We start from the raw sequence: 49,194 nt of genomic DNA, 5'->3' as shown, positions 1-49,194 counted from the left end.
ACTGGAGATGCCAATTTTCGCACCGATTTCCTGAATCGGCTTCTTGTTCGCCTCACGGGCGATTTCGATGTCGGATTTGTAGCTCATTGGGTGCTGGGCTCCGTGCAAAGTAGGTTTAACGGACTCAAACCCGTCCGCATCTGCGACCGGGGAGGAATCGAATACTTTCTTTACGGTAAATAATTTTTCCCTTGGGTCAACCTTGGAAATGCGAGGACATGACCGAAAGGGTATTTGTTACCCAATGGGGTCACGGTTCACGCGTAACGTTTGCGCACCGCGCTAAGCCCCAACAACCAATCCTCAACGATGCGTAATTCCGGGAATGCTTTTTGCGTTGGGCTTTTAAGAAGATAATACCCAGACTGTGTTCGCACCGAGACGTCCTGAATTGGTCTGACCAACGCGCCGCTTTCAAGCAGTGGGTCGACAAGATGGGCCCAACCCAATGCGACCCCCAATCCATCGACTGCAGCTTGTATAGAGAGAGGATAGGTGTTGAAGGCCACAGCGCGCTCCATCAATGAGGTCGAAATATCATTGCCGTTGAACCACGTGTGCCATGTCATCCATTCCGCGTGACTACTGGTCACCTCAATCAGATCCAACTCTGGCAAAGCAGTTAAATCTGTCACCGTCGGATTACTATTGAGATACTCCGGGCTGCAGACCGGGAAAACAGTTTCCCCAAATAACAGCTGAGCATGATATCCAGGCCATTCCCCATCCCCGCGCAATATCGTCAAATCCATCGAATCTGAAAGGCACTCTGCATCACTGTCGGAAGACACCAACGAAATACGAATGCGATCATTAGATTTGTTGAATTTTCTTAGCTGTGGCATCAACCAGAGTGACGCAACCGAGTTAGTCGCAGAGATCGAGACCGTGTTGGCCTGATGTTTAGCCAGCATGTCACGGCTAACATCCCGCATCAGGTCCAGCGACTTTTCCACAGTTGCCAACAAAATCGCACCTTGCTGCGTCAGCGAGACCGAGCGATGACCTCTGACAAACAGCGGAACATCATAATGCTGCTCCAGCAGTCGCACCTTGCGGCTGATTGCCGTTTCCGAAATGTTGAGCACCTTGCTGGCCTGCGCAAAACTCTGCGCCTTCGCAGCCGCTTCAAATGCCAAAAGGTAATCGAGCGGTGGAAGGACCTTCCCGGTAATTGGCGCTTTCTTTGGCATCTGAAGGCGGTTTCCCAATCTGAAGATGATCGCAATCAAAAACATTTGCCCGTTTCGACTGGAAACCGATCAGGCAACTGACTGTTAAAATAGTGAAAAGTCAGATTTGCCTCAAGAATTTATAGGCAATGGCTCTCAAATTTCTGTTCTGCGTCTCGTGAAAACTTAGGCAGAATGAGAAAATTCGGGGCCGGAAGAGTCCGCAGATAAGAAATGTACGTCACTCAGGGAGCAAACATGAAACTCACAAACCTATTTTCTGCTGCAACCTTGGCAGCGGTAGCGGGCACCGGAGCGTTCGCCGAAGACAGCAGCGATCCGATCGTCATTCCAATTCACAACTGGTCCAGTCAGATCGTGATGTCTTACGTTACAGGTCAACTACTCGAAGAGATCGGTGACAACGTCGAATACGTCACAACAGACAGTCAGGCGGTCTACGAGTCGGTACGCTTGGGCGATGTCACACTTGAGATGGAAGTCTGGGAAGGTGCATTTGGCGCATCCTTCCGCGCCGCGCTGGAAAAGGGTGGTCTGCATGATGCAGGCGATCATGATGCAGTCACGCGCGAGGATTGGTGGTATCCGATGTGGACTAAGGAATCCTGCCCCGGCCTGCCTGATTGGCAAGCTTTAAACGACTGCGCACATCTTTTCGCAACAGCGGAAACCGGGGACAAAGGCCGGTATCTGGATGGACCCGTCGACTGGTTGAAGCACGGTAAGGAACGTGCCGAAGCGCTTGATTTGAATTTCACGGTTATCAATGCGGGTTCGGCTGCAGCCCTTTGGGCCGAGATCGGAGCGGCAGAGGCGGATAAGAAACCTGTTCTGGTCTTCAACTGGACACCCAACTTTGCCGAAGCTGTCTGGCCCGGTGAGTTTGTTGAATTTCCGGCCTGGGAAGATGGTTGCGACAAAGATCCATCCAAAGGTCCGAATCCCGATGCGTTGTATGATTGCGGAAACCCAGCCAGCGGTTACCTGAAAAAAGCCGCGTGGGATGGCATGAAAGATAAGTGGCCGGCTGCCTACTGCGTATTGACTGAAATTTCGTTCACCAACCCGCAAATCGCGGAAATGGCCAAGCTGGTCGATACAGACGAGCTGGAACCGGAAGAGGCAGCAGCCGAATGGCTGGACGCTAACCGCGCTGTTGTTGACCCCTGGATCAGCGCCTGCAGTTGATAAACCGGTCATTCGCGACGAAACTGGCGCGGCCTTGCCGATCTCGGTGAAGCAAGGCCGCGCCTAACAAGAAAGAAGGCAGCCATGTCCGCCACAGCGCCCGTCATCTCAGCTAAAAACGTCTGGAAACTGTTTGGAGCCTCTCCTGAGACCTATCTGAAATCTATGCCCGCGGGTCGCAGTTTCGACGAGATACGTGCGGACGGTTACATCGCCGGGGTCAAAGACGTCTCGATTGAAGTTGGCCGGGGTGAAATGCTGGTCATCATGGGGCTGTCCGGATCAGGTAAGTCTACTCTGGTACGGTGCTTTTCACGTCTTCATGACATTACCGGCGGCACGATTGAGGTTGACGGTCAGAACATCATGAGCCTGAGCGAGCGCGACCTGATCGAGTTGCGACGCAACAAGATGGGCATGGTGTTCCAGTCCTTCGGTCTGCTGCCGCATCGTACGGTTCTGGATAACGTGGCCTTCCCGCTGGAAATGCGCGGTCAGGATCGCCATGACCGACGCGAACGCGCATTGGAAGTAATCAAGCTGGTCGGCCTTGAGGGTCGTGAAGAATATTTCCCGCGCGAACTCAGCGGCGGGCAACAGCAACGGGTCGGCATCGCCCGGTCCCTGGCGATTGAGCCGGATATTTGGTTCCTGGATGAACCGTTCTCCGCCCTTGACCCTTTGATCCGACGTGAAATGCAGGATGAATTCCTACGGCTTCAAGAGATGCTGGGTAAAACCATCGTCTTTATTACTCATGATTTTGACGAAGCGCTGCGTTTGGCAGATCGGATCGCGATCATGCGCAATGGCGCGGTTGAACAGTGTGACACACCCGATCAAATCGTCATGAATCCTGCCACTGAATATGTGGCGAAATTTACCGAGGACATCGACAAAGCCCGCGTGGTGCATGCGAAAGGGCTGGCGAAACCGGTCAACGGGCACGCCTTGGAAGGAGCTCCGATCAATGGTGGCGCAACGATCCACGAACTTGCGCGAGTTCTGGTCAATGACAACCGCATCCTTTTGCCGGTTGCGGATGACAAAGGCGTTATCACCGGTGTCCTGGAACGCGACACCGCTCTGAATGTTCTGCTCGGAGCCGAATAATGGCGACGCTGTCCACTGATCTGACGGAGACATCGGGCAAGCCGTGGGGACGTACACGGGTACTTACCGCGCTGCTTGCAGTGGCGTTTGCACTGATCCTTGCCAAAGCCGCTGGTATTCTGCCTGAATGGCTGAACCGCATCCCCGAAGCGGCGATCCCGCCCACCGCACAAGTTCTGGATGCGATCTTCAACTTCATCCAGAATGACCTGGGCCTGATATACGTCACCCGCTTCATCGCGGAAGGTCCGCTTGAATTCCTGCTGGATACATCGGCCAACCTTTTGGAAGGCAAGCGTCGCTGGCCCTATCTGGGACCGATCCCATGGTCTGCGATTGCCGCCGTTGCCGCGGTTGTGGGTTATGCTGTCGGTGGATGGAAGTTGGCCGCTTTGGGCGCGGGCACCTTTATCTGGACCGCAGCAATCGGCCAGTGGAAGATCGCCATGCAAACAATGTCGGTGATCGTGGTTGCAGCACCCCTGGCGTTCCTGCTGGGGCTGGCTTTGGGTATTGCCGCATGGAAATACGGTTGGTTCGAGCGGGTCCTGAAGCCCATCCTGTCCATATTGCAAACCCTGCCCTTCTTTACCTACCTGCTGCCTGCGGTGATTTTCTTCAAGGTGGGTCCAACCGCCGGGGCCGTTGCAACGATTACATTCGCGATCCCGCCGATGATCCTGATGACAACGCTGGGGCTCAAGAAGGTTAGCCCCGAAGTGATCGAAGCGGGTCAGATGTCCGGCTGTACTCGCTGGCAGATGCTGCGCCATGTATACATTCCGGCAGCGCGCACCGAAATTCTGGTTGGCGTCAATCAGGTGATCATGCTGTGTCTGGCAATGGTCGTTCTGACCGCCTTTATCGGAATGCCGGGTCTTGGCGCTAAACTGTTGGCGATGATGGGGAGTTTCAAGCTCGGACGATCCTTCGAGATTGGCATCACTATCGTCCTTTTGGCCGTGACTTTGGACCGGATGTCCAAGGCCTGGGTGGTCAAGCAACCAGTTCACTTTGAACGCAACACGCCCTGGTGGAAGCGGCATCAAATCTCGCTGGTCGCACTGGGTCTGTTCATCGGGTTTATCCTGCTGTCGCAGCTGTTCCCGATCCTGGCTGAAGTTGGCCGCAAACAGCACCTGAGCCAAGGCAAGGAAATTGACGTGGTGATCAAGTCGTTCCTGGCGATCGACGCCATCAAGGGAACAACTGAATGGTTGCGCTGGTTCCTGAACGTCAAGGTTCTGATCCCGTTCCGGGACACGCTGCTGGCGATCCCGACCCCCGCCTTCATCCTAATAGTCGTTGCCTTTGCCTATTGGGTCGGCGGACGCCGCCCAGGTATCTATGCGGCAGTGTTTTTTACCATCGTCGCATTCTCGGGTTGGTGGGACCGGTCGGTGATCACTCTGTATACAGTTATCTCGGCTGTTGCGCTGGCCACACTGATCGGAATACCGCTGGGCGTAATCGCTGCCCGGTCCGAACGCTGGTCGAAAAGCATCCTTCTGGCCTGCGACACCGCGCAGACCTTCCCCAGCTTTATTTATCTTATCCCAGCGATCATGTTGTTCGGTGTCAATGACGTGGCGGTTGTGTTCTCGATCCTGATCTTCGCCGCCGTACCGCTGATCCGGTACACTATTATTGGCCTCAGCAGCGTCCCGCCGGAAATGACCGAAGCCGCCGACATGTCCGGCTCAACCCGTCGCCAAAAGCTGATGTCGGTACAGTTCCCACTGGCTCTGCCAACTATGGCGGTCGGGTTCAATCAGGCCATCATGTTCGCCTTTTTTATGGTCATCATCGCAGCCTTTATCGGCACGCAGGACCTTGGGCAAGAACTTCAGCGAACGCTGGCCGGAACCGAGTTGGGCAAAAACTTTGTCCTCGGCCTGAACGTGTCGCTGATGGCGCTGACCTTTGACATGGCGATCAGCAGCTGGGCGGAACAGCGTAAAAAGCGACTGGGGCTCGATTAAGATGGCACAACAGCAAAACATGCGTACTGTCGCCCGGTTCGACGATACCGGCTTTGTTAGAATGCACATGGACGGTCTGCTCGACGAACTGGTCTGGTGGAAGAATGTCAGCTTTGACGAAGTCACCGGGCAAGGGAGTTATCTGATGAAGATGGCCCCGGGAACGCGCTCGAATCCGCATATTCATCACGGTGCGGAAGAGTTCTTTGTCCTCGAAGGCGATCTGACTGATGACGACGGTTTCAGCTATCGCAGCGGTGACTTCGTCAGTTTGGCCGCCGGTTCCAGCCATTTTTCGCGCACCGAGGCGGGATGCCTTTTGGTGGTCACGCACCGCGGTGCAACCGAGTCCATTCAGGAAGGTGCATTATGAATGTGAAACCGGTTTTCGAAGTGCCTTACGAACGTAGCGGGGTTCTGGCCCCCGGTCTTCCGATTCTACCGCATGGAACGGAACGTCATCCCGTCCCTGGCGCAGGGTCGCGGGCGGTTTCGGTGTCCAAAGGCGACACGATCACATTGCTGGATCGCGATGGGATGCAACCCGCCGAGATGGTGTTCTTTGCCCCCGATCGAAGCTCGGACGCTGCCATGCTTGGCGCGCAGGGGCACGGGCGACCAGAGGGGCTGATTGCGACTCTGGCGAATGGCTCGGTTTCGGGCAAGAAAGTGCTACGCGCGTTAGAGGTTGCAGGTTTCGATATCGGACGCGGGGATGCGATCCGGGCTTTCTCGGATGGATCACGGCCCGGCGACATGGCGCATTTCGTGGCGGAATGCGACGGTCTTCTGATCGTCTCTGCTCCCGGCGAAGCGATGCGGCCCGAAGACAACAACCCGCCGACCGACATTATCCTGTACATTCAGCGTGCCGCTCCTGGCTTGGAAAAACCCGACGTGGGCCCGCCCGATCCTCTGGCCGACCCACTCAAGGATATCAACATTCAGCCTGGCAATGCCAAATCTTATGAGGTCAAAGCCGGGGAGTTCATCCAGATCGTGGATGTCAGGGGCCGCGAATGTTCAGACTTTCAGGCGTTCAGCCGACGTGCACTGGATCAGGGGATCGAACGCGAGATTGATCCCACCACGACACGTAGCCTGATGGGCAGTTTGTATCCGCAACCAGGCATATTCTCAAAGTACTGGTCGGTGGATCAAGAACCCCTGGTCGAGATCGTGCAGGATACGTGCGGCCGCCACGACACGTTCGGGCTGGCCTGTACAGCTCGGTATTATGAAGACTTGGGCTATCCTGGCCATGTCAATTGCTCGGAAAATATCAACAAAGATCTGGACCAGTATGCCATCCGGCCCCGCGCAGGCTGGCCTGCGATCAACTTCTTTTTCAACACGATGCTGGACGATGACAATGCCATCGGCATGGATGATCCGTGGTCGCGACCCGGAGATTTCGTGCTGCTGCGCGCGCTGACAGATCTTGTCTGCGTCAGTACCGGCTGCCCCTGCGACATTGACCCGGCCAATGGCTGGAATCCAACCGACATTCAGGTGCGAACTTACAGAGCGACCGAAGATTTCAAACGGTCCTATGGCTACAGAAAATCTGCGGAGGCGGATGTGGAAGAAACCAAGAAAACAGCATTTCACGACTGCTTTGCACGTCATACCCGTGATTTTGTCGAATACAACGGGTATTGGCTGCCCAATACGATGACCAATCATGGTGCGATCGCAGAATATTGGGCCTGTCGGGACAAAGTCGCCGTGATGGATCTGAGCCCACTGCGCAAATACGAGGTTGTTGGCCCGGATGCCGAAGAGCTGATGCAGCTTTGCGTGACCCGCAACATGAAGAAGCTGAGCGTCGGTCAAGTTGTCTATACGGCAATGTGCTATGAACATGGCGGCATGATCGACGATGGCACTGTCTATCGGCTGGGAGAGACCAACTTCCGATGGATCGGCGGCAACGACACCAGCGGATTGTGGCTGCAGGAACAAGCGCGCAAGCGTAACATGAATGTCTGGGTGCGAAACTCTACAGATCAGTTGCACAATATCGCGGTACAGGGGCGGCACAGCCGCGACATCCTCTCGCAGATATTCTGGACGCCACCCCAGCAGCCAACAATTGAAGAATTGCCTTGGTTCCGGCTTACCGTGGCCCGGGTCGGGGATGTGCGCGGAACCTCGGTCGTGATTTCCCGAACCGGATATTCCGGCGAGTTGGGATATGAAATATTCTGCCACCCCAATGATGCTGTCGAGATTTTCGACCGTGTATGGGAAGTTGGTCAGGATTATGGAATTGCCCCGCTTGGTCTTGCCGCCCTCGACATGTTGCGGATCGAAGGCGGCTTGATCTTTGCCGGGTCCGAATTTGACGACCAGACCGATCCGTTCGAGGCCGGGGTCGGTTTTACCGTCCCATTGAAATCTAAGACCGATGATTTCATCGGGCGCAGCGCAATTGAGGAACGCAAGGCTCACCCTCACCGCAAGCTGGTCGGGTTTGATATAGAAGGTGGAACAGTGCCTTCTCCGGGCGATTGTGTACGTGTCGGAAAAGCGCAGGTCGGCGAAATCACCAGCGCGATGAAGTCACCCATCTTAGGCAAGGTCATCGCCCTTGGGCGTGTTGCATCAACCCATGCGCTGGAGGGGCACGACATTGAGATCGGTCAACTGGATGGGCAGCAAAAGCGCCTTAAGGCAAAAATTGTTCCGTTCCCGCATTTTGATCCAACTAAAGAGCGCGTGAAAGGTGTTTACCCCAGTAAAAATGTCCCGGATGCGGCCGAATGAAAACTTGACTGCCAAACAAACGGCCAAAGTTGTGGCCGTTTGTTTTCTGGAGCTTGTCATCGCAACTTCACCAACAACTGGCTTCGCGGACAAATGTGACCGGGTTTCCGCGCTTGAAAACTATAATACCACGGGCGTTTCACCGAATGGAGCGATGTGCAAAACATTTGTCGGCCTGGACAATGTCCAAGGCGTTTCATGCCGATGGGAGTTTCCATTCCGGGACTCTGAAGCCATTCGCGCGTTTAACGACCTCTGGACTGAAGTAACACTTTGCAAAGAGGGAACTTGGACGCAAGACGACGGATCAGTCAACCACCCTGATAGTTACGTGCTGAGGGAGCTTTTCACTTCAGAAGGCTTTATTCGCGTTGCCCAAAAAGATAAGGGCCAAATCAATCGTACATTGGTGTTTTTGAGTCTCGAACATCACAATTGATGCAGTCGGTGTACATCGCCCACCAGCCACGGAAACCATCATCCCAATGGGTCAGAGGCCAACAATGCACTAACAATCAAACTGGACCAGTCAGATGAGGCTGCTCAGAAATCCACGCATTGTGCCACTCATTCTCTCAGCCGTCGCCGCTTAAGACTTGGTTGGGATAACCACCCGACCACTTAATCCTCCTAACGCGGCAGATTTTCCCAGGTCGAAGTGCGCACCGTATGCCTTGAGAAGATCAACCGCGATTGCCAGCCCCAGCCCGCTGCCTCTTACCGAAGTGTCAAGCCGTCCACCAGAGCGTAGCGCTTCGCGTATTGCGTCCTCTGGGATACCTGGGCCGTCATCTTCGATACAGATCTCGACACAGTCTTCGTGACGTTTTGCGGTCAGTTTTACTTTGCCACGACACCATTTGACTGCGTTATCCAGTAAGTTCCCAAGAACCTCTTCGATATCCTGCGTATCCATGCGCACCCAAAGCTCAGGATCGCTTTTGACTTCCAGTATTTTATCCTCTCTCTCAGCGATCGTAGTAAACAACCGTGCGAGACGTTCGACTGAGTGTGAAACGTCCGTACGCGAATGGGTCAACTCAGCCGTGTTTAGAGCCCGGATTCGCGCGAGTGACCGACCGAGTTGAGAGTCGATCCGATCTAAAGCTTCGTCAGCGATACCTGTGTCGACACCGGCCTGTGACATAGCCTGTAGTTCATTTCTCAGAATAGTGGCTGGCGTTTTCAGAGCATGTGCCAGATCAGCGGCTTGCCTGCGTGAGCCGGATACAATGTCCCGATTGCGATGCAAAAGCTGATTCAGATCATCGACCAAAGGGGCCACTTCGTCCGGGTAATCCGTGGGTGCCAGATTGTCATCCGTGTCCCAACGATGGGCGACATCCGCACGCAATTTACGAAGAGGACCCAGGATTGCGGACATCAGCATCAATGAACTTGCAACACCGATCAAGCCAACCAAACCAAACACCGGTAGAAGACTACGCTGTGCCGCCCGTCTTTCATTGACCAACTGCGCCTGGCTTTCCGCAACACTAATTCCCCAGACAGTTCCATCTTCGAAAGAAATTTTTTGGTATGCGCTGCGCAACGCTTCCCCCTCGGGGCCGGAAGTGTTCCAAAGGGTTGCATCTTCAGAGATGTCAGGTGGTTCAGCGATTGTTTCGTCAAACAAAGATGCCGACGTGTAAACCTCGCCGTTGCCGGTGGTAACCTGCCAGTATCTGCCGGAATATGGCGCGCTGTATGCCGGATCAAACATGAGATCACGCAGGGCATCCGGGTCTTGTGTCGTAACGCTCAACCCAACGACAAGCTGGGTGTGGCGATCTCGAAGCGTAGCGTCGAACCTGTTTGAAATTCGGGCATCGATAAACGAAAAAACAGCCAGAGTGCCCACGCCAACGGACAATGCCCCAGATGCAATCCCTCCAAGCAGTGCCCGTTGACGCAGCGACAACATCAAACTGAATCGATCATATATCCGCGACCCCGGACCGTTGTTATCAGGTCAGGTCCCAATTTGTTGCGCAGCCGGTTTATGAAAACCGCAATGGTATTCGAATCTCGGTCACCGTTATATTCGTAGATATGTTCCGAAAGTTCGGATCTGGGGATCAGGCGACCGGCGTTGTGGGCCAGGTAAGTAAGAACGGCTATCTCCTGGGCTGTTAAGTCGATCGGAACGCCATCAACAGTCACCCGCCCATTGCGTGTATCAAGAACGACATTGCCCATCTCGATAACAGGATTCAGCTGCCCACTCTGACGGCGCAAGATGGCGCGGACACGCGCGGCCAGCTCGGGCAAATGGAATGGTTTGGTCATGTAATCATCTGCACCGGCATCCAATCCGTCGACCCGTTCGCTCCAACCATCGCGTGCCGTCAGGATCAGAACCGGAGTTTTTATACCCGCGCTGCGCCAGTCGCGCAAAACCGAGATGCCATCTCGTTCCGGAAGCCCGAGATCGAGGATGATCATGTCATATGGTTCGGTAGTTCCCAGATGCTGAGCATCAACTCCGTTGTGGACAATATCGACCACGCGGCCTTCAGCATTCAGCAGCTTTTTGATCTGTTCGCAAAGGTGCGGTTCGTCTTCTGCGAGTAATACTCTCATACTTTTATCTATAGGCCTGCGACCGAAATTTTAACCACTATTTTTTGCCACCACCATTACCGTTGCCACCGGAGTTGCCGTTACCGTTGCCGCCGGAGTTGCCGTTACCGTTACCGCCGGAGTTGCCGTTACCGTTGCCACCGGAGTTACCGTTACCGTTGCCACCGGAGTTGCCGTTACCGTTGCCGCCAGAGTTGCCGTTGCCGTTGCCACCGGAGTTGCCATTACCGTTGCCACCGGAGTTGCCATTACCGTTGCCACCGGAATTGCCGTTACCGTTGCCGCCACTATTGTTGCTCTGATTGCCCTTACTGCTGGTCTGGCTTTGTGTGTTGGATTTGGCAGAATTGCCTGATGTGGACTTGGCTGCGTTTGAAATCTGGCGTCCGATATTAGAACGATTGGGTACAACGACACCGGTTTGAGCATTCACAATAACACTTATGATCTTCCCATTGGGTTTCTTTACGAGGATCCGATAGTAGACCTTGTCAGTCTGGAACGCGCGCGCATCGACCGGCGTTCCACCAAAGACTTTTTCAACGCCTTTTAGAACCCTCTTTAACCTGATGGTGCTGCCCGTCGTTGTCACTTTGCGCAATTCGGATTGCTTTAGTTCGCGCACAGCAGCATGCCCTTCCCCAACCTGGAGAAAGGCGAACAGACAAGCGATGATAAAAAGCTTTCTCATCCTCAGTACTCAATATCGCGTAATCGCGCCTCAATTCTACAGATTTTAAGATGAACTGGCGATGAACGGTCGGTTCGTCGCAGGTTCAACGATAATAGGCTTAAATTTGTCAGTTAGTTCCCGATTCCGACACGCGCACTCGTGCTGTCATGTTTCTACGCATTGCATCGTGTGCGGAAATTCGCATTCAACAAACGAGGACCGTCATGAAGATCAATACGACCGGCCTAATGAAAGCCTCTGCAATCGCAATCGCCTTGCTGGGATCCACGGCAATTGTTGGCGCATTCACGTTCCCTGATGCCGCCTATGCCAAGCAAGGCAAAGGAAACGGCGGTGGCAACGGTAATGGTGGTGGCAATGGCGGCAATGGAAATGGGGGCGACAAGGGCAACAGCGGTGGTAAAGGCCATGGCAACAGTGCGAGTAGCGGCAAAGATAAAAACAAGGGTAACGGGTCAGCCGCATCCACGAACGGAGCAAGCAAAGCGGCCGGAAAATCTGGTCACAAGTCAAAAGGCTCCGCAGGGGTCAATTCGAGGTCTTCTAAGAAGGGTCAATTCTCTCTGAAAGGCTTGCTTGGCGGTAATAAAAAGCAAACTGCAAAAAAAACGCAAAGGAAGGGAATTGGTGGCCTGTTCAAAGGTAGCAAGCCAGTAACCACCGCAAAACAAACAAAGACTACTTCGGTCAAGCGGTCCCTGCGCCCGCCAAGTAGAAAAGCAACGATTCTGGAAGATAGTACGCTTGCGCTTGAATCGCGCAATCTCGGCAAGCTAAACGGCGCCATTAACTCCAGCCCCAAAGCAAAGCTCGCGCATATTGCAAACGGTCAGTATAAGAAAGGTACCGGACCGGTCAGCCTTGCAGCGGGCCTTGCCGTTGCGGACACCGAATTCAATCACATCATGGGTGAAGACAACACGTTAAGCCCCAAAGACGTGAAAGAAATCAACGCAGCGCTAGATTACTTGGACGAAGCCCCTCTGTCATTGGAGGAAGCTGAGGATATCCTCGCCAATGAGGAAGCCAACCCTGGGACAACTGACCCTGAAGCTTTGGAAGACGCGCAAGCCGTTAAAGATGCGCACGACTTAACCACGGATGAAGATGGTAATCCGATTGATCGACCTACGGAAGATCAGTTGGCGGCCGCAGAAGCCGTGCATCAGGCAGAAGACAACCTTTTGGATCACCACAAGGGCGGGTTTTCAGAAGATGACGCCATCGCAACGCAACAGCAGGACAATGTTCTCGACGCTGTACGAGCCTCTAATCCTGACGAGGAAGCCGTCAAAACCGCGCTTGGCAGTTCGTATGACGAAGACAAGTATGATGACGACGATCACGATGAGGATGAAGCCAATACAGATCCGGTCGATGACGGTCAGACGCCTGAGGGAGAACAAGTGGAAGAACTTGTTAGCAACGGCTAAGTATTCTGCCAACGAGACTCCGGGCGACGCTTTTGCCTTGCATTCGTCTAACATGAACCAGAAAAAGTACCTTAATTTTGAACCTTAGCTTAACACAGCAAAAAAGCCCGCTCGGATTGGAGCGGGCTTTTGCATTTGTGTTTTCCCGGGTAGGACGTTTCCCGCGAAAACTGCGGACGTCAAGATGTAGGGTCAGACGTCCTTCTTGCTCTTTCAAGCTGCTCATTCCTTGCGATAGCTTTCAGAGCAATTTCGACAGGCGGGAAACGCCCGCTTCTGGATTTCGTGCTGTTAGACAAGTGTTTGCGCGCGGTGGAACGTGGTGGTTCCAAGTGTACAGGAACCTGATCCATAGCGCTTTCAGTGGCAGACTTAATCATGCAGTTCCCCTTCCAGGGAGCCAAGTACCCATAACTGTCTCGGCTCGGTGGAAGGAGTATGCGCGATGCCTGTTGAACACCACGAGAACACATTGTTCACCTTTGGTTAAAGTTGTCGCCGGAACGTAAACAATGTGTTGAATTGCTCTTCGCCGCTTGTAACCAAACTATAAATTTGGGTTGCTCTAAATATTATTCGAATAACATCAGCCATGCTTGGCTTTGTGCCATAGCTTAGCCGTCGATCAGACCAAAGGGTGTCTTGCTCGGTTTTATGGCTAACGAGGCGCGTTGCAGAACTGGCATTCCATTGCTGTCAACCGAAGTTAGCTGTTTCAGCGTCTCTGGGCCTGCGGCCTGCTTGAATTTTTCGATTTAACAAGTGCAACAGTTCGACTTGATTAGAGGCACCCGTCTTCGAAAATACCGAGCTTAGGTGCGAACGAACAGTCGTTGGGCAGACAGTCAGGGCTTCTGAAACCTTTTTAACTGTCATTCCTTCCTTCAGCATAGCGCAAACCCGAAACTCGCACCGGCTGAGCCCTGCTGGATTTTGAGGGCCCAGGATTGGAACATGCTCGGTATCCGAAACTTTTTTCAGATTATGATTACGACCCTTCTCCAGATACGAGGAGATTGAACCAGGCGTTCGCTTGCACCAACCTGACGCCAGTGTCGGTGCCAACATGGCTAGTAGGTCCAGATCATATTGGGCAGGTTCATGCCTGAAATGCAGCTCGATGTGATCCACATGCCCGCCGGTTGTATCAAGCGGAACCACGATCACCTCGCCCAGCGCCTTTAAATTGCCCTCAAAATGACGAAGCGTTGCTGTGTTGCCCGCAACCAACGCGTCTGACAACGTCCAAATTGAGCCCACCCGAGCCGTCAGAAAACTTTCACCCAGAACCCGTTCCACCAGAGTTTGAGGTTGAGAGGGCCAAACCTTTCCTTCCTCGCTGCAACACCGGGCAATATATTTTACTTTTCGTTCCACCTTAAGTGTACGTGCAATTAATGCGGCATCCGCATTAACCAACTTTATTAGCTTATATAAAACCTGCGGAATGGAGTTTTTGCTCGTTAAAGCATGCGTCCATTCCATAACAAAATTGAAACTATTTTGCGCCTGGGCGCTCTTGGAGAAAATGATACTCATTACCCTACTAACCAAAACAACAAACGTTGCGAGGCAGAACTTTCTGCCGCGGCCCCACCGCAATTACAAACTTGTTCGGGGTTCATGGGTCCAGCAACTGATTTTAAGGCCATGCCTATAGGGCAAAAAAGAGCGAGCAGCTTCCAATACTTTCATAACTATTTGTAATTATGACGTAAAACCTAGATACCGAAAAACAAATTCCCTACACTTGGATGCCTCAAAGGAAAGATATAGCGACGAGTATTATTGAGCCTTCCAGCCACAGTTGCACATCGAATCGCCGCATTGTTTCCAGATTGACTGATTCGATTGAAGATTAAAGCCTTGTTAATGCAATGTTTATTTTAATCTCTTTTAGGAAGTTTAAATGATAAATAAATCATCTATTACGTGTATTTTTCCTATTTTTTGCGGAAGGCGGAAGTTTTCATCACCGCTACCGTTATTTCAGAGCCAATGCGAAATGCCTGGCTTGCGCTGCGACAAATGCAGCGTGGATTTCAATTTAACCTTTCGGGGGAAACATGACCAAATTTATGAAGAAGTTTGTCAAAGAAGAAAGCGGCGCGGCAATTGTTGAATATGGCCTTGCCCTTTTGGTTGTCGCGTCAATTGCGGTTGGTGCGTTTTCGTATCTTGGAACCACCACTAACACGAACGTAACGGGTGCTTGCGCAGCTCTGGGTAGCGCGACCTGCTGAACCATTGGTTCCTTGCGATTTGCAAACCACAACAACATTCTGCGCCGTCCCATCCGTGTAGCGGCGCAGAATACACCGCCGGGATTTTCGAAACCTAACCACTGACATTTCGAAATTTTTGAGCGTAACTTTTGGAGACAGAGATGCGTATCAGACCAGTTATTACCACATTATTTGGAATTGCGATTGCTTCAGGCTCTGTGTTCCTGGCGAAGGATTACATCCAATTTAACACGACTGCACCCAGTGCCACGACGAACGCCGATCTCGTTGAGATCTACGTTGCGCGCTCAGAAATCGCATTTGGTCAAACAATAGAAAATCATCACGTCACAACTCATCTCTGGCCACGCGAAGCGCTACCTGCCGGGGTTTTCACCGAGTTAGGCGTACTTGTTCCGGATAATCGCCAACAGCTGCGTCGCGCTAAGGGGCGGTTCTATCCCGGTGAAGTCATGCTTATTTCGAAAGTTTCGAATTTTGGCGAAAAGGTCACGCTGGTTCAAAAGCTGGGTGAAAACACGCGCGCCATGGCGATCGAAGTGGACGCCGTGACCGCGGTCGGCGGATTTGTCACTCCGGGTGATTGGGTAGACATCGTTTTGACACAAGGTGCGAAAATGGATTTGCGCGCTGTGACCATTTTACAGAATATCCGCGTTATTGGTGTGGATCAGCAATCCGAAGAACTGAGTGATCAGCCCGAAATTGCCCGTACGATCACAGTAGAAGTGACCCCTCAGCAAGGTCAGCGCCTGGCTTTGGCCCAAAAGGCCGGCACCCTGAGCCTCACCCTCAGAACGTTGGACGGTGTCGAGGATGAACCGATGGAAATGGTCCGCCTGCGCGATCTTCTGCAAGAGGAAGGTCCGGTTGAAAAAGTCGAAGCGCAACCGACAATCATTGTAAACCGCGGCACCGAAACCGAAGTTGAAGTTATACAGAGAAGCTCTCGTGGAGCCGACGACGCGACAGAAGTGGAAGCCGTTCCAAATGCAGAGTCCCGCGATCAAACGGACGCCCAGTCGACACCGGCAACCATCAACTCTGGCACCAAGCCGAAAGCCCGCTCGCTCAAAGTCAGCCAGAACACTGCACAGTAAGGCTGCGTCATGCGTCGGACAACGAACATATCATTCTTTGCACAGGACGAGCGCGGCACGGTCGCTATTCTCTGGGGTACAGCATTTGTCGCATTTCTCGGGTTCTTTGCAATCACGATGGATGTAGGCCGAATGAACTCGACCCATGCAGAGCTTCAGTCCTTCGCGGACCACGTAGCCTTGGCAGCCGCTGGTGAGTTGGACGGACAACCCGACGCCATCACCCGCGCAACCAATGCAGCGGCCAACTTGATCAGTGACAGCCAGACATTTGCCAATGGGTCCGCCACGCTTTCGGGTTCATCGGATTATACGCTTTCGTTTCATTCCGCCCTGCCGGTTTCGGACCTCACGCCGTTGGGCGCAGACTTCACGACCAACCCAAGAGAAGCCAAGTTTGCTCAGGTCGTGCTAACGCCCAAATCCCTTAGCATGAACCTTGCTTCTGCTTTGGACCGGATGCTTGGCGGAAGCGGCATATCGGCCAGCGTTTCGGCCGAGGCCGTCGCCGGTTACTCCAAAGCGGCCTGCGATATCTCACCTTTAATGTTCTGCTTACCGCCGGATTGGGAGAATACCCTGACCGTTGGTGATCAAATCTTACTGCGCAGCGGTGGCAACGGAACCGCCTGGGGACCGGGCAACTTCGGGTTTATCGACCTAGCAACATTTGAAGATGCCTCCGGCGTATGTGCGGATGAAGGCGGGAACAAACTCGCCTGCCTCATCGCGGCGCAAAGCCAGATCACGCAATGCGTCCTCACCAATGGTTTGGATACCGAACCTGGCCAGAAGGTCGGAATCACCAATGCGGCGTTCAATGTCCGCTTTGATATTTTCCGTAGCGTACTTAACGGGGAGAAAAACAATCCGGACTTTGCACCGGCTCCAAACGTCATCAAAGGGATACAGAAAAAGGGTGGTGGTTCCTGCATTCAGGGTAACGAAGAAGTCACGCCTGATACGATCGCACTTGGTCGCGACACTTGCATGGCAGCAGGTACGTGCGGTGGTAACAACCGGTTCGGAGACGGTGTCTGGGATCGCCAAGGGTATCTTAACCGGAACCATGACCTTGCAGATGGTATCGCAGACGGAATTGGCAGCGATGCTCACCTCCCGGCTCTTAGCGTAACGGATAGCGTGTTCGCTGGCACAAGATACGGAATGTATCTGCGGGAAATCGAGTACGGCAACAGCAACCCACATTCACCACCGAACGCAAACTCGATCCTGGACCCTTCGCTTGCCGAAACCGGTCGCCCGATGTGTTCGAACCAAATGTCGACTAACCCAGCGCGTCGCGTCGTGACCGCAGCAGGCATTGATTGCGCTCAAAACCCGGTTTCCGGCTCGACCACAGGCGTTCCGGTCACAAAATTTGTTGCCGTCTTCCTGACCGAACCGGTGGGGGATGACGGTAGTTCACCGCCGAGTTTTGACATCCATGGCGAGATTGTCGGCTTTCCTGACGTTTCAGGCGTCGGCAGCGGCGGCAATGGGTTCGGCGGTATCTTTCGCGACCTAGTGCAACTGTATCGGTGATGGGACGCAGAATCATGAAAACTCGCCTCGCAGAATCCCTCAAACGCTTTGCAAAAAAAGATGATGGCGCGATCCTTGTGGAATTTGGCCTGGTCATGCCAATCATGCTTCTACTATTGGCCGTTACGTTGGAATCCGCACGCATGATGTGGTCATACCAATCGGTTATTGCAGGCGTCCGCGACGCCAGTCGCTATCTGTCCAGAGTCACTCCGGCAGATATCTGCACCTCTGGCGGTTCTGTTGCAGGGCTTACTACAACATTGAAAGGCATCGTCGAGGACGACAAAAATGCCAATAGCCTGTTTCCACCCAGCATAACGGTCAATTCGGTGACACCCAGCCTGTCCTGTGTGTCTGGAACCTATAGGGTCAACCCAGCCCCAGTAGGCACGGTCAGCGCAAACATTACTATCCAGTTTCCGATGGGCAGCATCCTGTCCCTCTTTGGCAGCGGACTATCGTCCGTGACGACGGATGTCTCTGACACTTCACGGATTTTCGGACAATGAAAGGTCAGCTTCATATCCACACGCGCTTGCTTCGCCGAGGGCAGAAAGTTCTTCAGGATCAAGGCGGCGGCGTTCTTGTAGAGTTCGCCATTGTCGTCTCCCTGTTTCTGTTTCTCTTCATGGCGCTACTGGATTTCGGCCGCATGTCCTATAGCGTTGCGAATGCTCAAAAAGCCTCGCAACTTGCTGCGCGCATTGCAGTCGTACGACCGCCTGCGTGCCCCGGAGTGCCCACGACGCATCAGCGAGGCACATCTACTTCGTCACCGAGATTTGGTACGTCCTGCAGTGCCTCGGCCGGGGTTTGTGCGGATCCTCAAACCCCTTCGTGTTCGGGTGTCGCAACCAATGCTACGGCCTCGGAAATCTGGACCCGGATTAGCCCGCTTTTGCCCCCGGATGCCACAATAGACAACTTACAGTTTCATTATGACTTCAATCCCAATCTGGGTTTCCTGGGTGGCCCGTATACACCCATGGTCTCAGTCGAATTGAACCTTAACGATTTTCAATTCGTGTCACCGTTGGCCGCGCTGGCAAACGCCGCAGGCGCAACTAACAGCACAATACCTTCGACAGTCGGTTACTCAAACTTCAGCGTCTCGCTGCCTGCTGAAGACCTTGCATTAGGAGAGTCAGGATGAGAGATCAGAGTGTTTTCACACCCAAATCACAGGCAATTATGCTTGTTTCGGAAAACGAAGAGATCGCGCAGCTGGTTGCGGATGTCTTTCCCGTAAATGAGGAAAATAAAGTCACCAGGAACGGGGCATCGTTTCAGATGTTGAATGGAACTGCCCTCGATCTTGCATTCAAGCACGATCTGGTAATCTTTGAAATCGACCCTGATGACACAGGAGAGCTCCGCGCTATCGAGGCCGTGCTGGCGCATCGCGACGATGATACCTTGTTTGTTGCGCTTACTCAGAATGATCTGTCGATCACCAAAGCGCGCGAGTTGTACAAGATCGGTATTGATGAGGTTTTGCCGCTGTCAATTGATGGCGAAGGTTTGAAAGCCGCAGTTAGTGAAAAACTAAATGCGCGTGCGGTTTCGCAAACCACTATTTCAGACGGTTCTTCGGCGTTGGGCAAGGTGATACCAGTCGCAAAGGCGCGCGGTGGAATCGGGGCTTCAACAGTTGCTGTCAACCTCGCGTGCTCGCTTGTCGGCGGGCGGGGATCTTTCTTCAGGAAGTCCGCAAAAAATCGAGTAGCCCTTTTGGATTTTGACCTTCAGTTCGGAAACTCGAATGTCTTTCTGGACATCGAGGACAACGGCGGATTCCTTCAGCTAATTGAAAATTCTGAAATTCCTGATGATCACCTTTTGTCTTCGATCCTGCAAGAGCATGGGCTTGGCGTTGACGTTCTGTGCGCGCCTACCCCGATGGTGCCCCTGCAATCGATGCGGCCTGATCTGATCGAAGGGATGCTGGACCTTCTGCAACAGCGCTATGATTATATAATCATCGACCTTCCCTGCGCCGTTGTTGAATGGGTTGAACCAATTTTCAAACGGGCCACCAAATTGGCGTTGGTTACCGATACTACTGTCCCCTGCGTACGCCAGGCGCGGCGGTTGATTGATTTCTACCGCGAGGCAAACGTCGGCCTTCCGGTGGAGTTCGTGGTCAACAGAGAGCGGAATACTTTGATCAAGCCTTCGCATGTCCGCGAAGCCGAGAAGGTATGGAAAACAAGCCTGAAACACTGGCTACCCGACAATTCGAAAGTTGCCAGAAATTCCGTAGATCTTGGACGGCCGATTGTGGATATGAAGCCGCAATCGGACCTTGGAAAAGCCTTGGCAAAACTGGCCGCTGCCGTTTCGGCTGAAACTCAGCCCGTGGCAACGAAGAAAGCGTAAAAGGAGATCAACGTGTTCAACGAATTTAGATCACGCAAGGTTGCTTCCAAGTCGAATGTGCTGACACTGGATCGACCCATTGACATGCCCACCAAATCCAAGGCGACTCCTGACCCAGTGGACGTCGACCTGCAGGCGCATCTGGAACTCAAAAGCCGCTTGCATGGTGAGCTTCTGGACCGGCTCAATCTTTCAGTCATCGACAAGGTTGAACGATCGGAATTGAAACGCCAGATCGCATCTTTGGTAACCGGCCTGATCGAGGCTGAAAACCTGCACATGCGGTCTGAGGCTTTCACTGCACTGGTTGATGAGCTTATCCACGAAGTCATGGGCCTGGGGCCATTGGAACCGTTGCTGGAAGACCCGACTATCAACGATATTCTCGTAAACTCTTTTGATCAGGTGTACGTCGAACGCTTTGGTCTTCTGGAGCTTTCTACTGTTCGCTTCCGCGATGAACGTCACTTGCTACGGATTATCGACAAGATCGTCAGCAAAGTTGGTCGGCGTATCGATGAGTCTCAGCCCTGGGTTGATGCGCGTTTGGAAGACGGCAGCCGCGTTAACGCAATTATTCGGCCGTGTTCCGTCGATGGACCAGCTTTGTCAATTCGCAAGTTCTCCCGCAACCCTCTGACAATAAAAAAGCTTGTTGATCAGAACAGCATGAATGATCAGGCAGCCAAACTCCTTGAGGCACTTGTCGAAGCGAGGTTGAATATCCTCATCTCAGGCGGTACCGGCACGGGTAAAACAACCATGCTGAACGCTGTATCGTCGTTTATCGATGGCAAACAGCGTATCGTTACCATCGAAGACGCTGCCGAACTTCAGCTTCAGCAAAGCCATGTTGTACGTCTTGAAACCCGCCCTCCAAATGCTGAAGGGCAAGGTGTAATCACCCAACGTGACCTGGTTCGCAATGCCCTGAGGATGCGGCCTGACCGCATCATCGTTGGAGAAGTTCGTGGATCAGAATGTTTTGACATGCTTCAAGCCATGAATACGGGCCATGACGGGTCTATGACCACCGTTCACGCAAACTCGGCGCGTGATTCACTAAGCCGGGTCGAGCAGATGGTGACAATGCTTGGCGCTGACTTGCCGATCAGAACCATTCGGTCGCAGATAGCTTCGGCCATTCAGATCGTACTCCAACTCAGCCGCCTTAGCGACGGCACCCGCAGAGTCGTCAGTATTTCTGAGATTACCGGCATGGAAGATGACACGATCACGATGCAGGACATCTTTGTTTTCAAACGTCGCGGCAAGTCGGAGGACGGACAGGTACTGGGAGAGTTCTTGCCTACCGGCATTCGTCCAAAATGCTTCGATCAGTTGGTTGCCGCAGGGATCGACGTAGACACCAACATGTTTATTCGTGGGGCTATGTCGTCATGATTGACCTGCAACCGAACACCCTGAACATTCTGTTCTACATTTCGATTTTCCTCGGAATTCTTCTTGCTTACGAAGGATTACAGCAGCTTTTCCTGCGCAAGGAATCCCTCAGCGAGGCCAGAAATCGGCGCATGAAGCTAATCCAGGGGGGCGCCTCAACCGATCAGGTTCTGCAATTGCTACGTGACCCTGCGATGACCGCTCCTGGCGAAAAACCCAGTGTGATCGCCCGTTTTCGTCGTCTGCTTGTCCAGGCCGGGCTGACGATCAGCCCGATCTGGGTGGTCCTTGCAGCCACCTGTCTGGCCGTGGCGGCCTTCATCGCAATATCCCGGTTCCTTGCCCCGGAAATTGCCGCAGCTCTAGGCGTCCTTCTGGCTGGCGTTCTGCCGCTGCTGGCACTGATCGCCATGAAGGATACCCGGGCCAAAAAACTTACGAAACAGTTACCGGATGCATTGGACCTTATGGCTCGTGGCCTGAAAGTCGGGCACCCAGTGGCTGTAACTGTCGGGAACGTGGCGACAGATCTTCCGGACCCGATAGGTAGTGAGTTTGGCATAATTCAGGACCAGATTAACTATGGCGACGACGTTGCAACGGCGTTTCAGGATTTTGCAAAACGTGTCGGAACAGAGGATGCGAACTATCTTGCCGTCAGCATCGGTATTCAGCACGGCACCGGCGGCAACCTTGCCCGTGTCCTAAGCATTCTATCCCAGGTCATCCGTGACCGGCAAACCATGCAAAAAAAGATCAAGGCCATCTCTGCCGAAGGGCGTCTTAGCAGTCTAATTCTCACGGTCCTACCAGTGTTCATCTACTTCTCAATCGAGATGTCCACACCTTCGTTCTACGGCGATGTCCGAAACGATCCGCTGTTCCCATATTTCGCGAGCGCGATAGTCGGTCTGACGATTGCTCAAGGACTTATCCTGAAGCGGCTCGTCAAATTCAAATTCTGAATGGGAGCGGAAAAATGGAATTTATTCAAAATGTTCTAAACGGCCAAGACCTTCCCCTTCAGTATATTGTGCTGGGTGGGATTGCCGTAAGTGTTTTCTTTGTAATCCTCGGAATCTCTGGCATGACCGCAACCGATGACACGGTCGCGCACCGGATGCGGGTCGGAACGATTTCTCGGGGGCACGGAACAGATTTTGACCTCATACAGGGGGATGACAGCGACCCGCACGGACTGCTTAAGGCATTTGTGCCTTCGTCGAAACGCGAACGTTCCCGAATTGGCAGAATGCTTAAGCAGGCTGGTATTCAGCGCAAACATGCCGTCCGATCATTTTATCTGTTCCGTTTGGTGATGGGTTTTGTGCTTCCAGCCGTTTTCGTAGTGGCTTTGTCGTTGCCGCTTGAAACTCAGGTTCAGCTTGGGATTGCTGGCCTATTGCAAAGCATCACCTGGGTGAACGCATTGCAGATTGTCACCGCTTTGATGGTAACCGGTTTCTACGGTCCAGCACTCTGGCTGCGGCACCGTATAAGAAAGCGCCGCCAGGCCATCGAACACAGCCTTCCAAATGCGCTGGACCTGTTACAGGTGGCGATTGAGGCCGGGCTCGGATTTGATGCCGCAATGGTGCGAGTGGCGAATGAGATGTCGCATGCGGCACCGGAGATTTCGCAAGAGTTCACGATACTCCAACTGGAACTGCAAGCTGGCAAAGAGCGTCAGGCCGCCTTTATGGACATGGCCGAACGCGTCGGCATTGACGAGGTCAGCTCTTTCGCGAACGCCTTCCTTCAATCCAATCAATACGGCACCAGCATTTCCGCTTCACTGCGCAGATTTGCCACTGATATGCGTATCGATCGCGAACTGCGCGCTCAGGAAAAGGCCAACCGGCTACCAGTTCAAATGTCAGCCGTAATGGCCATGTGCATGATGCCCGTTCTACTGCTGATCTGCCTGTCGCCGATGGTGATCCGATGGATCAATATGTTTGGGTGATGGTTGGGTGTAGTCTGAGAATTGAAGGAACAAAGAATCTTCTTTGAGCTGCAATGGATGACACGCTTTGGTTATCTGCTTTTAGCCAAATTCTAATCCTAATACCTTGCTAACACTGCATTTTGTAGGATTAAAGCACCAGGAAACGGTCGTATTCCAGGCGGCGTCCACTAAGCGCGAACGAACCCAGCCTCACAGGGGATCGTCTCGATTTCTTTTCGGTCCAACGCCCGAGCCAGATGAATCGCGGCAAATTCAAACTGCTCTGCCATTTGACCCAGTGTTACATAACGAGCCACAAACGCTTGCAGGCTTTGGGCAGTTATATAGCAACGGTAGTGCTGCGTGTCCGGGTTTCGCACCGTGACCTGATTTAGAAAGCCGCCATTCCGCAACCGCCGGATCGATATCACATCTATTTTCAAGCGTGCAGCGGCATCCAAGAGCGGCAGGTCGCCAGAAAATGCACGCTCCTGTCTTTCTCAGCCTTCAGCTTGATCGATCAGCAAACCAGCCAAACCTTCGACTTCTGGCTCACGCGACACGCCGGTCAATCGACCTGCCGCCCAATCCGTGACAACGCGTGCCAAAGGAACCCGGTCATTCTCTGAGTGGTACGCAGATGGCGGTGATACGTTGTAGGAGCAACAATGGCGTCGAAATGGTCCCGTGTTAGACTAAGAACTTAGGTTTGGCGTTTGTGAGATTGCAGATGATAGTCAAAATTTGGGTCAACTGCCCATCCGAGAAAGTCGCTGACCAGATCGCGGACAAGCTTCTTGAAAAGCGTTTGGTTTCCTCATCGAACCGCTACGCTGCGACTAGCAGTAAATATCTCTGGAAGGGAAAAATCGTAACTGCGCGGGAGGTCCCACTTCTGCTGAAGACCCGAAAGGAGCTTTTTGGCGTAGTCGTTGAAGCGATCCGCAGGATGCACCCTTATGAGACGCCCAGTATTCTCTCGATTGATGTTGACCAAGCCAACGGTGAATATATTGAGTGGATGATTGAAAGCACGCGCGAGATCTAAGCAAAGCTCAAACTAACGGCCTATAACCGCTGTATCTTTGGGCTCACTACCGACTTTCTCTGCGGCGAGTTCGGACAAGCAGATGAGCCCTGACCGGGCGTTGATCGTAATTCGGTTACTTGTTCGCTCAGCAAGTCGCGAACCCATACATACCAGACCTTCAGTGCTAGAAGGTTAAGCAGTAGGGAGACGTTGTCCGCCAGTTGTTTTTGGTCACTTGAAGGCCCGCAGCGAAAGCCGCACTCAGATTGGTCAAAGCGAGGAACGTGGCAAGAAGCGTTAAGAGTCTCATTGCGTTTTTCCTTTCGGTTCAGATGTAGACGACGCCAAAGCGCTCTTCGATCAAGGCGAAATCTATTTCGCCGATCTCGTTCTGGCGTGAGGTTTCGGCCATAAACTCCTCAGCCCAATCACCGGGGAAGATGTAGCTGATCATCTTGGCGGTCGTATCACCGACGTTCTTCATGTAGTGGGACACGCCGCATGGGCATTGGATGCTGGCCCCAGGCCCGGCCTTAAAAACTTCATCGCCGATTTTAACTTCCAGGTCGCCCTCAAGGATGTGGAAGGTCTGGTCTTCCCATTTGTGATAATGATCAGGAATGAACCCGCCCGGTGCTATTTCACCTGAGCCAAAGACATACTCGGATTGCGTATCGTCTTTGCCTGCGACAACCGACGTGTACTCCTGATCCGCCATGAAATACTTGCGGCCTTCATGCCAACCGCTGACAACGGTCTTTTTGGCGGTCGCTTCTGTTTTCTTAGACATGTTGAGGTCCAATTCTGATTTCATTTGTGGGGAACGACCGGGCTGCCCCGCAACCCAGTCAGAGGTTCAATGGCCGTGCCATATGGCGTAAGCCATCCGTTCAACATGGGCTGGAAGGTTTTCTTTGTAGAACAGCCAATCTTCGAAATCAGGCAGTTTGACCGTATCCTTAAGTTCGTCGACCGATTTGCCGTTTTGTAGACCCTCCCAAACGGCAACGTACAGGGCTTCGACAAAGGCCAATTCTTCAGCGAGAAGCTCAGGCGATGAATGCTCCAGGTGGCCTGAAACCACGGTATCGTAGTCAAGCTCTGCGCTGACACGGCGCAGGGTGTTCAGAGCGCCCACATAATCATGCGTGTTCAAACGGGCGTTCGAGACCAGAAAACGCGGAAGATGCCAATCCACCCCCATTAAAACCTTGTCGTCGGGCATGTGGATCACGCTCTGGCACTGGCCGTCGCTGGACCCGAAGTACTTTAAGTCGATGATCTTATCGCCCAGTTCGATGCGATGCTCATCTCCATAGGTCACGTCAGGCAGCACCACCCGGTTTTCCAGATCGCGGCTCATCAACTCAACGCACCCTTCATGGGCGATGAACTTCGCACCTTCGTCCTTGAAAATCTGGCCGCCCCGCGAATGGTCAAAGTGATCGTGCGAGTAAACAACCTTGACCACGGGTTGATCGGTCAGCTTGGCAATTTCAGCGCGCATCGCCTCGGACCGGAATTCGTGATTGGGGTCTACAACCAGAACGCCTTCATCCGTGATCACCACCAGGCTGGAATAATGCGCCATGTAGAACTGATAGACGCCGTCCTTCAGCTTGGTCATGGCCGGTGTCGTTTCATCACCTGCTGCAATGGCCGCGCTTGTAAAGGTGGTAGCGGCGGCGATGGCCGTCAGAATGCGCTTCATGGCATGTGTCTCCTTTTGCGTTGGAAACAACATACTCTTGTCCTAACATGAGATAATTGATGTCATTGGCAATTCAAAAGATACAAAAAGTATTGAATGGACAAGCTGAAGAAGATGACCGTGTTTGCTCGCGTGGTCGAGCTGGGAAGCTTTGCCGCAGCCGCGGAAGATTTGAATGTTAGTCCGGCCATTATAGGGCGACATGTGGCCGATCTGGAAGCGATGCTTGATCTGCGCCTCATTAGCCGCACAACTCGTTCGATGGAAGTGACCGAAGCCGGAACTCGCTACTATCACGGGTGCAAGGCCACCCTGGAACAAGTGGATGCACTTGAGCAGGACGTGGTTGCACAAGAAGGGGGGCTGTTATCTGGAGTAATTCGCGTAGCTGCTCCGGAAGGGATCGGTACGCCACTATTGCTGGATGCGGTGCAGAGCTTTCAGACGCTTCATCCCGAGGTGTTGTTTGATCTGGTGTTTGAAAATGAGCAGACTGACTTCATCAGCTCCAGGGTGGATTTGGCCATTCGGTTAGCGATCAAGCTGGACGATAGCAGTCTGATCGTTAGCAAGCTGGCTCAGACATCCCTCGGTTTGTTCGCGTCCCCCTCTTATCTACGCGCATATGGAACACCCACAACGGTTGCCGATCTAGACCAACATTGCTGCCTCGTCTTTGGTGCTTCACGGTTCGGTGACAGTTGGCCGCTCGTGACAAATAAAGGGATGCAAAAGCTGCGCCTGCCCTGGAAACTTGTCATGAACCACACCAATACTTATCGCGAAGCACTGGTGCGTGGGTTGGGGATCGGATTGCTTCCAGAAATCATGGCGATAGACTTGGTGGAAGCGGACCAACTTGAGCCAATCAATTTTACAGGGCAGTTCCCTGATGTTGGGGTGTTTGCAGTCTACCCCGAAAAAGCCTTCCAACCTCGTCGGGTTGGTCTATTTCTGGACCACCTTCGGCAACAGATCAAACAACATCTGGCCTGACCGAAAAAGCGCCCCCGTGCTGACTTAAATTGCACAAAGCCGAACTTGGGATGTTTGCAGCGAACGGCGGCTCCGTCCCGCGTTGCGGTCATCGGCGACAGGGGGCGCGAGCGGCAGGCTCTCACAGCCACTGGATGATTGGTGGTGCCGTAACGAACCATGAACGTCGCCGAAGGGGTGTTATGTGAAGCGATCTCTGGTTGAGTGGTCAGCTCCCCTGCGGATCAAACGAACCATTACTAAATCGCCGGATAGCAGTCATTGATCCTGCGCGCGGAGAACGTCTGTTTCGAGCCCAAGGCGGTCATTGTGGTTTTGTGCGGCGCGCATACAGCTGGAGGATCTCTGCTGGTTTCGGTTCCAAGCCTCATCGCAGCTAACCTCATTGAATTGCCCGGCGCTCTTTTTCCGGCCAGAATTCATCAACCACGACATATGCAATGATTACAAAAAAAGCGGCGCTGGCAACTTGCAATACGCGAGTGATGCTCTTGACGTCAGCCTCGTCTGAAAACGGTGCAACCGAACCGCCATATACAATCAGAGCTGTTGTAATAGCGGAACCGGCGGCGGCGGCGAGCGGTACTTTTGACTTTCCAAGTGCTCCGAGTGTTAGGCAAAAGAAGAAACACAGCAGAATGGGGGTTATAATAACCGGAGCTATTACGTTTATTTCGTAGCATATGATGGATACTGCCGCCCCAAGAAGGTTTGCCGTCAGCATAGCTTTTGCAACTGTTTTGCCTGCAGCGGGCATTGCCGCAAGCTGCTGGCTCAGCAGGGCGACAAAAAACAGAACCAGTAGTGCAGATGCGCCGGAAACAAAAAACGCCAAGGCAAACGGCACTGTTACAAGCGACATCCTGACGATTCGGCGATGTGGGTCGAAGTTCGGCGACGATGCGGCCTTCTTTTGAGCGGGCGTTTGAGGTTCAGCGGGTATCAACACGAACATCAGCGTCGATACAAAGCCCGCAAACAGCAGGTTCAACGGTATCCAATACACGAGCACCAAGGCCAGATCCTGTGATTGCAAAACCAAGTTCGGGATCATCAGTGCACCCATCAGGGCAATGACGCCCGGTAAAACTCCGGCTCCGGAAACCGACCACATGAAAGACAGGATTATTCCTATGGCCACCAGAATGAGAAAAACAAGAGGATATGGTGAGAAGATTGACGACACCAGGAACGAAGTGAACATCAATCCAATCGAAAAGACAAACAGCTTAGCAAATGCTGCCAGAGGCAATGCGGCTGGCGCCTGCAAAAACAGTGCGGTGAACACCGCCCCAACGACGGCGAGTGGCCAGCCAAGAAACAAGCCCAAGGAAAAGACGCCGGTAACACCAAGAGCAAGCCGGGCGATAGAGCGCTGGTCCTCAGTACGCATAGGACAGAATTGAGACCAAGCGGATGTAGGTGCGGCCTACGAAGTTCAGTAACGAGTTGTCGCTGAGGTACATAATCACATCGGCCTGCCCGTTCAGCTGAAAGCGAAGATCATCTTCGGTGCTTCCGGCTTCATAGCCCGGCAAAACGATCCTGACTGGGAACCTTTCAGGCTCCCGCAAAAAACCTTTGGTACTTGGCGGGCTCGCCAATTGCCCGGGCTCATCACCGCCACTTAAGGAAACGGCCGCGCTAAAGCTCTCGATGACGCCCGGAACAATCTTACCGGGATGCATGTCCAACACTACATCAACCGGAGACCCTATCGAAGCTCTTCCTAGGTTGTTCTCAGTAAAATACGCCTCGATCCAGACGTCCGTTGCATCAAGAAACGTCAACAGATCCTGGCCGGATCGCGCATACGTTCCGGGGGCTATCAGCAGATTAGTGATGACACCTGTCGCCGGAGCACGCAGTTCCGTCCATTCAAGGTTCAGTTCTGCATCCGCCAAGGCCGCCAACGCGCGCTGGATTTTCGGGTTTTCAATCCCGTCGTCACCAAGCCTTTGTTTTGCTTTTTCCAGATCCGCTTTTGCGTTCTCAAAGTTTGCCTCAGACTCTGCCAATTGCCCTCGTGCATCATCAGCCTTTGAGACGGCAATCAACCCTTTCTTTTCGAGCGCAAACACACGTTCGGTCTGAATGCGCATCGTATCCAGATCACTCTGCGCCCTTGCGAGTTTGGCTTGTGCTGCACTTACCTCTGCCGAAGACGCACCCACCTCTTGGGTCGCCGCTTCAAGATCAGCTTCCGCCTTTGAACGCTCGATTTCGTAGGGCCTGGAATCTATTCGAACTAGAACATCACCTGCCGAAACGACTTGGCCGTTTTCTACCAGAACTTCCGTTACCGTTCCGGTCACCTGAGGCACGATTTGTGTGGCCACAGCTTTTACTCTGGCGTTCCCGGTAAATGGTGTTTTTCGATCAGCGACCAGATACCAGACAAGAAAAATCAGAATGACAGCCAGGGTTGTCCATATCGTCTTCCTCATTTCGCGGCACCTTCTGCAGCGGCCTCGGCTTCGGGCGAGGTATCAATCCAAACCTTGAACAGCTCATAGAAAACAGCAAAGAGTACCGGCCCCATAAAGACGCCGATCAAACCGTACGCCATCATACCTCCGAGAACACCGATGAGGATGACCAACATGGGAGTCTCAAGGCCTTTTGAGATGAACACGGGTCTTAGGAAACTGTCCATTATCATGACTGGAACGGCCAATATGGTGAAGATCAAAGCTGTTCCACCGGACATGGAACTCCATGCATAGATAATAACCGGTATAAGAACCAATCCGGGCCCGATTTGGATAATCGAGAGTATCAGGCAGATAAATGCCAGCGTGGCGGCCGAAGAAATCCCAAACAATGCCAACAGTATCCAAACGAAAACCGCCTGAATGGCTGCTACGCCAATCACGCCTTTTGTAACGTTCCGGATCGTTGCGCCTGCGAGTGTCACGAATTCACCACCGCGCGGTGCAAAGACACGGTTGGCAAAGCGCTGAAGACCTTGGACCAAATTTGGCCCAGGGCTGAACAATGCCCCCATAATCAACACGGACAGAGCTAAGCCAAGCAGCCCGATTCCAATGCCCAGCACCTTACCGAAGAGCGATTTGGTGATCTCAAGGATTTGCGTGCCGTATTTTGCAAGCGCGCCGTCAAGATTGCGCTCAAACATTCCCCAGACATCGGCTATTTTGTTTCCCACCAAGGGCAACTCCTTGAGACCCTCGGGCGCAGGTGGGACTTTCAACTCACCTTTGTCTGCTTGTTCCGCGAATTCAGACCCAAGTTCTGCGGCACCAGACACCGCCGTAGCGACTGGCCCGAGGGTCAGAACAAGGCCCAACAAAACCAAGATCGTCGTGGCAAGTTTTTTCCGCCCTCCCAGCTTGGACTGAAGCCAGTCAAATGCCGGGTAAAGCGCCACACAGAGGATCGTTGCCCAGATAACCACGCTCGCAAGCGGGGCCACCATGACTAGGGCGCTGTAGAGGAATAGTCCGAGAAAGAGCAATCGTATTGCCAGATCGACAATCTTTGCGTCCTGTGTCTTTTCCATTCCATCCCTCCATGTGTTTTTCGAATGTTACACTCAAAAAACATAATATGTATATTTTTTTGAATTTTGGTGATCATCTATCAGCTTGAAGACTCAAATGAATCCGGGCCACAGCTTGAGGTGCCCAGTCAAACCAATGCCTGGGCGTGAACTCGATTTGGCCAAATTGGGATAATCTACTTGTCCGCTTTTTTGTCGTCTTGGGACAAGATTGTATCTGCCACTGTCGTCGCCGCGGTCACGAAGACACCGAGACCCACGATGATGTATACCATTGTGAAGATCTTCCCTGCCGCAGTTTCAGGTGAGAAGTCACCAAACCCCACGGTCGAAATTGTCACGACAGAAAAGTAGATTGAGTCGAGCCAACTCCATCCTTCGACAAAGTGGTAAAAGACCGAGGCCCATAAAATCATTCCAACTGTGAAGGCAAGAATGCCTTTCACTCTACCGTCCTTGAAAGCGACGCCAATTCCTCGTGTTATTCTGGTCAGTGAATTCATTGCACCCTCATCTTCGAATAATTGCATTTGTACCAGAGTTGAGGATTTACGGAAGGAACAATGCTGATTTACTGAAAGCTGCCCGATAAGAACTCTCAACCATAGTCCCAGATTCATCGATGCTATTCTGCGGGCGATGTTCCGACAGGTACAGGTAAGCAGATCCCTTCATTCGAGTGATTTGGAAGCATGAACAGCCGTGGAGGTTCGATTTTGCAAGCTAGCAATCGACCTGTTCGCCCACGCGCCAAGTATCTTGCTGCTAGGTCTTTCGTCTCTAACGCGAATAGAACCCATCACGAAGTTCTTGCCTTAGGCGCAGACGCTCCGGGTACTCTTTCAGGAATAGTTCGGGTGGTTTGCCCTCCCAAACTTGCGCATAAACTCGCATCTTGTTACCGCCATAAATCTTCGCGAGGTCCTCATTGGAATAACCCTTCGCCCAAAGGTCATCGGTAATCGCCGCAAGGATTTTGGCAAGTTCACCGTTGCCAGTGGCCCCTTTGTTGAACGCATCGATCATGTAGCCGCCGTCGTCGTACATGCTCGCGTTTACAGTTGCGAACTGTACGACTAGTTCAGTCGAGAACATGTCGTCCGTTGCAATCCCAACATGGTCGACCCCCACAAGTTGGACATAGTAGTCGATCATATCAGCAGCTTGCTCGGGTGAGATATCCTCAGGCCAAACACCGTCCATCATCCATTCGGTGAAGGTCGGAGAAATATAGCCGCCCGATTTGGCCGCACGCAGCGCCTCTTCGTCGGGAATGGCCCGATAACAACCGCGTGTCGTGGCATTGGGTTCGTTCGCATAAAGCCCAGCTGGGACAGAATGCGTATAGACATATGGCACGCCGGGATAGTTTTCATCCATGTAGTCCATGGCGTCGTTGGCCGTTTTTGAACCCGTGTGGCTTAGGTCGAGCAAGATACCGAACCGCACCATTTCATCGATGACCGACTTCCCCCAAGGTGTCAGACCAATGTCGCGCCCGTTATAGGCCGCCAACTGCCCCGATCCGGTTCGGAAAATGTCATTGTAAGCCAGGATCATACTTTTGATCCCCATATCCTTTAGCAATGCCATTTTCTTAAGATCGCCGTTCAGGATTGTGGCGGTTTGGCTGTTCCAGATGACGGCCGTCTTGCCTTGTATATGGGCGGCTTCGATATCTCGGGTTTCATTGACAATCAGGTAGTTTTCCGGTTGCTGCGCCATGGCTGAGCGAAAGTGATAGTGCTGCTCTAGCAGGGTTTCAAACGACATATCCGCAGCAGCCAGCGTCATCTCGTGTCCCGTAATGCCGTTGTCCCGAGCGCGCGCGAAGTAAGTATGAAGCTGGTCGTAGTCGGTCCAACCAGTGCCGTAGGGGCTGGCCAACATGCCGAGGACGATGGTGTCTTGTACGAATTGCTTCGCCTCTTCTGATGCATCCCAAGTCTTGCTTTCCTCGCTCGCGTGTAGTGCGCAACCTAGAGTGATCGCGATAGCGCTTACGGCCAACATGGTCTTCATGACAGAACCTCCCTAACTGCTTTGTTTTTACCACCGCATTCGAACCCCTCAGAAAACGATCCGGGTTCTTAGACCGAACAGCGTAATGCTATCCTGATTGGGGTTCAGTAGCGGGTCAGAAATGAACTGCAGCGATGGCGTGATCTGCAGTCCGGGCGAGATTGAAAACCGGTAGAATGCCTCGAGCGTGAACTGATCACCGTCTATGCCTCTTGCCTCGGCCCAATTCAGGCCCAGCCCGGCCAAATCGGTGTTGCGACCATAGTAGCCCAGACCTGCTGAGACGGACCGGTCATAAAGCGCTGCGGTACCCTTTGAGGCCCCAGCCCGAAAGAACGGCATCCACTTATTGTCAACAAACCATGCGGCAGAGAACGCCGCGCCGTAATCTTCCGCTCGACTGCCATCGTCAGCCGCATCCGCATGCCAGAGGGTCAAATGGATGTTGTCGAAGTAGATGCGATCAAAGCCGGAGGTGTAACCAAATTCGAGTGATTTGAAGAGATTGCCGTCGCTAAACACATCAAAGTTTGGATCAGACGGGTCGGCGTTTGCGTCTGAGACGCTGGCAACAGCGTAGAAGTTTTCGCTCAGCTTTACCCCACCGGCAATGCCAAGGCCTTGATTGGGTGTGTTAATAGTCGGATTGGTATTGAAAGACAGGTTTTGGAAACCACTGTAGGGGCTGACCAACCCATAGATATCCACAAAGTCCGTTACATCAATCTGGCCAACTTGCAGCGTCCACGAACCGTTCTCGGCTCTTTGGGTCCAGAAAAGGTTGGTCAGCAGCAGACCATTATCGTTGAAGGCCGTTCCCGTGATTGAAAGGGCTCCGCCATCCAGACCGAGAAACTGCGGAGCAACGTCCGTGTAACTGTGCCGGTCTTCGATCTTGAATGTCAGGGAACCCCGTTCAGTTGCCTGCCAACTACCGTAGAAGCGCGCAATTCCGCTGGCCGCTTCGCCGGTTCCCAGATCAGCATTTGTGGATTGGCCCAATGCCAAGTAATCAATGTTGAAGCGAAACCCACCCACAGCCAGTCGGTCTTTCCATTGAAACCAACCCGGTGCGATATTACGCGGAAAATCGGAACGATATTGTGGGTCGGTTAGCCCATCTCCGGGCTCTAGATCAGCTTCGACCGAAGATGGCCCGGATAGTCCCTGAGCCGACGCTGTGCCAGCGAAGGCAATGCTCAATGCGGCAACCAGAAGTCTTATCATTCAGATGCCTTTGCCCCGCCGGTCTTGCGATTGCCCGCCGCGCGGATGCGATCAGCGGCACGCTGCTTCCATTCCAGCCTATCTGCCTTGGTTTCCAGAGTTTCGACACTTTCTGCTTCCAACTGGAAAGTCGCGCTCATGGGCATCTGGCCATCCACAACCATCATATTCTGAACAGACGGATCGATCGTTAGCGTGCCTGTCAGCCGAACGGGTTCATGGAAATAGCTGGGTGCCCAGCCCCCGTTCAACCGCACACGGATCATCTGGTTGGGCGGAGGTGGAGGCATGTGACTGCACATCCCTCGTTCTGGCACCAAATATGCGACAGGCCGACCATCCGAATCATTCGGAGCAGGAATGGCAAAGCCCGCCAGTGTGATTGTCTGACCATCGAATTGTGGATTTCCGTTCGTTCCAGCCTTTCTTCGACGTTCCATCACAACTTCGCGCTGATCGAGCAGCCAGTCGACATCAATTCCATCAGTTGCCAAGGCATCCTCAGTCTCGGTCAAAAGCATTTGCCACTTCTGCCGCTCTTCTTCGCTGCCGCCATCCTGCTGCAGCCTGCCGCGCAGTCGTACGACGTAGAGGACATCGTCGAATTGTTCGGGGCTGAGATCTCGATAGGGGTCTTCAAAGACCTGCGCGGACGGGTCAGGTAGGTCAGACCAGTCCAACGCGGTTCCTGGCGTCGCCATGACAGGATGACCACACCAAACCAACCCTGCAAATACTAAGGAGCGAAACCAATGGTGCATAAATTTTCTCCGGCTGTTTAGACAGGTCAATCCAGTGTGTTTTTGTAGATGACGCCGTCCTTCATGATCAGGCGGATCGTATCTGGGCTTTCAGGCCTCGGATCGGCACCGAACCACTGATTACCCGTGCCAACAACCGAGAAGTCTTCAAGCGGGTTGCCGTCAATGAGCAGAATGTCTGCATAGGCTCCTTCCTCAATCACGCCCAATTTGCCTTCGGGATAGGGGTTCATAAACGACCCGGACAAAGCAGCGATTTCACCGCCAGTAGATGTCATTGCGACCAAAGAGGCGTGGGAACCAAAGAACTCATTATTGAGATGCTTTTCATAGGCAATTTGAATATTGCAGGCTGCCACAGAACCTACGCAATCCGTATGAAACCCTCTTTTGGCTGGGCACTCATTCATGTTTTTTATGTAGTCGCCAAAAGCCTGCGTAGCGGACTGTGCCTTTCGTAAGCTGGCTGGGACATCTCGAATGGCAGGAATATCAAAGAGATTTGGATCAAATGCTGTGAGATTGGTTGTGATGTAGGCTCCTTTCTCTTCCATCAGCGCTGATATTTCACAATCAAACATGAACCCGTGTTCAATTGATCGCACACCAGCATTCAGTGCCGCCATGATCGTTTCCTTGCGGTAGGAATGGGCCATGACGTAGCTTTCGTATTCGTTTGCAACCTGCACGGCTGCTTCTAATTCTGCCGTCGATCCAGCCAACAACTGCCACGGGTCAAACGCCGAAACTACACCGCCTGATTGCATGTACTTCAGTTGTGTTGCTCCCATCCGGAAGTTGTTGCGAGCAAACTTGTACATTTCAGAGACACTGTCGACTTCTTGGGCCATATTCAGACGGCTGAAGTTGGAAGACTGGCCAACAGGCGCCGTAAAGTTGGCGAAATCAGCATGCCCACCACGTGTACTTAGAAAAGCAGCCGCAGGGTAGAAACGCGGCCCGGCAATGGTCCCGCTGTCGATTGCTCGACGAAGACCTCCATTAGCGCCACCTGCATCTCTTACAGTGGTAAAGCCTTGCATTAAGTACATCTCAGCCATTTGAGTGCCGTGAATCGCGAGGTCTTCCCAAGTGCTGTTGGCTTCCATTGCGGGCAACGTGGGTCCGGGCAGCATCAGGTGTGCATGATTTTCAATAAAGCCGGGGGTCAGTGTCCTCCCGTCTCCGTCAATAACCGTAGCATTAGGGGCGTCAATCGCTTCAGTTGATACAGTCGTAATCAGGTTGCCCTCGACCAATACGCTGGCATTCTCGATACGCTGTTCATTCACGCCATCGAAGATATGCACGTTAGTAAACAGCGTCTGGAGTTCTTCTTGATCCTGAGCCTGCGCGGACGCTGAAAAACAAAGTCCTGCAGCGACAATTGCCGTCGAGCAAAGCGACATTCGTAGACCGGACATAAGCACTCCCTTCATATTCATGTTTTGCCAACTGTAGCCCGGAAATCTTTGCCTAGGTTGCCAGTTTCGCATTAGGATGTTCGAATGTGACTGCAAAAATGGCCACATTGTAAATCTAGTCCAAACGAGGGTGACGAGCTTGCCTTTCAACTCCACCTCTCAAGAGCATAGCGAAGGCTTTATTCGCCTCTCCTTAGCTGCTCCGTTCCTGCAATATCTCACCGAACGTAAGATCAATCCGCAACCAGCACTGGATCAGGTCGGCTTGAAAGCCGAACTGTTGTCTGACCCATCCGTGTTCGTTCACTCTGAGTTGGTCTATGGATTGCTGAATTCCTTCTCAGAAGTGTCAGGGGATCGATATCTTGGCCTGAATGTCGGAGAGACGTTTGACTTGCATCAGTGGCCTCCATTCGCTCAGGCCCTGCAATCGACCGAGACGCTGTTCGAGTTCTTTACCCGTTTCGTCGGACTTGTACCGCAGGAGTCCAATTCTGTGCGGCATAGCCTTGTCGTTGAAGCGGACAAAGCGACTTATCGTATCGAGAGGCAACAAGAGCCTACTGTCCCACCCATTCAGGTGACCGGATTTGGTGCGGCAATCTACGTACGCCTATTTCAGACCGTCGTCGGAGATGCCTGGGATTCTTCCCGTGTACGATGGGAAAGCAGATACATCAACGGTCTGCCTATCAACTACAAAGGGATCGAGGTTGGCCTTGGGACCGATCCCGGAATGCAAATTAGTTTTCCTGTGGAATGGTTGTTTTTGCACCATGTCTCTGAGGGCCCTGCCAAGCCCATCGCCTCACAGGGACAAGATGAAGAAGTAACAGTGGTAGCTGCTTTGCGATCTGTATTACGCGACAAACTAGATGAAACCGATTTGGGGCCGGAGGCGATGGCGGGATTACTGGGAATACAGCCGGAACGGTTTTTGAAAGCGCTTCAGCGGCAAGGCACAACGCTCCCACGCGAAGTCAAACGGCTGCGTGTCGATGTCGCCAAGGAGCACCTCAAAGAAGGCCAGATGACAATTGCGGAGATTGGTTTGATGCTCGGTTATTCCGACAAGTCCCACTTCACTCGCTTTTTTCGTGGCCAGACCGGAATGACACCGACTGCTTTCCGGAAAAAGTAGCGGCTCTGATGTTCCGAAAGGGAAGTCAGATCAAACCAAACTGTCTGCGGGAGTATGAAATGGAGGCGGCGTGTTAGTTGATAACGCAAAGGTCAAATTCAACTGATGTCCAACGTCGGGGGCGCCTTCTGATGTCGAACGTTCACCTAGTTTCTGGTCCAACTGTGACGGTTGGGTCAGGTTCGTGTGACGTTCAACAGGAGATGTGGAACGTCAGTGATATTTGACTCAATCGACAGTCAAAACCTCAAAAAATGCTCAAATCACGTCATTCAATTTTGCCCCAAACGTCAAGCATTTCTGGCCCAAAGCGGTTAATGGCATTTCATCGGTGCTGGAGTTGATGTCTCATTTTTTACCTGCCCCACCCAGCGACTGACAAACGGGGATTTGACTGTCATGGAATTGAGAAGGTTAGTAAGATCAAGGAAATTACGTCGCGACAGAACGCGCGTTGGGTGTCTTACCCTGAGCCTCCAAGCCTTGCCGATGTATCCTCCTTGGCATTGCCTTCAGCCATTCGGCGGAAAGCTTGTCGCCAACCCTCAGCAAGTTCTTCCATCTGAGACAAAGCCTCGGCATCTTCCGGCAGAATGCGACGAGTCAACCGTGCGCGTGTAACAGCCAATACAGACCAATTGGGATTTGGCCTTTCAGACAAGGTGATCCGATCACCGGCGCCAACTTCGCCAGGCTCGAGTACACGATAGTACCATCCGGTTCGGCCCGTCTTCTGAAACTGGTACGGCATTTCCTTGCGCCCGGTATGTAGCCCAAGTTTCCAGCATGGCTGCCGCCCCTGGCTAATTTGAACCACCGCCGTCCCGAGCGACAGGATGTCCCCAATGCAGAGGTTTTCCTCGGTCAGCCCCGTTGTTGAAATGTTCTCGCCAAACGCCGCTGGTATTGTGCCGGGTGCCATTAGGCCCTCTGCTTGCCAGGCTGAATAGTGATCAAGTGCATAATGATGGATGGCTTTGTCTTTACCACCGTGTACGGTCAAATCCGCCTGCGCATCGCCTGCAAAACCGAGCGAGGTAACAACCTGCCGGCCGTTCACCCGATCTTTCTGAATGGCCGAAGGCGGTTTGCCTTCCCAGCGATCTCTGATGGCTCCAAGGAAAATGCCGTCGATGTTTGCCGACAGTTCAGGATGGTTCATCTGGCTTCCTCGTGCTCAATGCAGATCTTGTCTTTTTCGCCGGGCTCCAATGAGACGCCCAATAACTTGCAAAAACCGCTGTTTGTCGTGTCGTCATGATGAGTGCAGGATTTGCACTGGCCGAAGGATCGGCCTCCATTTGCGGCCAAAGCCAGACTGAGGCCTTGCATCAGCCCCTGCTCAAGTAAGGCTAGGTTTTCTGCAGGCATATCTCCAATTGCCTGAGCAACAGGATTTGGCTGACGTACGATCTCGGCCCCTTCTTTTGTGAGTTCGTAGGAAATCGACCGCTGATCGTGTTCTTTCCGGTGCTCTTCTACATAGCCTTTGCGTGCCAAAGCCTTGAGCGTCTGTGACATCGTTCCACGGGTTGTACCGATGTACTCTGCGACATGCGACGGCGAGCGCGAGAACATGTTCGCCTCAGCGAGGTACTCGAGCGCCATCCTCTGAGTCGGGTTCAGATCTCCCGCCCATCCTTCGGAAGCATCAATCCGGGCCAGACGGTTGATCAGTGTGCGTATGCGATGATCTGAGTTCATAACACTTTTAGTAGCGACTCGAAATTATAGTTGCAATGTATTTCTCACTATAGTAGCGACTCGCTATCTTTTAATTGGAGGCATCTATGAAACTTTCAACGCTCACTTCTACTTTGGCTCTGCTCATCGGCAGCACAGCTCTTGCTGATGGGAACCATGCCATTCATCAGGATGGCGCGATCATATCTTCTGCTGACGCCAGTAAAGTCGCGGATTTTGACATTCTGGCCGCGCACGCGCACCGTAATGGAAACACGGTCACTTTTCACATGACCACGAATGGATCGGCTGGTGCCTCGGTTCCGGCGGCAACCGGAGAGGTCGGTGGTTCAGACGTCTGGTCATATGTCTGGCCTACGTCTTTGGACCCTTCGGCCGTTGGGTTTGAAGCCGGCACAGGCATCCTTGCAATGGCCGCAACCAGTCATCCAGATTTTGATGACACACCGCTTTTTGACGAGAACGGCGACGGAGATCCGGCCAATGACGGCATCGAATGGCACAGCCATTGGGTTGTGTTGACCCCGACCGAAGCGTGCGGACCCGACGCGCTTGCCGTACGTGACATCCCCGAAGGTTCCACACCCAAGCTACCTGCGACATGGCCTGGATTCCCGATCTTTCTGGACAGCCCAGGGTTTACACCGCTGTTCGACGGGCCCGAAATCTCGGTGAACGCAGGCTTCGCCAGCGACGTCGAACTGGAAGGTGTCGCTTACGATGGCGTCACTTCGGCCTTGCGTGTGAACGCTAATATCCATGCTCCCTTGCTGTGCGTCACAGATGTTTTTGACGTCGCATCTGGCGAACTGAGCCTGCCGGGCAAGATTCACTAATATTCGATTGCGCAGCCGCCGAACCCACGGCGGCTGCCTGCTACTGAGGACAAAGAAAATGCAAGCACCAGAGTTAGACGTCACGGAATGGTTCAACACAGACACGCCCCTAACCCTAGAAAACCTAAAAGGACGGGTTGTCGTCATTGAGGCCTTTCAAATGCTTTGCCCAGGATGTGTCCTGCACGGTATTCCCTTGGCGCAGTCGATTCAGAGGACGTTTCCTGAAGAGAAGGTAGCCGTAATTGGCCTGCACACCGTGTTCGAGCATCACAACGCTATGACACCGGTGTCTTTGCAAGCTTTCCTGCATGAATATCGCATCACGTTCCCTGTCGGCGTGGACAAACAGGGCGCAGGACCGTTGCCAAACACGATGTCTCGCTTTGGCATGCGCGGCACACCAAGCCTTGTCCTATTAGATCAGGCGAGGCAGATCGTTGCGCATCACCTTGGTCAGGTTTCGGAACTTCAATTGGGGTCCGAGATTGGCAGTCTTCTGACACAGGAGGTCGTGTCGACCAAAGGCGGCACCGTCACTGTTGATCAGGGCGAATGCGAACCAGGTAGCTGCAATGTGTGATCGAGCCAAGGTGCCCACATATGGAAATCGTTTTTTCCAAGCGCCATCGCCAAACCGTAGTTTTGTCTTACACGGCGACGAAAAGCCCAAAAACACCATACGGTGCTCGCTACCCAACAACCCACAGCGTCAGGCAAGTCCCAAAAGATCGGGGACTTGCCAATTGTTTTTATGCCCGGTCTACACGCTCGATGCTCAAACCAAGCGCGCTTGCCACACCGGCACCATAACCAGGATCGGCCTTGAGACAGTTCGATATGTGACGGATCTGAATCTCCTTCCTTGCAGCGCCAATCGCGCGGGCAGTGTTTGCGAACAACACTTTTTGCTGCTCCGGCGTCATCAGGCGGAACAAATCACCGGCTTGCGAGAAATAGTCATCATCCTCGCGGTGGTTCCAATGATCCGCAGCACCTTCGATGGACAAAGGTGGTTCAGAGAAATCCGGTTGCTCGGACCATTCGCCATGCATATTGGGTTCATAGCCAATCCGAGATCCGGCATTGCCGTCGACCCTCATCGCTCCATCACGATGGTAGGAATGATACGGGCAACGCGGCGCATTCACCGGGATCTGGGAATGGTTGACACCCAACCGATACCGCTGAGTGTCGCCATAGGAAAACAGACGTCCCTGCAACATTTTGTCCGGCGAAAAGCTGATACCAGGTACAATTGTAGAAGGCGCAAAGGCCGCCTGTTCCACTTCGGCAAAGTAGTTCTCGGGGTTGCGGTTCAATTCCAGCTCGCCAACCTCAATCAGCGGATAGTCCCCATGCGGCCATACCTTGGTCAGATCAAATGGGTTGAGGTGGTATGTACCCGCATCCTTTTCTGGCATGACTTGGACGTAGAGCACCCATTTGGGAAAATCACCGTCTTCGATAGCATCATAAAGATCACGCTGATGGCTTTCACGGTCACCAGAGATGATTTGCGCGGCTTCTTCGTCGGTAAGGTTTTTGATCCCCTGCTGGGTTTTGAAATGGAATTTGACCCAGAACCGTTCGCTGTCCGAATTGATAAAGCTAAATGTGTGGCTGCCAAAGCCGTGCATGTGCCGGTAGGTTGCGGGAATGCCGCGATCAGACATAACAATCGTCACCTGAAGCAAAGCTTCGGGAAGGCTGGTCCAGAAGTCCCAGTTGTTATCCGCACTGCGCATGTTGGTCCGCGGATCGCGTTTGACCGCGTGGTTAAGATCGGGAAACTTCAATGGGTCGCGAAGGAAAAACACTGGAGTGTTATTGCCCACCAGATCCCAGTTACCTTCCTCGGTGTAAAACTTGACTGCAAAGCCGCGAATGTCCCGTTCCGCGTCCGCTGCGCCGCGTTCCCCTGCAACGGTCGAGAAGCGCAGGAAAAGATCCGTCTTCTTACCAATATCAGAGAACAATTTGGCGCGTGTATAGCGGGTGATGTCGTGGGTCACAGTGAATATACCGTAAGCGCCGGACCCTTTGGCATGCATCCGGCGTTCGGGGATCACTTCGCGATCAAAATGAGCCATCTTCTCGAGAAACCAAACATCCTGAAGCAGCGCAGGACCACGCGGCCCCGCCGTCAGAGTGTTTTGGTTGTCGGGCACTGGCGCGCCAAATGCGGTGGTCAGTTTCGGTTTGCTGGTCATGTCAATCTCCTGAGTTGGTATTGGCAGGACAAAACCGAAAACCGCCAAATTACTCCAACTTATATAAATTATCCGATCGATAATCAGAGGTGATGCATGGCAAGAAGAACCTCGGTTGCCGGTCTTTCACTCAGAAATCTTGAGTATATTCAAAGCATTGCCGAAGAAGGTCATTTTGGCCGAGCAGCTGATATCTGTGGGGTTTCACAACCTGCAATCAGCCAACAGGTATTGAAGCTAGAGGCCCGACTTGGATTCTCGATTTTCGAACGTCAGGGACGGCATGTCTCTTTGACCCAAAATGGCCGGATAGTTCTACAAAAAGCAGAAACCCTTCTGACAGAGGCTCGAGAACTGTTGGAATTGTCGCTGAGCCTGAGTGACAATCTGGAAGGTAAACTAAAATTTGGAGTGCTTCCAACGCTTGGGCCATACCTGCTCCCGCTCATCTTAAAGTCTCTCAAATCGGCTTATCCCAAGTTAAGACTGTCACTATTCGAAGAACCCACGCATGTTCTAGAAGAGATGCTTACCAATCGGGCGCTGGACGCTGCGCTGATCGCAACTAACCCGAAACAGCCTGCACTAAGTGCGCTTGAGCTGTTTCATGAACCATTTGTTTTTGCCTGCCCCAAGGATCTGGATCTCAAACCCAATGAAAAGGTTCGTTGGTCCAAGGTTTTATCCTCACAGCTCGTTCTACTTTCTCAAGAACACTGTCTACGGGATCAGACCGTTGCGTTTTGCGACCGGATTGACCGACCAGGACAAAGAGTGGCCAGCAGTCTTGAGATGCTCCGGCAAATGGTCGCGCTGGGAGAGGGTTGCGCGCTTTTTCCGGCATTGTCTGTGAGTGGCCCCGATCGTTTCGGCGGCCTAGCAACAACACATCCCATTGCGGATGGGGTGTTTGGCCGTTCTATCAGGCTGGCATGGCGCGACAGTGACCCACGCACGGGATCGCTTGAACATTTCGGGACTTTCATTCAGACCCTTATGGCTGCCCCGGAAATGGCGCGGTATTTGAACGGAAAAGCTTAGAGCCTGACCAACCACGGAGAAGGCAATTTAGCGTTTCTTTGAGGGCAAGCGTGCAAGTCATCATCAAAGAAACGCCGTTGGTCTTTCACTGCAGGGATTCTAGATAGGCCAGCAGGTCTGAGATTTGCTCCGGTTTCTTTATTCCGGGAAAGGACATCTTCGTGCCCGGGAGGTACTTTTTGGGAGACGCTAGGAACCCGGATAAGTGTTCTTCATCCCAAACAAATCCGGCTTCCCCCATCGCTGTTGAGTATTTGTAACCATCAACAGCGCCAGCTTCTCGGCCCCAAACACCAAACATCGTTGGGCCCACTTTTTTCTTACCTTCGTCAACTGCATGACATGCGGCACATTTTTTGAAAACTTTTTCGCCTGCCGCCGCGTCGCCTTCTGCGGCAACGCTTTGAGCACCCGCCAGCGCTATTGTTACAGCCACAAGATTACCTCGCATGAGATCATCCCTTCCTTTTGATTGCAGATAGTTGAGAATTCAGGTTTGGACCGAAACTGCAGTCGGTCTTGCTTTTCGGAACAGGCTTCTCATTTCCCGAATGCCAGCCCAAAAAAGAAAACCGATCTTCAGAAATTCAGACGCGACGTAGAGCAGATGCAATGAACTGTCCTCGACTGGTTGACCCGCGATGATCAAAAGCGTCCGCGCGTTCAGCAAAGGAAGGAGCCAAAGCCTTTGAAATCCGAACACGCAGAGCGCGACAATTAATGACAACGACGGTTTCTGCCGGAACGACAGAAGAAGAACTGCAATCAGTAGCGTGCAAAACGCCTCGAATACGCCAATCCACAGGAATTGCATCCGCCCAACGTCCAAGGCGACCAGCAATGTCAATGACGGGGCTTGGAACTTGGCCGGAACCGCTATCAAGTTACCGCCAACTGCGGCGCCCATCCAAACAGAGATAGTCGCAATCAGTGCAATGCGGGCGGCCTCAAAAAGAGGCTCGGCATGGGACAGTCGGTTTTTTGAGACAGAGATTTTGACAGGTTGTGTCACGCTCATGATCGCGCCCTCACTAGACAGGGTGTTTGGTTGACGCGTGTGTTGCGGCGCCCCTGACCGTGGGTTTAGAAGCCGCTCGCCAGTAGCCGTAGCCCATGATCCCGGCACCGGCGAATGCGTTGCCCAAGGTGACATACGTCAAATTGTGGGCGGCTCCGGCCAGGGTGATGCTGTCGGGGTGATCTGAAATCAGCGCCAGTGAAAACACGGTCATGTTCGCAACGCTGTGTTCAAACCCCGCAGCAATAAATGCATAAAGACACCAGAAGATGACGATGCATTTTGTAACGTCGTCTTTTGCGCGCGCCGAACACCACAAGGCAAGACATACCAGCCAATTGCACAGGATCGCTTTGGCGAACAGCTCCAACTCGGTGCCGTGCATCTTCTTGATGGCCACCTTATAAAGCAAAGCCTCTTCGCCTGCCCCTAAGATAAGTCCACCACCGCCTGCGACGAACAGCAACGCCAGCAATATGGCCCCGATCAGATTTCCTGCCCAACTGACCAACCAGCAGCGCAGCACATCCCACCAAGCAGTACTTTTGGCCAGCAATCCGTGCGTCATGTACATGGTGTGACCAGTGAACAGCTCGGCCCCTGCAAAAACCACAAGGGTCAAGGCGATACCGAAGCTGGCCCCCATGACGATGGGACGGATGGATGGATCCGCACCCTGCCCAACAGAAAAGATCAGCAAGATGCCCGCCCCAACAAACGCCCCGGCTTTTAAAGCGAGGATCAGAAAGGCAATTGGATCTGCACGCAGGTTGACGCCTTTCTCTTGCGCCAGTTCTGCGAACCCAATGACTGTGTCAGCATAGGTCATTTCGTATTACACTCCACAGCTTGCGCAGCCGGTCGCGTTCGACCTTTGGCCACTTGGATTTCCAAACAGGATCGGGATAGCCCAGAGACAGGCCAAGCATGCCGCGAGGTAGAGAAAGGCCATGCCCAGATCCTTCTGAGCCGAGACCAGGTAGGAGTTGCAAATCCTGACCGGCGCATGCGTATACAGAAAACCCAGCACACCCAGCATCGACAGCGCATTCGCCTTCAGAAATCCGCGAAGCACCGGGCCCAGCCAGGGCCAGGACAGCCTCAGCGGTGCCCCCAACAGCAAAGGCAAGCTCAGATATTTGGCAATTTCCCCTGTCGGCGTCAGAGCCCAATCAACGTTTCTTGGCAGCATCCAGAACAGAAAGACGGTCAAAGCCACAAGCAGCAAAGGAACAGCCCATTCACGCCGGACCTGCCTGTTCCAAGCCAACAACACCCCGGCCATTACCAGCAATGGCATCTGCACCAAGGTATGCTGGATCGGACTTTCAACAACCGCATAGCGAAGTGCAACGGCCTCGGCAGAAGCCAGGAAGGCCAAACCAAGCAACTTCATGAGCTGCGCTCCTCCAAATGGGTCAGAACATCGTCGATCGCATCGGTGTCAAACACCGCCGAAAAGCGGCCGTCGCTTTCAATCACATGGATTGCGGCATTGTGCTGAAACCCGCCCCATTCATCGGGAATGACAGTCACGTCAAAAAGCTTCAACAATGCCGGCAACTCTTCTGGCCTCGGCCGCGCGACGGTCCACATTTTTCCGTCCGCCTCATGGGCTTCCCCGTAAACCGTCATCTGCTCGGGCGTGTCTCGCTTAGGATCAAAACTGACCGAGATCATCCGGACGGGCTCTCCACGCTGTTCCAATTGATCTCGGATCTCGGCAAAGTCTGCGCCTGCAATCTGGCAGATGTCGCCGCACACGGTGTAGATGAACTCGACCAAAACCACCTCCTCCCCTTGCGGCAACAGGGGCATCAACTGACCTGACATGTCTTCCAGTTGCAGGGCTGGAACTGGGCGTGGTGCGCGCACCACGTCCAATCTCCGAGCGGCTTCGCTGGTGAAAGCCTGCCCTCCATCTGTGGCATGCCAGAGAGTTCCCAAGCCGATGCTCGCGACCAGAACCGAGGGAAGAGCGCGCGCAATCATCAGCTGTCACTCCGCCCAAGACGCAGCACAAAGCGCAGAACAAAGAGCAATGTTCCCAATACGACCAGCACGCCGAACAAGGTGCCAATACGGTCATGGGTCAGCCATTCTTCGTAGTGCACTGCCCAGCGACGCGGGATTGAAGCCGCGCCAGAGCAGAGAAACACTGTCACAAACCCAGCGGCGCCTGCGAGGTAGGTCACAAAAGCGACCCGGTCCAACCCGCTCATCTGGGCGATGGTTTTGCCTCGGACCAGCCAGGCCATGAACCCAAAGGCCATCGCCACTTCGCCCAGCAGCAGATAGGTGTGGAAATGCCCCGGGACCCACATTGTATTGTGCATCACTTTGTTCACACTGATCATCCCGTCGATTGACGCGGGGATTGAGCCGACCGACCAGCCTGCCACGGACAGAACCAGCAGTGAGGACGTCAGATCCCAGGTCATTTTCGAACCTCGCACATAGAGGAACGTAGAGAATGCTGTGACCGCGATGAGGGGAATGCCGCTGAAGTATGAGACCAGTTGCCCGACCACCAGCATCCAGGGTGGCATCACCACATCCTGAAGCAGATGGTGCCAGTAAACAGCCATCACGAAGATCAGAACTGCATTCCAGGCAATCGCAAACAGACGGTTCGATTTCCACGGTTTGCCGGTGTATTCCGGCAGGATTTCATACACCGCAGTGACGGCCATGTAGATTGAGGCATTGATGAAAACGTGGCCAAAGAAATAGATCAGGTTCTTGGCCAACAGCGCGTTTACTTCAAAACCCGGCACCAGCAGGTGGACAAGGCTCGCCACCAACACCGCGGCACCTAGGATTATCCCGATCGAATTGAAAATAGTCACGGCCGCCGCCGCGATGATTGTTGGCGGCGGAGGATTTTTATCCTCTCGCCCTAGGATCAGGTTCCAGCCCAGGGCGCGCAAAAGGCTGCCATAACGGGCATGAATCTGACGACCGAGCTCCAGATAATACAGCAGAAAGCCAACGCCGATCGAAACATATCCAAGCATGAACGCAGCAGCCGCGCCCGCTTCCCACGCTCCGCCTGACATCGCAGGCAAGGGAAACAGGAATGTCCATGCGCCGCCATATCCGCCGATGAAGATCGAGCCGAAGATCAGGACGACGCCCAGCAGAAACAAAGCAAGGAAAGCCCAAAAGATTCCAGCCGTCAGAACGATATGACGCCCGCAAAAATACCACATGATTGCGGCGCCAGACAGTGCAGCTGTACCAACCATTCCGGCGCCATGGGCCGTCAGCAACTGGTAAAACAAAGCCGGATCCACTTCGATCCATTGGCCCTGCGCAGCACGCATGATCAGACCAAAGACCATCATCAAGGCAAAGACCGCGCCTGAGAGGATCATGGTAAGCTTGACTGCCTCAGCCTGGGGTTCAGTGACGACTGATTTTTCCGCGACAAGTTCAGATACAGCGCTCATTTATTCCTCCACCGCGACGACTTCGAATTCGTTGACCATGTCCTGATGCGCCACCCCGCAGAACTCCATGCACAGGACTTGGTAAGTGCCGGGTTCATCGAACGTGTAAGAAACTTCGGTTGTGTAACCGGGGATCACTTGGACCTGCGTCAGAAGGCGGAGGTCTGAAGTGTAAATGCCCAATCCGTGGGTAACATCTTCGGTCGTGGCGCTAAAATTGATGGGCGTTCCAGAAGGGATCTCAACTGTGTCGATATCCCACCACCACTGCCCGCTGGTGATGGAAACGGTGATGGCATCGTCTGTACTGGCCAAAGCGTGCGGCCATGGTCGCAATGAACCGACTGCCACGATTACTCCAACAATCGTCATTGCCCAGATCAAGCCCGCACGCTTCGAGTTGGCATTGGGTCCTGCTTCCGCCCCGTTCGAGGCGCGCGCGGTCTTCCAGAAGACAAGTGACAGCGCTGCCATCAGGATCAGCGAGATCAAAAGTACAACAGGTTGCATGAGCCATCTCCTTTATTAAGCATTTTAAATACCTATTATAAAGACCGGAAAAAGATGTCAACAAAATAGGCATTTTCAAAGCCTATTTTTTATGAGAGATATAACTATGCAAATTACCAAGTTTTCCGACTATGCCTTGCGCATCCTGATCCATCTTGCCACCCACGAAGAGGGGTTGATGTCGACCCGCGAGATTGCGGCGATGCAAAACTTGCCCTTCAATCACCTGGCCAAGATCTCCCAGTGGCTCACACACGAGGGCTACGTAGAATCCGTTCGTGGACGCAACGGAGGAATGCGAATGGCCTTGCCTCCCAATGCGATCTCGATTGGCGGCCTGCTGCGAAAATCCGAACGCGGCACCCCTTTGGTTGAGTGTATGAAAGAAGACGGCGGCTGTTGTGTGATGACGCCTGCCTGTGGGTTGCTGCCAATCCTAACCGAAGCTCAGGAGGCTTTTTTTACTGCCTTGGACAGCAAGACATTGCAGGATGTTTTGGAAGGAAATCGCGGAATGAAAAACCTGATCCGAGCGCTAGAAGTTAGTCATGCGCTGGCTTCAGATCATTAATACGCAAATTGAAATCGTATAAAACAACGATTTTCATTTAGCTGCACCAGGCACGGCACCCTCAATCGCCTGCCCTTCCCAGGCCTCGAATGCCATCGACAGGTGCCATGCCTTGAACCCGATGTAGCCGGCCAACAGGACCATTATCATCAGATACATTGCCCTTCGGAATCGTGGATTCTCTTCAGCTTGGTACATCTTCTGCATTCCAGAGTAAGTACAGTGTCAGCATTCGGATCTGAGCGTCACTCAAACGTCCGTCCCACGCCGGCATCACCCCCCGTCGGCCAAAATGGATGCTGTGATAGATGGCGTCCCGGTCGCCCCCATAGATCCAACTTTCATCGCCCAAATCTGGCGCGCCGATCTCGTAGCCCCCGCGGCCGTCATCTCCGTGGCAGGCCGCGCAGTTTTCTTCAAAAACCAATTTACCG

At 53.1% G+C, this 49,194-nt stretch carries 51 protein-coding genes (1 of these 51 running past the window's edge); 24 read left to right on the top strand and 27 right to left on the bottom strand.

The annotated features are described in order from the left end of the window. Positions 1 to 183: hypothetical protein (locus tag ACR0AL_RS18510; protein WP_480664196.1), on the top strand; the 183-nt coding region annotated here is incomplete at its 5' end. Positions 184 to 257: 74 nt separating this feature from the next. Here the strand turns inward: ACR0AL_RS18510 and ACR0AL_RS18505 are convergent. Then, positions 258 to 1,238, bottom strand: coding sequence for a LysR substrate-binding domain-containing protein (locus ACR0AL_RS18505; RefSeq protein ID WP_480638857.1), 981 nt, complete (start codon positions 1,236 to 1,238; stop codon positions 258 to 260). 192 nt (positions 1,239 to 1,430) lie between these two features. Between ACR0AL_RS18505 and ACR0AL_RS18500 the strand changes: the two genes are divergently transcribed. From ACR0AL_RS18500 to ACR0AL_RS18475, 6 genes are all read left to right on the top strand, one after another. Continuing rightward, positions 1,431 to 2,381 (top strand): ABC transporter substrate-binding protein, encoded by a 951-nt coding sequence (locus tag ACR0AL_RS18500; protein ID WP_170351497.1) that lies wholly within the window; start codon positions 1,431 to 1,433, stop codon positions 2,379 to 2,381. An 84-nt stretch (positions 2,382 to 2,465) separates the two neighbouring features. Next, positions 2,466 to 3,494 carry a quaternary amine ABC transporter ATP-binding protein gene (locus tag ACR0AL_RS18495; protein ID WP_170351499.1) on the top strand — a complete coding sequence of 343 codons (1,029 nt, stop codon included), beginning with the start codon at positions 2,466 to 2,468 and terminating at the stop codon, positions 3,492 to 3,494. After that, entirely contained in the window at positions 3,494 to 5,476 is a 1,983-nt protein-coding gene (locus ACR0AL_RS18490; protein ID WP_480664187.1) for an ABC transporter permease, read from the top strand. The genes ACR0AL_RS18495 and ACR0AL_RS18490 overlap by 1 nt, the downstream gene beginning before the upstream one ends. 19 nt (positions 5,477 to 5,495) lie before the next feature. Next, a complete protein-coding gene (locus tag ACR0AL_RS18485; RefSeq protein ID WP_480664186.1) occupies positions 5,496 to 5,849 on the top strand; it encodes a cupin domain-containing protein in 354 nt (117 codons plus the stop codon). Then, positions 5,846 to 8,245 (top strand): trimethylamine N-oxide demethylase, encoded by a 2,400-nt coding sequence (locus tag ACR0AL_RS18480; protein ID WP_480664184.1) that lies wholly within the window; start codon positions 5,846 to 5,848, stop codon positions 8,243 to 8,245. Before ACR0AL_RS18485 ends, ACR0AL_RS18480 begins: the two co-directional genes overlap by 4 nt. Before the next feature lie 4 nt (positions 8,246 to 8,249). Further along, positions 8,250 to 8,684, top strand: coding sequence for a hypothetical protein (locus tag ACR0AL_RS18475; RefSeq protein WP_170351506.1), 435 nt, complete (start codon positions 8,250 to 8,252; stop codon positions 8,682 to 8,684). Between the two features lie 150 nt (positions 8,685 to 8,834). On the opposite strand, the gene ACR0AL_RS18470 is transcribed toward ACR0AL_RS18475, so the two are convergent. Genes ACR0AL_RS18470 through ACR0AL_RS18460 form a run of 3 tightly spaced genes read right to left on the bottom strand, consistent with a single transcriptional unit; the run spans position 8,835 to position 11,519 of the window. Then, on the bottom strand, positions 8,835 to 10,169 hold the full coding sequence (locus tag ACR0AL_RS18470) for a sensor histidine kinase (RefSeq protein ID WP_170351508.1): 1,335 nt from the start codon (positions 10,167 to 10,169) through the stop codon (positions 8,835 to 8,837). Continuing rightward, positions 10,169 to 10,828, bottom strand: coding sequence for a response regulator (locus tag ACR0AL_RS18465; RefSeq protein WP_170351510.1), 660 nt, complete (start codon positions 10,826 to 10,828; stop codon positions 10,169 to 10,171). Before ACR0AL_RS18465 ends, ACR0AL_RS18470 begins: the two co-directional genes overlap by 1 nt. A 37-nt stretch (positions 10,829 to 10,865) precedes the next feature. Continuing rightward, a complete protein-coding gene (locus ACR0AL_RS18460; RefSeq protein ID WP_217360551.1) occupies positions 10,866 to 11,519 on the bottom strand; it encodes a PepSY domain-containing protein in 654 nt (217 codons plus the stop codon). 206 nt (positions 11,520 to 11,725) lie between these two features. Between ACR0AL_RS18460 and ACR0AL_RS18455 the strand changes: the two genes are divergently transcribed. Beyond that, on the top strand, positions 11,726 to 12,955 hold the full coding sequence (locus tag ACR0AL_RS18455; RefSeq protein WP_170351495.1) for a hypothetical protein: 1,230 nt from the start codon (positions 11,726 to 11,728) through the stop codon (positions 12,953 to 12,955). A gap of 696 nt (positions 12,956 to 13,651) precedes the next feature. On the opposite strand, the gene ACR0AL_RS18450 is transcribed toward ACR0AL_RS18455, so the two are convergent. Beyond that, positions 13,652 to 14,494, bottom strand: coding sequence for a helix-turn-helix transcriptional regulator (locus ACR0AL_RS18450; protein WP_480664182.1), 843 nt, complete (start codon positions 14,492 to 14,494; stop codon positions 13,652 to 13,654). A gap of 527 nt (positions 14,495 to 15,021) precedes the next feature. On the opposite strand from ACR0AL_RS18450, the gene ACR0AL_RS18445 reads away from it, so the two are divergent. The 10 genes from ACR0AL_RS18445 (at position 15,022) to cutA (ending at position 24,628) form a co-directional block, all read left to right on the top strand. After that, positions 15,022 to 15,198: a Flp family type IVb pilin gene (locus ACR0AL_RS18445; RefSeq protein ID WP_145975006.1), complete on the top strand. Its 177-nt coding sequence runs from the start codon at positions 15,022 to 15,024 to the stop codon at positions 15,196 to 15,198. 143 nt (positions 15,199 to 15,341) lie between these two features. Beyond that, positions 15,342 to 16,301 (top strand): Flp pilus assembly protein CpaB, encoded by a 960-nt coding sequence (cpaB, locus tag ACR0AL_RS18440; RefSeq protein WP_480664180.1) that lies wholly within the window; start codon positions 15,342 to 15,344, stop codon positions 16,299 to 16,301. Between the two features lie 9 nt (positions 16,302 to 16,310). Then, positions 16,311 to 17,846 (top strand): TadE/TadG family type IV pilus assembly protein, encoded by a 1,536-nt coding sequence (locus ACR0AL_RS18435; protein WP_480664178.1) that lies wholly within the window; start codon positions 16,311 to 16,313, stop codon positions 17,844 to 17,846. A 14-nt stretch (positions 17,847 to 17,860) separates the two neighbouring features. After that, positions 17,861 to 18,358 (top strand): TadE/TadG family type IV pilus assembly protein, encoded by a 498-nt coding sequence (locus ACR0AL_RS18430; protein WP_170351517.1) that lies wholly within the window; start codon positions 17,861 to 17,863, stop codon positions 18,356 to 18,358. Next, positions 18,355 to 19,002, top strand: a complete 648-nt coding sequence (locus ACR0AL_RS18425) for a TadE/TadG family type IV pilus assembly protein (RefSeq protein WP_170351519.1) — start codon at positions 18,355 to 18,357, stop codon at positions 19,000 to 19,002. The genes ACR0AL_RS18430 and ACR0AL_RS18425 overlap by 4 nt, the downstream gene beginning before the upstream one ends. Then, positions 18,999 to 20,228: a CpaE/TadZ family protein gene (locus tag ACR0AL_RS18420; protein WP_480664176.1), complete on the top strand. Its 1,230-nt coding sequence runs from the start codon at positions 18,999 to 19,001 to the stop codon at positions 20,226 to 20,228. The genes ACR0AL_RS18425 and ACR0AL_RS18420 overlap by 4 nt, the downstream gene beginning before the upstream one ends. 6 nt (positions 20,229 to 20,234) lie before the next feature. Continuing rightward, positions 20,235 to 21,632: a TadA family conjugal transfer-associated ATPase gene (locus ACR0AL_RS18415; RefSeq protein WP_480664194.1), complete on the top strand. Its 1,398-nt coding sequence runs from the start codon at positions 20,235 to 20,237 to the stop codon at positions 21,630 to 21,632. After that, complete coding sequence (locus tag ACR0AL_RS18410; protein ID WP_480664174.1) at positions 21,629 to 22,597, top strand: type II secretion system F family protein; 969 nt, start codon at positions 21,629 to 21,631, stop codon at positions 22,595 to 22,597. The genes ACR0AL_RS18415 and ACR0AL_RS18410 overlap by 4 nt, the downstream gene beginning before the upstream one ends. A 14-nt stretch (positions 22,598 to 22,611) precedes the next feature. After that, the gene (locus ACR0AL_RS18405; RefSeq protein WP_480664172.1) at positions 22,612 to 23,598 is read left to right on the top strand and encodes a type II secretion system F family protein; all 987 of its coding nucleotides are present in this window, start codon (positions 22,612 to 22,614) and stop codon (positions 23,596 to 23,598) included. 712 nt (positions 23,599 to 24,310) lie between these two features. Then, complete coding sequence (gene cutA, locus ACR0AL_RS18400) at positions 24,311 to 24,628, top strand: divalent-cation tolerance protein CutA (RefSeq protein WP_480664170.1); 318 nt, start codon at positions 24,311 to 24,313, stop codon at positions 24,626 to 24,628. A gap of 310 nt (positions 24,629 to 24,938) precedes the next feature. Here cutA and ACR0AL_RS18395 read toward each other — a convergent pair whose 3' ends face one another. Continuing rightward, entirely contained in the window at positions 24,939 to 25,400 is a 462-nt protein-coding gene (locus ACR0AL_RS18395) for a cupin domain-containing protein (RefSeq protein WP_480664168.1), read from the bottom strand. A gap of 66 nt (positions 25,401 to 25,466) precedes the next feature. Next, a complete protein-coding gene (locus tag ACR0AL_RS18390) occupies positions 25,467 to 26,321 on the bottom strand; it encodes an MBL fold metallo-hydrolase (RefSeq protein WP_480664166.1) in 855 nt (284 codons plus the stop codon). 96 nt (positions 26,322 to 26,417) lie between these two features. Here ACR0AL_RS18390 and ACR0AL_RS18385 point away from each other — a divergent pair, with 96 nt between their 5' ends. Beyond that, positions 26,418 to 27,317 (top strand): LysR substrate-binding domain-containing protein, encoded by a 900-nt coding sequence (locus ACR0AL_RS18385; RefSeq protein ID WP_480664164.1) that lies wholly within the window; start codon positions 26,418 to 26,420, stop codon positions 27,315 to 27,317. 382 nt (positions 27,318 to 27,699) lie between these two features. Here ACR0AL_RS18385 and ACR0AL_RS18380 read toward each other — a convergent pair whose 3' ends face one another. The 8 genes from ACR0AL_RS18380 to ACR0AL_RS18345 all read right to left on the bottom strand — a co-directional run bounded on the left by ACR0AL_RS18380 (position 27,700) and on the right by ACR0AL_RS18345 (position 36,274). Then, entirely contained in the window at positions 27,700 to 28,710 is a 1,011-nt protein-coding gene (locus ACR0AL_RS18380; protein ID WP_170351534.1) for a DUF2955 domain-containing protein, read from the bottom strand. Further along, positions 28,700 to 29,764 carry an HlyD family secretion protein gene (locus ACR0AL_RS18375; protein ID WP_170362165.1) on the bottom strand — a complete coding sequence of 355 codons (1,065 nt, stop codon included), beginning with the start codon at positions 29,762 to 29,764 and terminating at the stop codon, positions 28,700 to 28,702. Before ACR0AL_RS18375 ends, ACR0AL_RS18380 begins: the two co-directional genes overlap by 11 nt. Beyond that, a complete protein-coding gene (locus ACR0AL_RS18370) occupies positions 29,761 to 30,840 on the bottom strand; it encodes an AI-2E family transporter (protein ID WP_170397411.1) in 1,080 nt (359 codons plus the stop codon). Before ACR0AL_RS18370 ends, ACR0AL_RS18375 begins: the two co-directional genes overlap by 4 nt. A gap of 176 nt (positions 30,841 to 31,016) precedes the next feature. Then, positions 31,017 to 31,343 carry a potassium channel family protein gene (locus tag ACR0AL_RS18365; RefSeq protein ID WP_113791447.1) on the bottom strand — a complete coding sequence of 109 codons (327 nt, stop codon included), beginning with the start codon at positions 31,341 to 31,343 and terminating at the stop codon, positions 31,017 to 31,019. A 277-nt stretch (positions 31,344 to 31,620) separates the two neighbouring features. After that, positions 31,621 to 32,862 carry a membrane dipeptidase gene (locus tag ACR0AL_RS18360; RefSeq protein WP_480664162.1) on the bottom strand — a complete coding sequence of 414 codons (1,242 nt, stop codon included), beginning with the start codon at positions 32,860 to 32,862 and terminating at the stop codon, positions 31,621 to 31,623. Positions 32,863 to 32,910: 48 nt separating this feature from the next. Further along, entirely contained in the window at positions 32,911 to 34,089 is a 1,179-nt protein-coding gene (locus ACR0AL_RS18355; RefSeq protein ID WP_170378561.1) for a carbohydrate porin, read from the bottom strand. Continuing rightward, entirely contained in the window at positions 34,086 to 34,790 is a 705-nt protein-coding gene (locus ACR0AL_RS18350) for a DUF3299 domain-containing protein (protein WP_480664160.1), read from the bottom strand. The genes ACR0AL_RS18355 and ACR0AL_RS18350 overlap by 4 nt, the downstream gene beginning before the upstream one ends. 86 nt (positions 34,791 to 34,876) lie before the next feature. Continuing rightward, positions 34,877 to 36,274: a metal-dependent hydrolase family protein gene (locus ACR0AL_RS18345; protein WP_480637815.1), complete on the bottom strand. Its 1,398-nt coding sequence runs from the start codon at positions 36,272 to 36,274 to the stop codon at positions 34,877 to 34,879. A 139-nt stretch (positions 36,275 to 36,413) separates the two neighbouring features. Between ACR0AL_RS18345 and ACR0AL_RS18340 the strand changes: the two genes are divergently transcribed. Beyond that, the gene (locus ACR0AL_RS18340; protein ID WP_480648795.1) at positions 36,414 to 37,415 is read left to right on the top strand and encodes a helix-turn-helix domain-containing protein; all 1,002 of its coding nucleotides are present in this window, start codon (positions 36,414 to 36,416) and stop codon (positions 37,413 to 37,415) included. 463 nt (positions 37,416 to 37,878) lie between these two features. On the opposite strand, the gene ACR0AL_RS18335 is transcribed toward ACR0AL_RS18340, so the two are convergent. Together ACR0AL_RS18335 and ACR0AL_RS18330 are read right to left on the bottom strand one after the other, a co-directional pair. Further along, complete coding sequence (locus tag ACR0AL_RS18335) at positions 37,879 to 38,577, bottom strand: MOSC domain-containing protein (protein ID WP_480664158.1); 699 nt, start codon at positions 38,575 to 38,577, stop codon at positions 37,879 to 37,881. Next, positions 38,574 to 39,119: a MarR family winged helix-turn-helix transcriptional regulator gene (locus ACR0AL_RS18330; RefSeq protein ID WP_480648799.1), complete on the bottom strand. Its 546-nt coding sequence runs from the start codon at positions 39,117 to 39,119 to the stop codon at positions 38,574 to 38,576. The genes ACR0AL_RS18335 and ACR0AL_RS18330 overlap by 4 nt, the downstream gene beginning before the upstream one ends. An 86-nt stretch (positions 39,120 to 39,205) precedes the next feature. On the opposite strand from ACR0AL_RS18330, the gene ACR0AL_RS18325 reads away from it, so the two are divergent. Next, positions 39,206 to 39,955 (top strand): hypothetical protein, encoded by a 750-nt coding sequence (locus ACR0AL_RS18325; RefSeq protein ID WP_480648801.1) that lies wholly within the window; start codon positions 39,206 to 39,208, stop codon positions 39,953 to 39,955. Between the two features lie 58 nt (positions 39,956 to 40,013). Beyond that, the gene (locus ACR0AL_RS18320) at positions 40,014 to 40,538 is read left to right on the top strand and encodes a redoxin domain-containing protein (protein ID WP_480664156.1); all 525 of its coding nucleotides are present in this window, start codon (positions 40,014 to 40,016) and stop codon (positions 40,536 to 40,538) included. 169 nt (positions 40,539 to 40,707) lie between these two features. On the opposite strand, the gene ACR0AL_RS18315 is transcribed toward ACR0AL_RS18320, so the two are convergent. Next, positions 40,708 to 42,168, bottom strand: a complete 1,461-nt coding sequence (locus ACR0AL_RS18315) for a catalase (protein WP_480648805.1) — start codon at positions 42,166 to 42,168, stop codon at positions 40,708 to 40,710. A gap of 96 nt (positions 42,169 to 42,264) precedes the next feature. Here ACR0AL_RS18315 and ACR0AL_RS18310 point away from each other — a divergent pair, with 96 nt between their 5' ends. Next, a complete protein-coding gene (locus tag ACR0AL_RS18310; protein WP_480664154.1) occupies positions 42,265 to 43,209 on the top strand; it encodes a hydrogen peroxide-inducible genes activator in 945 nt (314 codons plus the stop codon). A gap of 85 nt (positions 43,210 to 43,294) precedes the next feature. On the opposite strand, the gene ACR0AL_RS18305 is transcribed toward ACR0AL_RS18310, so the two are convergent. From ACR0AL_RS18305 to ACR0AL_RS18275, 7 genes are read right to left on the bottom strand one after another with little or no spacing between them, the layout of a single operon-like run. Then, on the bottom strand, positions 43,295 to 43,660 hold the full coding sequence (locus ACR0AL_RS18305; protein WP_480664152.1) for a c-type cytochrome: 366 nt from the start codon (positions 43,658 to 43,660) through the stop codon (positions 43,295 to 43,297). A gap of 39 nt (positions 43,661 to 43,699) precedes the next feature. Then, positions 43,700 to 44,227, bottom strand: coding sequence for a hypothetical protein (locus ACR0AL_RS18300; RefSeq protein WP_480664150.1), 528 nt, complete (start codon positions 44,225 to 44,227; stop codon positions 43,700 to 43,702). A gap of 13 nt (positions 44,228 to 44,240) precedes the next feature. Then, positions 44,241 to 45,056: a formate/nitrite transporter family protein gene (locus ACR0AL_RS18295; protein ID WP_425082637.1), complete on the bottom strand. Its 816-nt coding sequence runs from the start codon at positions 45,054 to 45,056 to the stop codon at positions 44,241 to 44,243. A gap of 6 nt (positions 45,057 to 45,062) precedes the next feature. Beyond that, positions 45,063 to 45,623: a hypothetical protein gene (locus ACR0AL_RS18290; protein WP_480664148.1), complete on the bottom strand. Its 561-nt coding sequence runs from the start codon at positions 45,621 to 45,623 to the stop codon at positions 45,063 to 45,065. Next, positions 45,620 to 46,219: an SCO family protein gene (locus tag ACR0AL_RS18285; RefSeq protein ID WP_170578253.1), complete on the bottom strand. Its 600-nt coding sequence runs from the start codon at positions 46,217 to 46,219 to the stop codon at positions 45,620 to 45,622. Before ACR0AL_RS18285 ends, ACR0AL_RS18290 begins: the two co-directional genes overlap by 4 nt. Continuing rightward, a complete protein-coding gene (locus ACR0AL_RS18280; protein WP_480664146.1) occupies positions 46,219 to 47,679 on the bottom strand; it encodes a cbb3-type cytochrome c oxidase subunit I in 1,461 nt (486 codons plus the stop codon). The genes ACR0AL_RS18285 and ACR0AL_RS18280 overlap by 1 nt, the downstream gene beginning before the upstream one ends. After that, positions 47,680 to 48,189 (bottom strand): cupredoxin domain-containing protein, encoded by a 510-nt coding sequence (locus ACR0AL_RS18275; protein WP_480664144.1) that lies wholly within the window; start codon positions 48,187 to 48,189, stop codon positions 47,680 to 47,682. Positions 48,190 to 48,295: 106 nt separating this feature from the next. Between ACR0AL_RS18275 and ACR0AL_RS18270 the strand changes: the two genes are divergently transcribed. Further along, on the top strand, positions 48,296 to 48,760 hold the full coding sequence (locus tag ACR0AL_RS18270) for an RrF2 family transcriptional regulator (protein ID WP_170347428.1): 465 nt from the start codon (positions 48,296 to 48,298) through the stop codon (positions 48,758 to 48,760). A 33-nt stretch (positions 48,761 to 48,793) separates the two neighbouring features. On the opposite strand, the gene ACR0AL_RS18265 is transcribed toward ACR0AL_RS18270, so the two are convergent. Together ACR0AL_RS18265 and ccoP are read right to left on the bottom strand one after the other, a co-directional pair. Then, a complete protein-coding gene (locus tag ACR0AL_RS18265; protein WP_264187355.1) occupies positions 48,794 to 48,919 on the bottom strand; it encodes a hypothetical protein in 126 nt (41 codons plus the stop codon). A gap of 25 nt (positions 48,920 to 48,944) precedes the next feature. Continuing rightward, positions 48,945 to 49,194 carry the end of a cytochrome-c oxidase, cbb3-type subunit III gene (gene ccoP / locus ACR0AL_RS18260; RefSeq protein ID WP_480664142.1) on the bottom strand. 623 nt of this gene lie beyond the right edge of the window, so only the last 250 of its 873 coding nucleotides appear in the window; its start codon lies off the right edge, out of view; it ends in the stop codon at positions 48,945 to 48,947.

It is taken from the genome of Ruegeria sp. BB1 (assembly GCF_056539465.1).
The sequence above is the reverse complement of the archived record's forward strand: the minus strand, read 5'-3'. Positions and strand labels throughout refer to the sequence as shown.

Excerpts from the sequence above, each read along its gene's own strand:
- ACR0AL_RS18505 (WP_480638857.1), bottom strand. The coding sequence starts at position 1,238 with ATGTTTTTGATTGCGATCATCTTCAGATTGGGAAACCGCCTTCAGATG.
- ACR0AL_RS18500 (WP_170351497.1), top strand. The coding sequence starts at position 1,431 with ATGAAACTCACAAACCTATTTTCTGCTGCAACCTTGGCAGCGGTAGCG.
- ACR0AL_RS18495 (WP_170351499.1), top strand. The coding sequence starts at position 2,466 with ATGTCCGCCACAGCGCCCGTCATCTCAGCTAAAAACGTCTGGAAACTG.
- ACR0AL_RS18490 (WP_480664187.1), top strand. The coding sequence starts at position 3,494 with ATGGCGACGCTGTCCACTGATCTGACGGAGACATCGGGCAAGCCGTGG.
- ACR0AL_RS18485 (WP_480664186.1), top strand. The coding sequence starts at position 5,496 with ATGCGTACTGTCGCCCGGTTCGACGATACCGGCTTTGTTAGAATGCAC.
- ACR0AL_RS18480 (WP_480664184.1), top strand. The coding sequence starts at position 5,846 with ATGAATGTGAAACCGGTTTTCGAAGTGCCTTACGAACGTAGCGGGGTT.
- ACR0AL_RS18470 (WP_170351508.1), bottom strand. The coding sequence starts at position 10,169 with ATGTTGTCGCTGCGTCAACGGGCACTGCTTGGAGGGATTGCATCTGGG.
- ACR0AL_RS18465 (WP_170351510.1), bottom strand. The coding sequence starts at position 10,828 with ATGAGAGTATTACTCGCAGAAGACGAACCGCACCTTTGCGAACAGATC.
- ACR0AL_RS18460 (WP_217360551.1), bottom strand. The coding sequence starts at position 11,519 with ATGAGAAAGCTTTTTATCATCGCTTGTCTGTTCGCCTTTCTCCAGGTT.
- ACR0AL_RS18455 (WP_170351495.1), top strand. The coding sequence starts at position 11,726 with ATGAAGATCAATACGACCGGCCTAATGAAAGCCTCTGCAATCGCAATC.
- ACR0AL_RS18450 (WP_480664182.1), bottom strand. The coding sequence starts at position 14,494 with ATGAGTATCATTTTCTCCAAGAGCGCCCAGGCGCAAAATAGTTTCAAT.
- ACR0AL_RS18445 (WP_145975006.1), top strand. The coding sequence starts at position 15,022 with ATGACCAAATTTATGAAGAAGTTTGTCAAAGAAGAAAGCGGCGCGGCA.
- cpaB (WP_480664180.1), top strand. The coding sequence starts at position 15,342 with ATGCGTATCAGACCAGTTATTACCACATTATTTGGAATTGCGATTGCT.
- ACR0AL_RS18435 (WP_480664178.1), top strand. The coding sequence starts at position 16,311 with ATGCGTCGGACAACGAACATATCATTCTTTGCACAGGACGAGCGCGGC.
- ACR0AL_RS18430 (WP_170351517.1), top strand. The coding sequence starts at position 17,861 with ATGAAAACTCGCCTCGCAGAATCCCTCAAACGCTTTGCAAAAAAAGAT.
- ACR0AL_RS18425 (WP_170351519.1), top strand. The coding sequence starts at position 18,355 with ATGAAAGGTCAGCTTCATATCCACACGCGCTTGCTTCGCCGAGGGCAG.
- ACR0AL_RS18420 (WP_480664176.1), top strand. The coding sequence starts at position 18,999 with ATGAGAGATCAGAGTGTTTTCACACCCAAATCACAGGCAATTATGCTT.
- ACR0AL_RS18410 (WP_480664174.1), top strand. The coding sequence starts at position 21,629 with ATGATTGACCTGCAACCGAACACCCTGAACATTCTGTTCTACATTTCG.
- ACR0AL_RS18405 (WP_480664172.1), top strand. The coding sequence starts at position 22,612 with ATGGAATTTATTCAAAATGTTCTAAACGGCCAAGACCTTCCCCTTCAG.
- cutA (WP_480664170.1), top strand. The coding sequence starts at position 24,311 with ATGATAGTCAAAATTTGGGTCAACTGCCCATCCGAGAAAGTCGCTGAC.
- ACR0AL_RS18395 (WP_480664168.1), bottom strand. The coding sequence starts at position 25,400 with ATGTCTAAGAAAACAGAAGCGACCGCCAAAAAGACCGTTGTCAGCGGT.
- ACR0AL_RS18390 (WP_480664166.1), bottom strand. The coding sequence starts at position 26,321 with ATGAAGCGCATTCTGACGGCCATCGCCGCCGCTACCACCTTTACAAGC.
- ACR0AL_RS18385 (WP_480664164.1), top strand. The coding sequence starts at position 26,418 with ATGGACAAGCTGAAGAAGATGACCGTGTTTGCTCGCGTGGTCGAGCTG.
- ACR0AL_RS18380 (WP_170351534.1), bottom strand. The coding sequence starts at position 28,710 with ATGCGTACTGAGGACCAGCGCTCTATCGCCCGGCTTGCTCTTGGTGTT.
- ACR0AL_RS18375 (WP_170362165.1), bottom strand. The coding sequence starts at position 29,764 with ATGAGGAAGACGATATGGACAACCCTGGCTGTCATTCTGATTTTTCTT.
- ACR0AL_RS18370 (WP_170397411.1), bottom strand. The coding sequence starts at position 30,840 with ATGGAAAAGACACAGGACGCAAAGATTGTCGATCTGGCAATACGATTG.
- ACR0AL_RS18365 (WP_113791447.1), bottom strand. The coding sequence starts at position 31,343 with ATGAATTCACTGACCAGAATAACACGAGGAATTGGCGTCGCTTTCAAG.
- ACR0AL_RS18360 (WP_480664162.1), bottom strand. The coding sequence starts at position 32,862 with ATGAAGACCATGTTGGCCGTAAGCGCTATCGCGATCACTCTAGGTTGC.
- ACR0AL_RS18355 (WP_170378561.1), bottom strand. The coding sequence starts at position 34,089 with ATGATAAGACTTCTGGTTGCCGCATTGAGCATTGCCTTCGCTGGCACA.
- ACR0AL_RS18350 (WP_480664160.1), bottom strand. The coding sequence starts at position 34,790 with ATGGCGACGCCAGGAACCGCGTTGGACTGGTCTGACCTACCTGACCCG.
- ACR0AL_RS18345 (WP_480637815.1), bottom strand. The coding sequence starts at position 36,274 with ATGTCCGGTCTACGAATGTCGCTTTGCTCGACGGCAATTGTCGCTGCA.
- ACR0AL_RS18335 (WP_480664158.1), bottom strand. The coding sequence starts at position 38,577 with ATGAACCATCCTGAACTGTCGGCAAACATCGACGGCATTTTCCTTGGA.
- ACR0AL_RS18330 (WP_480648799.1), bottom strand. The coding sequence starts at position 39,119 with ATGAACTCAGATCATCGCATACGCACACTGATCAACCGTCTGGCCCGG.
- ACR0AL_RS18325 (WP_480648801.1), top strand. The coding sequence starts at position 39,206 with ATGAAACTTTCAACGCTCACTTCTACTTTGGCTCTGCTCATCGGCAGC.
- ACR0AL_RS18320 (WP_480664156.1), top strand. The coding sequence starts at position 40,014 with ATGCAAGCACCAGAGTTAGACGTCACGGAATGGTTCAACACAGACACG.
- ACR0AL_RS18315 (WP_480648805.1), bottom strand. The coding sequence starts at position 42,168 with ATGACCAGCAAACCGAAACTGACCACCGCATTTGGCGCGCCAGTGCCC.
- ACR0AL_RS18310 (WP_480664154.1), top strand. The coding sequence starts at position 42,265 with ATGGCAAGAAGAACCTCGGTTGCCGGTCTTTCACTCAGAAATCTTGAG.
- ACR0AL_RS18305 (WP_480664152.1), bottom strand. The coding sequence starts at position 43,660 with ATGCGAGGTAATCTTGTGGCTGTAACAATAGCGCTGGCGGGTGCTCAA.
- ACR0AL_RS18300 (WP_480664150.1), bottom strand. The coding sequence starts at position 44,227 with ATGAGCGTGACACAACCTGTCAAAATCTCTGTCTCAAAAAACCGACTG.
- ACR0AL_RS18295 (WP_425082637.1), bottom strand. The coding sequence starts at position 45,056 with ATGACCTATGCTGACACAGTCATTGGGTTCGCAGAACTGGCGCAAGAG.
- ACR0AL_RS18290 (WP_480664148.1), bottom strand. The coding sequence starts at position 45,623 with ATGAAGTTGCTTGGTTTGGCCTTCCTGGCTTCTGCCGAGGCCGTTGCA.
- ACR0AL_RS18285 (WP_170578253.1), bottom strand. The coding sequence starts at position 46,219 with ATGATTGCGCGCGCTCTTCCCTCGGTTCTGGTCGCGAGCATCGGCTTG.
- ACR0AL_RS18280 (WP_480664146.1), bottom strand. The coding sequence starts at position 47,679 with ATGAGCGCTGTATCTGAACTTGTCGCGGAAAAATCAGTCGTCACTGAA.
- ACR0AL_RS18275 (WP_480664144.1), bottom strand. The coding sequence starts at position 48,189 with ATGCAACCTGTTGTACTTTTGATCTCGCTGATCCTGATGGCAGCGCTG.
- ACR0AL_RS18270 (WP_170347428.1), top strand. The coding sequence starts at position 48,296 with ATGCAAATTACCAAGTTTTCCGACTATGCCTTGCGCATCCTGATCCAT.
- ACR0AL_RS18265 (WP_264187355.1), bottom strand. The coding sequence starts at position 48,919 with ATGTATCTGATGATAATGGTCCTGTTGGCCGGCTACATCGGGTTCAAG.